55 protein-coding genes, 1 tRNA gene, 5 pseudogenes and 1 riboswitch are annotated in these 50,140 nt (G+C 39.8%); of the genes and pseudogenes, 48 read left to right on the top strand and 13 right to left on the bottom strand.

The window, feature by feature from the left end; all coding sequences use genetic code 11:
• Positions 1 to 801, top strand: a protein-coding gene (locus J671_RS25290) for an IS5-like element ISAba27 family transposase (RefSeq protein ID WP_152534347.1) whose coding sequence is annotated in 2 segments (ribosomal slippage) — positions 1 to 359 and positions 361 to 801 — 800 coding nt annotated over the 2 segments. Because the reading frame shifts where the segments join, the coding sequence is not laid out codon by codon here. This gene is flagged as partial in the annotation.
• Between the two features lie 44 nt (positions 802 to 845).
• Here J671_RS25290 and J671_RS25825 read toward each other — a convergent pair.
• A pseudogene (locus J671_RS25825) lies at positions 846 to 1,113 on the bottom strand (site-specific integrase); the annotation flags it as partial.
• Positions 1,114 to 1,426: 313 nt separating this feature from the next.
• On the opposite strand from J671_RS25825, the gene J671_RS18385 reads away from it, so the two are divergent.
• The gene (locus J671_RS18385; protein WP_031983037.1) at positions 1,427 to 2,062 is read left to right on the top strand and encodes a hypothetical protein; all 636 of its coding nucleotides are present in this window, start codon (positions 1,427 to 1,429) and stop codon (positions 2,060 to 2,062) included.
• Between the two features lie 25 nt (positions 2,063 to 2,087).
• Here the strand turns inward: J671_RS18385 and J671_RS25975 are convergent, their stop codons facing one another.
• The gene (locus J671_RS25975) at positions 2,088 to 2,249 is read right to left on the bottom strand and encodes a hypothetical protein (RefSeq protein ID WP_165757080.1); all 162 of its coding nucleotides are present in this window, start codon (positions 2,247 to 2,249) and stop codon (positions 2,088 to 2,090) included.
• Positions 2,250 to 2,787: 538 nt separating this feature from the next.
• Here J671_RS25975 and J671_RS18380 point away from each other — a divergent pair.
• The 25 genes and pseudogenes from J671_RS18380 to J671_RS18270 all read left to right on the top strand — a co-directional run bounded on the left by J671_RS18380 (position 2,788) and on the right by J671_RS18270 (position 19,234).
• A complete protein-coding gene (locus J671_RS18380; protein ID WP_000195754.1) occupies positions 2,788 to 3,243 on the top strand; it encodes a hypothetical protein in 456 nt (151 codons plus the stop codon).
• Positions 3,244 to 3,303: 60 nt separating this feature from the next.
• A complete protein-coding gene (locus J671_RS18375) occupies positions 3,304 to 3,747 on the top strand; it encodes a hypothetical protein (protein WP_031983036.1) in 444 nt (147 codons plus the stop codon).
• Positions 3,707 to 4,348 carry a putative metallopeptidase gene (locus tag J671_RS18370; protein ID WP_004841829.1) on the top strand — a complete coding sequence of 214 codons (642 nt, stop codon included), beginning with the start codon at positions 3,707 to 3,709 and terminating at the stop codon, positions 4,346 to 4,348. Before J671_RS18375 ends, J671_RS18370 begins: the two co-directional genes overlap by 41 nt.
• A gap of 58 nt (positions 4,349 to 4,406) precedes the next feature.
• Positions 4,407 to 4,883: a DUF2280 domain-containing protein gene (locus tag J671_RS18365; RefSeq protein WP_000729394.1), complete on the top strand. Its 477-nt coding sequence runs from the start codon at positions 4,407 to 4,409 to the stop codon at positions 4,881 to 4,883.
• Entirely contained in the window at positions 4,861 to 6,387 is a 1,527-nt protein-coding gene (gene terL / locus J671_RS18360) for a phage terminase large subunit (RefSeq protein ID WP_031983035.1), read from the top strand. Before J671_RS18365 ends, terL begins: the two co-directional genes overlap by 23 nt.
• Positions 6,388 to 6,395: 8 nt before the next feature.
• Entirely contained in the window at positions 6,396 to 7,730 is a 1,335-nt protein-coding gene (locus tag J671_RS18355; protein ID WP_031983034.1) for a DUF1073 domain-containing protein, read from the top strand.
• The gene (locus J671_RS18350) at positions 7,675 to 8,487 is read left to right on the top strand and encodes a phage minor head protein (protein WP_031983033.1); all 813 of its coding nucleotides are present in this window, start codon (positions 7,675 to 7,677) and stop codon (positions 8,485 to 8,487) included. The genes J671_RS18355 and J671_RS18350 overlap by 56 nt, the downstream gene beginning before the upstream one ends.
• 71 nt (positions 8,488 to 8,558) lie before the next feature.
• Positions 8,559 to 9,410: a hypothetical protein gene (locus J671_RS18345; RefSeq protein WP_004834300.1), complete on the top strand. Its 852-nt coding sequence runs from the start codon at positions 8,559 to 8,561 to the stop codon at positions 9,408 to 9,410.
• A gap of 77 nt (positions 9,411 to 9,487) precedes the next feature.
• Positions 9,488 to 10,687, top strand: a complete 1,200-nt coding sequence (locus J671_RS18340) for a DUF2213 domain-containing protein (protein ID WP_031983032.1) — start codon at positions 9,488 to 9,490, stop codon at positions 10,685 to 10,687.
• 13 nt (positions 10,688 to 10,700) lie between these two features.
• Positions 10,701 to 11,171: a hypothetical protein gene (locus tag J671_RS18335; protein ID WP_031983031.1), complete on the top strand. Its 471-nt coding sequence runs from the start codon at positions 10,701 to 10,703 to the stop codon at positions 11,169 to 11,171.
• Positions 11,172 to 11,176: 5 nt separating this feature from the next.
• Positions 11,177 to 12,151 (top strand): DUF2184 domain-containing protein, encoded by a 975-nt coding sequence (locus J671_RS18330; RefSeq protein ID WP_031983030.1) that lies wholly within the window; start codon positions 11,177 to 11,179, stop codon positions 12,149 to 12,151.
• A gap of 13 nt (positions 12,152 to 12,164) precedes the next feature.
• Complete coding sequence (locus J671_RS18325) at positions 12,165 to 12,548, top strand: hypothetical protein (protein WP_031983028.1); 384 nt, start codon at positions 12,165 to 12,167, stop codon at positions 12,546 to 12,548.
• 9 nt (positions 12,549 to 12,557) lie between these two features.
• Entirely contained in the window at positions 12,558 to 12,941 is a 384-nt protein-coding gene (locus tag J671_RS18320) for a DUF4054 domain-containing protein (RefSeq protein WP_031983026.1), read from the top strand.
• A 9-nt stretch (positions 12,942 to 12,950) separates the two neighbouring features.
• Positions 12,951 to 13,142, top strand: coding sequence for a hypothetical protein (locus J671_RS18315; protein ID WP_031983024.1), 192 nt, complete (start codon positions 12,951 to 12,953; stop codon positions 13,140 to 13,142).
• Between the two features lie 7 nt (positions 13,143 to 13,149).
• Positions 13,150 to 13,632 carry a hypothetical protein gene (locus J671_RS0104810; RefSeq protein ID WP_031983022.1) on the top strand — a complete coding sequence of 161 codons (483 nt, stop codon included), beginning with the start codon at positions 13,150 to 13,152 and terminating at the stop codon, positions 13,630 to 13,632.
• Positions 13,625 to 14,068, top strand: coding sequence for a hypothetical protein (locus J671_RS18310; protein WP_031983019.1), 444 nt, complete (start codon positions 13,625 to 13,627; stop codon positions 14,066 to 14,068). Before J671_RS0104810 ends, J671_RS18310 begins: the two co-directional genes overlap by 8 nt.
• 62 nt (positions 14,069 to 14,130) lie before the next feature.
• The gene (locus tag J671_RS18305; protein WP_031983017.1) at positions 14,131 to 14,898 is read left to right on the top strand and encodes a hypothetical protein; all 768 of its coding nucleotides are present in this window, start codon (positions 14,131 to 14,133) and stop codon (positions 14,896 to 14,898) included.
• Between the two features lie 6 nt (positions 14,899 to 14,904).
• Positions 14,905 to 15,219 carry a hypothetical protein gene (locus J671_RS18300; protein ID WP_031983014.1) on the top strand — a complete coding sequence of 105 codons (315 nt, stop codon included), beginning with the start codon at positions 14,905 to 14,907 and terminating at the stop codon, positions 15,217 to 15,219.
• 35 nt (positions 15,220 to 15,254) lie between these two features.
• Positions 15,255 to 15,482 (top strand): hypothetical protein, encoded by a 228-nt coding sequence (locus J671_RS18295; protein ID WP_081404927.1) that lies wholly within the window; start codon positions 15,255 to 15,257, stop codon positions 15,480 to 15,482.
• 71 nt (positions 15,483 to 15,553) lie between these two features.
• A complete protein-coding gene (locus J671_RS18290; RefSeq protein ID WP_031983012.1) occupies positions 15,554 to 16,045 on the top strand; it encodes a zinc ribbon domain-containing protein in 492 nt (163 codons plus the stop codon).
• Between the two features lie 88 nt (positions 16,046 to 16,133).
• A pseudogene (locus J671_RS18285) lies at positions 16,134 to 17,105 on the top strand (phage tail protein); the annotation flags it as partial.
• A pseudogene (locus tag J671_RS0104805) lies at positions 17,066 to 17,863 on the top strand (fibronectin type III domain-containing protein); the annotation flags it as partial. The pseudogenes J671_RS18285 and J671_RS0104805, both read left to right, overlap by 40 nt.
• A gap of 63 nt (positions 17,864 to 17,926) precedes the next feature.
• On the top strand, positions 17,927 to 18,316 hold the full coding sequence (locus J671_RS18280; protein ID WP_031983008.1) for a hypothetical protein: 390 nt from the start codon (positions 17,927 to 17,929) through the stop codon (positions 18,314 to 18,316).
• A 41-nt stretch (positions 18,317 to 18,357) separates the two neighbouring features.
• Positions 18,358 to 18,900 (top strand): glycoside hydrolase family 108 protein, encoded by a 543-nt coding sequence (locus tag J671_RS18275; RefSeq protein WP_031983007.1) that lies wholly within the window; start codon positions 18,358 to 18,360, stop codon positions 18,898 to 18,900.
• A gap of 136 nt (positions 18,901 to 19,036) precedes the next feature.
• Positions 19,037 to 19,234: a hypothetical protein gene (locus tag J671_RS18270; protein ID WP_031983006.1), complete on the top strand. Its 198-nt coding sequence runs from the start codon at positions 19,037 to 19,039 to the stop codon at positions 19,232 to 19,234.
• 28 nt (positions 19,235 to 19,262) lie between these two features.
• Here the strand turns inward: J671_RS18270 and J671_RS18265 are convergent, their stop codons facing one another.
• The 3 genes from J671_RS18265 to cysS all read right to left on the bottom strand — a co-directional run bounded on the left by J671_RS18265 (position 19,263) and on the right by cysS (position 22,051).
• Complete coding sequence (locus J671_RS18265) at positions 19,263 to 20,276, bottom strand: tyrosine-type recombinase/integrase (protein ID WP_031983004.1); 1,014 nt, start codon at positions 20,274 to 20,276, stop codon at positions 19,263 to 19,265.
• A gap of 214 nt (positions 20,277 to 20,490) precedes the next feature.
• A tRNA-Gly gene (locus tag J671_RS18260) sits at positions 20,491 to 20,566 on the bottom strand.
• Between the two features lie 63 nt (positions 20,567 to 20,629).
• Complete coding sequence (cysS, locus tag J671_RS18255; RefSeq protein ID WP_004887966.1) at positions 20,630 to 22,051, bottom strand: cysteine--tRNA ligase; 1,422 nt, start codon at positions 22,049 to 22,051, stop codon at positions 20,630 to 20,632.
• A 214-nt stretch (positions 22,052 to 22,265) separates the two neighbouring features.
• Between cysS and J671_RS18250 the strand changes: the two genes are divergently transcribed.
• From J671_RS18250 to J671_RS18205, 12 genes and pseudogenes are all read left to right on the top strand, one after another.
• Positions 22,266 to 23,243 carry a KpsF/GutQ family sugar-phosphate isomerase gene (locus J671_RS18250; RefSeq protein WP_002051059.1) on the top strand — a complete coding sequence of 326 codons (978 nt, stop codon included), beginning with the start codon at positions 22,266 to 22,268 and terminating at the stop codon, positions 23,241 to 23,243.
• A 3-nt stretch (positions 23,244 to 23,246) separates the two neighbouring features.
• Positions 23,247 to 23,786 (top strand): KdsC family phosphatase, encoded by a 540-nt coding sequence (locus J671_RS18245; RefSeq protein WP_004709751.1) that lies wholly within the window; start codon positions 23,247 to 23,249, stop codon positions 23,784 to 23,786.
• A 37-nt stretch (positions 23,787 to 23,823) separates the two neighbouring features.
• A complete protein-coding gene (gene lptC / locus J671_RS18240; protein WP_002051045.1) occupies positions 23,824 to 24,372 on the top strand; it encodes an LPS export ABC transporter periplasmic protein LptC in 549 nt (182 codons plus the stop codon).
• A complete protein-coding gene (gene lptA, locus J671_RS18235) occupies positions 24,356 to 24,904 on the top strand; it encodes a lipopolysaccharide transport periplasmic protein LptA (RefSeq protein ID WP_002051027.1) in 549 nt (182 codons plus the stop codon). Before lptC ends, lptA begins: the two co-directional genes overlap by 17 nt.
• Positions 24,904 to 25,650 carry an LPS export ABC transporter ATP-binding protein gene (gene lptB / locus J671_RS18230; protein ID WP_002051056.1) on the top strand — a complete coding sequence of 249 codons (747 nt, stop codon included), beginning with the start codon at positions 24,904 to 24,906 and terminating at the stop codon, positions 25,648 to 25,650. The genes lptA and lptB overlap by 1 nt, the downstream gene beginning before the upstream one ends.
• A 161-nt stretch (positions 25,651 to 25,811) precedes the next feature.
• Positions 25,812 to 25,934, top strand: a complete 123-nt coding sequence (locus tag J671_RS26285) for a hypothetical protein (protein WP_265597018.1) — start codon at positions 25,812 to 25,814, stop codon at positions 25,932 to 25,934.
• A gap of 52 nt (positions 25,935 to 25,986) precedes the next feature.
• Entirely contained in the window at positions 25,987 to 27,453 is a 1,467-nt protein-coding gene (locus tag J671_RS18225) for a TolC family protein (RefSeq protein ID WP_009498825.1), read from the top strand.
• Positions 27,450 to 29,585: pseudogene (locus J671_RS0104800) on the top strand (type I secretion system permease/ATPase). The gene J671_RS18225 and the pseudogene J671_RS0104800 overlap by 4 nt, the downstream one beginning before the upstream one ends.
• A gap of 3 nt (positions 29,586 to 29,588) precedes the next feature.
• Positions 29,589 to 30,779 (top strand): HlyD family type I secretion periplasmic adaptor subunit, encoded by a 1,191-nt coding sequence (locus J671_RS18220; protein WP_004887960.1) that lies wholly within the window; start codon positions 29,589 to 29,591, stop codon positions 30,777 to 30,779.
• Positions 30,780 to 30,872: 93 nt separating this feature from the next.
• Positions 30,873 to 31,472: an IMPACT family protein gene (locus J671_RS18215; RefSeq protein ID WP_004887958.1), complete on the top strand. Its 600-nt coding sequence runs from the start codon at positions 30,873 to 30,875 to the stop codon at positions 31,470 to 31,472.
• Complete coding sequence (locus J671_RS18210; RefSeq protein ID WP_004887956.1) at positions 31,465 to 32,076, top strand: chloramphenicol acetyltransferase CAT; 612 nt, start codon at positions 31,465 to 31,467, stop codon at positions 32,074 to 32,076. Before J671_RS18215 ends, J671_RS18210 begins: the two co-directional genes overlap by 8 nt.
• Before the next feature lie 155 nt (positions 32,077 to 32,231).
• A complete protein-coding gene (locus J671_RS18205) occupies positions 32,232 to 33,074 on the top strand; it encodes a universal stress protein (RefSeq protein ID WP_004887954.1) in 843 nt (280 codons plus the stop codon).
• Positions 33,075 to 33,190: 116 nt separating this feature from the next.
• Here J671_RS18205 and J671_RS18200 read toward each other — a convergent pair whose 3' ends face one another.
• The 5 genes from J671_RS18200 to mutS form a co-directional block, all read right to left on the bottom strand.
• The gene (locus J671_RS18200; RefSeq protein ID WP_004887952.1) at positions 33,191 to 33,859 is read right to left on the bottom strand and encodes an O-methyltransferase; all 669 of its coding nucleotides are present in this window, start codon (positions 33,857 to 33,859) and stop codon (positions 33,191 to 33,193) included.
• Between the two features lie 139 nt (positions 33,860 to 33,998).
• Positions 33,999 to 34,718 carry a D-Ala-D-Ala carboxypeptidase family metallohydrolase gene (locus J671_RS18195; protein ID WP_006580609.1) on the bottom strand — a complete coding sequence of 240 codons (720 nt, stop codon included), beginning with the start codon at positions 34,716 to 34,718 and terminating at the stop codon, positions 33,999 to 34,001.
• A gap of 132 nt (positions 34,719 to 34,850) precedes the next feature.
• The gene (fdxA, locus tag J671_RS0104795; protein ID WP_002051033.1) at positions 34,851 to 35,174 is read right to left on the bottom strand and encodes a ferredoxin FdxA; all 324 of its coding nucleotides are present in this window, start codon (positions 35,172 to 35,174) and stop codon (positions 34,851 to 34,853) included.
• A 356-nt stretch (positions 35,175 to 35,530) separates the two neighbouring features.
• Positions 35,531 to 36,061 carry a GNAT family N-acetyltransferase gene (locus J671_RS18190; RefSeq protein ID WP_079377141.1) on the bottom strand — a complete coding sequence of 177 codons (531 nt, stop codon included), beginning with the start codon at positions 36,059 to 36,061 and terminating at the stop codon, positions 35,531 to 35,533.
• Between the two features lie 64 nt (positions 36,062 to 36,125).
• Entirely contained in the window at positions 36,126 to 38,771 is a 2,646-nt protein-coding gene (gene mutS / locus J671_RS18185; protein ID WP_004887948.1) for a DNA mismatch repair protein MutS, read from the bottom strand.
• A 500-nt stretch (positions 38,772 to 39,271) separates the two neighbouring features.
• On the opposite strand from mutS, the gene J671_RS18180 reads away from it, so the two are divergent.
• Genes J671_RS18180 through J671_RS18160 form a run of 5 tightly spaced genes read left to right on the top strand, consistent with a single transcriptional unit; the run spans position 39,272 to position 44,054 of the window.
• Positions 39,272 to 40,036: an SDR family oxidoreductase gene (locus J671_RS18180; RefSeq protein ID WP_004887947.1), complete on the top strand. Its 765-nt coding sequence runs from the start codon at positions 39,272 to 39,274 to the stop codon at positions 40,034 to 40,036.
• Positions 40,037 to 40,048: 12 nt separating this feature from the next.
• Positions 40,049 to 40,804: an SDR family NAD(P)-dependent oxidoreductase gene (locus J671_RS18175; protein ID WP_004887945.1), complete on the top strand. Its 756-nt coding sequence runs from the start codon at positions 40,049 to 40,051 to the stop codon at positions 40,802 to 40,804.
• A 47-nt stretch (positions 40,805 to 40,851) separates the two neighbouring features.
• On the top strand, positions 40,852 to 41,760 hold the full coding sequence (locus J671_RS18170; RefSeq protein ID WP_004887943.1) for an SDR family NAD(P)-dependent oxidoreductase: 909 nt from the start codon (positions 40,852 to 40,854) through the stop codon (positions 41,758 to 41,760).
• Between the two features lies 1 nt (position 41,761).
• On the top strand, positions 41,762 to 42,217 hold the full coding sequence (locus J671_RS18165; RefSeq protein WP_004709686.1) for a MaoC family dehydratase: 456 nt from the start codon (positions 41,762 to 41,764) through the stop codon (positions 42,215 to 42,217).
• 13 nt (positions 42,218 to 42,230) lie between these two features.
• The gene (locus tag J671_RS18160; RefSeq protein WP_004887941.1) at positions 42,231 to 44,054 is read left to right on the top strand and encodes an acyl-CoA dehydrogenase; all 1,824 of its coding nucleotides are present in this window, start codon (positions 42,231 to 42,233) and stop codon (positions 44,052 to 44,054) included.
• Between the two features lie 156 nt (positions 44,055 to 44,210).
• Here the strand turns inward: J671_RS18160 and J671_RS18155 are convergent, their stop codons facing one another.
• Positions 44,211 to 45,122: a LysR family transcriptional regulator gene (locus J671_RS18155; RefSeq protein ID WP_004887938.1), complete on the bottom strand. Its 912-nt coding sequence runs from the start codon at positions 45,120 to 45,122 to the stop codon at positions 44,211 to 44,213.
• 102 nt (positions 45,123 to 45,224) lie between these two features.
• Between J671_RS18155 and J671_RS18150 the strand changes: the two genes are divergently transcribed.
• The 4 genes and pseudogenes from J671_RS18150 (at position 45,225) to J671_RS18135 (ending at position 48,388) form a co-directional block, all read left to right on the top strand.
• Positions 45,225 to 46,418 (top strand): MFS transporter, encoded by a 1,194-nt coding sequence (locus J671_RS18150; RefSeq protein ID WP_004887936.1) that lies wholly within the window; start codon positions 45,225 to 45,227, stop codon positions 46,416 to 46,418.
• Between the two features lie 61 nt (positions 46,419 to 46,479).
• Positions 46,480 to 46,675, top strand: a riboswitch (yybP-ykoY riboswitch).
• Positions 46,676 to 46,832: 157 nt separating this feature from the next.
• Positions 46,833 to 47,252: pseudogene (locus J671_RS18145) on the top strand (EAL domain-containing protein); the annotation flags it as partial.
• 277 nt (positions 47,253 to 47,529) lie between these two features.
• Complete coding sequence (locus J671_RS18140; protein WP_004887933.1) at positions 47,530 to 47,985, top strand: hypothetical protein; 456 nt, start codon at positions 47,530 to 47,532, stop codon at positions 47,983 to 47,985.
• Between the two features lie 178 nt (positions 47,986 to 48,163).
• Positions 48,164 to 48,388 carry a hypothetical protein gene (locus J671_RS18135; RefSeq protein ID WP_004887932.1) on the top strand — a complete coding sequence of 75 codons (225 nt, stop codon included), beginning with the start codon at positions 48,164 to 48,166 and terminating at the stop codon, positions 48,386 to 48,388.
• A gap of 317 nt (positions 48,389 to 48,705) precedes the next feature.
• Here the strand turns inward: J671_RS18135 and J671_RS0104775 are convergent, their stop codons facing one another.
• Complete coding sequence (locus tag J671_RS0104775) at positions 48,706 to 49,548, bottom strand: IS3 family transposase (RefSeq protein WP_125305425.1); 843 nt, start codon at positions 49,546 to 49,548, stop codon at positions 48,706 to 48,708.
• A 32-nt stretch (positions 49,549 to 49,580) separates the two neighbouring features.
• A complete protein-coding gene (locus tag J671_RS18130) occupies positions 49,581 to 50,090 on the bottom strand; it encodes a helix-turn-helix domain-containing protein (protein WP_004886316.1) in 510 nt (169 codons plus the stop codon).
• Positions 50,091 to 50,140 lie beyond the last annotated feature (50 nt).

Genomic DNA, 50,140 nt, shown 5'->3' with positions numbered 1-50,140 from the left:
GTTTTTCAGATTCTGAATTCCAGCGCTTGGTTGGTGTACCTCGACCAGTTTTTAGTGAAATGATCGAAGTTTTAAAAGAAGTAGAATCACTTAAAAAGAAATCTGGGCGTCCTCATACTTTAGCTATAGAGGATCAATTATTATTAACACTCAATTACTTACGGAATTACAGCACTCAATTGGAGTTGGCTGCAAATTACCATATCGCTGAAAGTAATGTGAATCGAACCATTAAAAAGGTTGAAGATGCATTGATGAAATCAAGACGGTTTACTCTGCCAAAACGAAGCATTACCACAGCAGACGAACAGTTTAACTGGGTCATTATTGATGCGACAGAATGTTCAATAGAACGTCCGAAAAAAAAATCAGAGTAAGTTCTACAGTGGTAAAAAGAAGAAACATACGCTAAAAGCACAAGTGATCTATCATCCGAACAGCAAACAAATCATAGGGCTAGATATATCGAATGGCAGTCAGCATGACATTAAATTGGCAAGAAGAACGGTTAAAAAATTCAAACATTGTAAATATGTTATGACCGATTTAGGGTACTACGGATTAGAGCAAGATGGCTTTAAATTATTGATGCCAATAAAGAAAAAGAAGAATTTACCCTTATTTGATGTTGAGAAAAAGTACAATAAAATGATTGGAAAAATACGAGTTGTGATCGAACATATTAATAGTCAATTGAAAACATTTAGAATATTAAGTGAACGCTATCGAAATAGACGGAAAAGATTCGGTTTACGCATTAACTTAATCGCTGCACTGGTAAATCGGATGAACTTGCAATAACGACTTTCGCAAGAGGTCTATTAATTATATTTTCATTATTCTTTTTTCTTTAGGCATTTAAGTATTTGAACAATTAAGCGGGCACTCTTCATTTTTCTGCCTTCTTCTTGATAGTACTGTTCAAAAAGGGCATAGAAGGAGATATGGATTTTTTCAGGCTCAGGATTAGCATATTCAGATTGTAATTCTAATAATTTTTTAGCGGCGCATTGTTCACACTCACTCGCTGTATCTCGAGTAGGCGTATAACGTTTGCCTAGATAACGAACAGTGATGCGCCACGCCGTCCCCGCGTTTAACTGGCTTTTGCATAATAACACTCCAAATTTCATGGTACTGCAATGGAAATATAAAGCGTTTTTTTAATGCGAATTTTGAATTGACCAATAGACAATAAAAAAACCACCTAATTCTTTCGAATTAAGTGGTTTTTAAATTTTGGAGCGGGAAACGAGACTCGAACTCGCGACCCCAACCTTGGCAAGGTTATTTTATTTTAAATAAATCAAATGCTTAAAAATGAGTGGAGGCGCAGTGGGGGCAGTGCGGTTTAATTGTAATAAAATATTTAAATTATCTGTTTTTTGTTTAAAATAATTCTTATTCATTCGTACCTAAATTTAACATGAAAAAATTTAAAATTATATGCACCCTAATTTTTAGCTTTCTATTTTTTTTAAGTTGCTCAATTTACTTCAAACATCAATTTAATATTGATGGAGATTATCTTTCAGCATTTTCAACTATTGTTGCTGCTACTGCTGCATTTTATTTTTATACTGATTGGAAGGATGAGCATAAGTTCAACCTATTGAAGATGCATCAGGATTATTTAAAGGACAAAGGAGCTAGATTGCTCGAGCATTTTAGAAAGGCGCATATGTCTTTTGGTACAATTGAGGGTTCATTTGAACAAGATGGTGAACAAAAATGGATTGAAGGATGTGTTGAGCTTAGATTGTTATCATCTGAATTGTTTCATATTCAAAAATCCCTTCTTGAGTATAAAAGTTGTCTTTCTTACTTTGAAACAAATGAAATTTTAGAAAAACACCAAGGTATGTTAGAAGAACACCGTACTAAAATTTCACAAATTAATGAAGAATTTATATCTACACTTCCATTTTATGCTTCTAAGATAAGTTCAAGTCCTCAATGTGCAACTGTATTGGAAAGTTGGAAAGATTCTATGATTGCTTTTGATGACTTCTGTTCCGTTGAATTGTCTGAATTCTATTTTAAATATTTAAAAACACAGTAATTAAAGGCGCATATAGCGCCTTTTTTTAGTTTTTACGTCTTGCTTGCCGTTGTGCTTTAGCCTTACTAAGATTATCCAAAATCGGCATGACAGTAGCAGGACTATAAAGGTGCTTACCGTCACCGCCAAGATTGAATGGTCTTAACTCATCAATAATGGTTTTTCTAGATAAATTATACCGTTCCATTAACCTTATGTAGGCTAAAAATAAAACTATTTAAAAATAAATCTTTATCTATTTAAATATGAATATTTGATATTTTTAATTCAATCCCTATTGCTAGTGCTTAAATATTATGCCAATATGAAGTTGGAGATATTTCCGAATAGATATTTTCTATTTCAGGTCTAAGCGTTTTTTTCGCTAAGCCCATTTCTGAATAAAAATAGGAAGTGGGCTTTTTTATTTTTAAATATTTCAGTATTATCAGTGTGTTGCTTTAAGTAACACTAAACCTTATTGATCAGCGCAAATATCAAAAAAAGGGGGAGCTTGCCTACTAGGCAAGCTTTTTAAATTGATGATTTAAACACAATAATCCATTTTAAAGCTCAATAGAAAGATCAAACTTCCATAGCTTTTATTTGTACTAATTTATTGAATATAATCGTTTTTATAATTTTTAAAATTTTCTTAAACTAAAAATGGAAAATTTCTTGTTGCAACATTGTTATAATAGGACTACCTTAAGAAAAATACTTTATAAAAATGAGGAGCTGCTGAAATGACACAGTATCTCATGTTTGCGGAAAATATTTATAACAAAATTAAAGATGAGGAATTGTTTTCACATGACTGTATTGAAAATATGAACTTACTTATGACATGTATACGCAGAGAAATTAAGGGAACAAAATTTAAATTAAAATATAATTTTATTGATTTTGTTGAATTGTTTAGTAAACAATTAGATGAATGTAAAGTAAAAATAGATGTGAGTTTGATTCCTCCTCATAATTCAGAAGGTGAGTATATTTTATGGTTAGCTGGATTTATCGAAAAAATTACAGAAGGTGGACCTAAACCACCTCCGCCTATAAAGAAATTTATTCCAGAGTATATGAGCTTCAAATCTGAATTAGATTTTTTACCCTTAAATGAGGAAAAAATTCAAAACGAAGGTAAAGAAATTACGGATTACTTTAATTCAAAGCTTTATAAGGCAACTTTTAAGAAGTAATACTATATTGCCTGTGAGTTTAGCCACCGCCTTAGGGCGGTTTTTTTATGGGTGAGAATAATGGATTCTACAGAATACTTTTGGCTTACTCGGAAAAAAGAACCTAAAACCAAGCCTAAATCCAGACCGCTACCTAAAGCGAAGCAAAAATATCTCGAGGCTGAGGCAACACTTAAGGAAGAGCTTGAGGATTTGGCGATTGGATTTGAAAGTAAGTTTCAGCCGATCCATACCAAACACTGGCGCTTTGATTTTCATATAGTGAAATTGCGTTTGCTCATTGAAATTGAGGGTGGGCCCTGGTCTGGTGGGCGTGGTGGAAAGCTGTCAAATAAAGCATGGAGTCTTGATCGATATGATCAAGCTGAAGAGATGGGTTATAAAATAGAGCGCTTTCATCCAGATTCTATTTTGTCGGGATATGTCATTAACTGGATTAAAGACGAATTAGCGAGAATTGAAGATGGAGCAGATCAGACCATTTCCACCACAGGAATTAATTGATAAAGCGGATGAAGAAGAAGCAATTCGATTAGCGCCAGCCCCTGATTTAATGAATTGGGTAATTGCAAATTTTTTAACTATTGGTGGTCCTTTGCATAATCCAGATCACGACCATATCGCTGAGATGCTTCATGACAATGAGGGTTTCTTGGCTTTCGCATGGGCTTCTTCTGCTTATACCAGAGCTAAGCGTATGGTGCTCGGCCAATGTGAAAAGGTTATGTTTCAACAAGGCGGCTGGAAGAAAGCCCGACAAGAGCAGCAAATGCGAGACTGGTTCGGATTCGTTCCAGTTTACTTAATCACCATCGATGCAAGCTTTTGTGAAAAGGCAAACGATAGCGAGTTCTGTGCTTTGCTTGAACATGAGCTTTATCACATTGGTGTAGAACGAGACTCGGACGGTGAGATTATTTACAGTGATCATACTGGCTTACCAAAGCATTATTTAGCTGGTCACGATGTGGAAGAGTTTATCGGTGTTGTTAAACGCTGGGGTGCAAATGAAAACGTTAAGCGGCTTATTGAAGTCGCTAAAAACCCGCCGTTTGTTTCTGATTTAGATATTTCGAAATGTTGTGGAAACTGCGTAATTACCTGAGCCTTGAGGCTCTTTTTTTTGGCTATTTAGGTTGACGTAGGTTGACAGGATTGAGGATATGGCGGCTCTAAAAAAAGAGGTAAAACTCTTTATAGTTCGCTCACTTGCCGTATTTAATACACCCACAGAAACTGCTGAGCTCGTCAACCAAGAATACGGGATAAAAGTTACTAAACAGCAGTGTGAGAAATACGACCCGACCAAACGGGCAGGCGAGAACCTGAGCGAAGAATTAAGAAAGGATTTTGAAAAGACTCGCGAAATGTTTTTGGGTAAGCCTGAGGCAATCCCTATTGCAAATTTAGCGGTGCGTTTACAGCGCTACGAAAGCCAATATCAAAAGCACAGTAGAAACCGTGTAGCAGCTTTAAGCATTCTTAAGCAAGCTGCTGAGGACATAGGCGGCAAGTACACGAATAAGACTGAAATTACAGGCGCTGGTGGTGGTCCATTACAAAGCGAAAATATTACCTATGTGACTGCTACCGATGAGCAGGTAAGGCAGGCGATAGATGAACTCGAGAACGAATATTGATCCTGTTAAAGCCAAAGCTAAACGGATTAAATGTGAGAAAGAACATTTATTTTTCACTCGTGCTTTCTTCTTGCCACGTATGGGTTTTAAGTTTTCGGTCAATTGGCATCATGAATATATTGCCGACAAGATTGACGAGGTAATCGCTGGAAAGGTTAAGAACCTAGTTATTAACGTTCCACCCGGAAGCGGTAAAACTGAATTACTCACAAACCTTATTGCCCGTGGTATAGCGCGTAATGCACGTTCGCGGTTTCTGTATTTGTCTTTCTCGCAGTCACTTGTAGAGGATGTATCAGCAACAGCAAGGAATATTGTTAAGTCGGATGACTTTCAGAATTTATGGCCTGTAAAGATCTCTACCAGTACGGACGCTAAGTCTAGTTGGAAAACCACAGTCGATGGATATGACGCAGGTCATGTTTATTCTGCTTCGATGGGTGGGCAGGTCACAGGTCGCCGTGCCGGTACATTAGCTAATGAGGGCTTTACCGGTGCCATTATTCTTGATGACCCATTAAAGCCTGAGGATGCATTTAGCCAAACAGCTAGACGTAAGGCTAACCGTAAGATCTTAAATACGGTCAACTCGCGTAAAGCTAAATCTGATACGCCAATTATTCTGATCATGCAGCGTTTGCACGTTGAAGATCCGACTAACTTTGTGATGACTGGTAATGTGCCTGGTGAATGGGAACAGATCAGTATTCCAGCGCTTATCGATGATGAGTACATCAGTAAGTTGCCTAAAAAAATACAAAGCAAAATTCCACGTGATGTTGAGAGAGATGCGAAAGGCCGTCAAAGCTATTGGCCGTTAAAAGAATCTTTACTTTCATTGCTGCAGCTGGAGAAAGGCGGGGAAGATAAAGACGGCGCCACAGTGTCACGCTACACATTTGCAAGCCAATACATGCAAAACCCTAAAAAGCTGGGTGGTGATCTGGTTAAGGCTGAATGGTTCCCACGTTATCTAGAGCTACCTGTTCTTAAGTGGCGGGCTGTATGGGCCGATACTGCTCAGAAGGTCAAAAAGCATAATGACTTCTCGGTGTTCTTATGTGCTGGTCTGGGCTATGACAATAACCTTTACATCATTGATGTGAAACGCGGGAAATGGGAAGCACCTGAGCTATTGAAGGAGGCTAAAACCTTTATCAATAAGCATAAGGATAGCAACACCAAAATCGGCAAACTTCGCTATATGGCCGTAGAAGATAAGGCGAGTGGTACCGGATTAATTCAATCTATTTCTAGGGAAACTACATTACCTATTAGGGCAATTCAGCGGGATGAGGACAAATTGTCACGGACAATGGACGTCATTCTTTATGTTGAAGATCAGCGCGTTTGGTTACCAGCTAATGCACCGTGGTTATTGAACTACATTGAAGAGATTGAAGGCCTTACTGCTGATTGGTCACATGACCATGACGACCAGTGGGACCCGACCATTGATGCAATTAATGATTCATTAGCCAAAAAGCCAACTGTATTTGATTAGAGGAAATTATGGCTGAAACTAAAAAGCCCGATGCAATTGGCGATGCAGGGGCGTATACAAACTTTGTCTCAAATATTGGTACCGAACGTGACAAAGCTTCACACGGTTCTTTCGTTAAGAAAGTAATTCCTGATGAGCAATTAGAAGCCGTGTATCAACACTGGTTAGCTAAGCGAATCGTCAACCGACCAGCAAGTGACATGCTTCGAGCTGGATGGTTTTTTGAAGGGATTCAAGATAACGATTTATTGAAGCTTAAAGAAGCGTGTAAGGCATTTAACTTAGATGGGGTGCTCTTATCTAGTTTGGTCCTTTCTCGCTTATATGGCGTTTGCTATGTGCTTCTAGGGACTGTAGACGGCGGCAACTTAGATCAACCGTTCGATTTAAACAAGTTAGGTATTGGTCGTTTAGAGTTTTTCACGGTGCTTAAGAAAAAGCACATTGAAGCTGATACCAGTAAATATTTATCGCCTAAGGAGGCAGGTGGCGTTTTAAAGCAGCCTGAATTTTACAAGCTAAAGCTTGATGGTAAATCTAACCAACGGATCCACCACACCCGCTTAATTAAATTTGGTCATGCAGATGTGGTCAATGAAGAGCCTGTAAGTGTCTTACAGGAAGTTTATGAGGATCTACTTGATCATGCTGCCGTAAAGAAAGCCACTGCTAGTCTGGTCCATGAATCAAAAATTGACGTGATTAGAACACCTAACTTGGTCGATAAGATCAAAGAGGATATGAAATCCGTAGCTGAACGTTTTCTTAGTGTCGGATTGCTTAAGGGCTTGAATGGCATGATCGTCTTGGATAAAGAGGAGGAGTATGACTCTAAATCTTATAGCTTTGGCGGTCTGCCTGACCTCATGCGTGAGTATTCGATTCAAACTGCTGGTGCAGCTGATATGCCATATACGATTTTATTCGGTCAATCACCTGCAGGGATGAATGCAACAGGCGAGCATGACACACGGAACTATTACGACAGTATTGCAACTAAGCAAATATGGTCCTTAAAGCCATTCATGATGAAGCTTTTAAGAGTAATTGTTCAAGCCACATTTGGTCGTCAGATTCCAAGCTTAGATGTTGTGTTCAATCCTCTATGGCAATTAGACGCTAAGGTCCGTTCTGAAGTTGAGAAAGCTAACGCTGAACGGGATGCTAAATATTTAGAGATGGGCATCATCACAGAGCCACAGATAGCACGGCAGCTACTTATTGACGGTGTTTATTCAGTGATTGATGAAGAACATATCAAAGAGCTCGAGACAATGGTGAAGCTTAATGACAACGATAATTCAGATCCTGAAACCCCCCCTCCAGCAGGCGAAGAAACGTAAAAAAGGTCGTAAAGCTTCCAAGCCGAGAGCCGTGCACGTAAATCGCCGTGTAGAGCTATATTACACACGACAACTACTGGCTATTTCAAAATACTGTCAGGAACAAACAAAAGAATTGGTTATTCCTACAGTCGGCCAGAATATCGGTGATGCTTGGTTCTCAGACATGATGACGGCGTTTAGGGAAAAGCTCACAAAATATGTTGTTGAGATTTCTAGGCCTCTAGCCACAAAGGTTGTGACTGACACGCAAAAGGAAGTGGACAAGCAAATTGCAGAGCACACCAAAACAATTATTGGTGTAGATCTAACGCCGTTCTATCGAGCTGCTGATATTCAGGATGTGGTAGATCTAAACATCACGGCAAATGTCAGTTTGATTAAGTCTATTCCGCAGCAATACGCCGATAAGCTTGAGGTATTAATTACCAACGCTTTGCAGACTGGACAAACCAATGAAGACTTGGCCAAAGCTATTAAGCAATTAGGATTATCTACTGATTATCGTGCACGTCTTATCGCTAGTGATCAGATGGGCAAGATTAACGGCCAAATTAACCAAGCTAGACAGCTTTCAATGGGTGTTGAGACATACACATGGCAAACGGCGAAAGATGAGCGTGTAAGGCCAGATCATCAACATAAGCAGGGCAAGACATTTAGATGGGATTCACCGCCAGATGGTGGGCATCCCGGTCAGCCTATTCGTTGTCGTTGCACAGCTTTGCCTAATTATGAGGATATTTTGATTGATTAATTTAATTACTTTATGAGATTTTAATAACTTGGTAATTAAATTTTATTTAATCATTTTATTAAGGTGGGGTAATGGAAATTAAAAATGAAATTTTAAAAGATTACGAAGATTACTGTCATAAAAAATTAGTTAGTGAGTTTGGTAATTATAAGGCTGGAACAAATGGACCAATTCATTTATATCAACGTTATAAGTACAGAATTATTAACGCTCAACCGAGAGAGGTGATTGAACCTCAAAATTTAGTCATACCTGCTGAACATTTAGGTGCTTATCAAAAAATTATTTTAGATATAGAAAAAGGAAACTCTTTAAATAAATATCAAAGCAGAAACCTTAAAAAGCTAGATTATAATGATGATATGTTATCTCATTGGAGAATCCAGCATTTTCATTTAGGTAATGTTGTGGAAAGTGATGGGTATATGGAAAGAACGTCGGATTTATTGTTTATCCACTTTTCTAACTCTCAAGCACACATTATTGGTATTTTCTCACATGGCGATTGGTGCGATTTAGATATCATCGAAACTATTCATGAAAATTGGCCTAATCTACTAATTAGTTTTAAGTCTGAATCGACTAGCGAACCATTGACAGAAGAGCAATATAAAATTTTAAGACGTAAAGGCTACAACACAACAGTTAGAGTAAAGGATGGTACAGAATATCACCCACCAGGTTTTGGTGTTGTTGCTAATGGATCGCCTGTAGAAGCCATAACGAATGTTCAGAGGATTTTAATTACATTTGAGAACTCATTTGATGCAATTTCTACGAATATTGATCAAATATTAGAGGCTGACCCTCAAAAAAGAACAACTGAAATAGCAACTATCGGTTTGGAGATGGATGAGGCTAATCAAAGATTTGTTTATATAATTAAGGAAACAGGCCATAGATTTACCTTAGATTACGAATAAAGAAATTTTTCATCACAGGAAATTAAATCTGATATTTCAAACCCACCATTTGGTGGGTTTTTTATTGAGCGCAATTTATGAAAACCATTTACCAACTCAAAATTGGTGACTTTGCGCCAAGCGAATCGACACGCTCATTTACCAAAGAGGGGTATCTGAAATGCGTCAATGTTCGCTTAGCTAAAGCACCTCAAGTACGTCAGTACTATGCGTATGAGTTTCCATCTCTGGAAGGTTATACCGCTGATCAAGTCATTAATGTTTACACACCGCCAGAGGAGCTTTTTAAGCCTGAGGCTATTCAAAGCTTCAATGGTGTAGACGCTACAGACTATCACCCGCCTAAAAATGAAATTAACGCATCTAACTGGAAGGATTATCACATTGGCTATTGTGAGAACGTTCGACAGGAAGGCGATTATCTGGTGGGTGATTTGCTCATTAAAGACAAGATCAGCATTGATTTGATCCAAAGCAACGAACGGCTAGAAATGTCGCTTGGCTATGGAGCTTTATTAATCGTTGAGCAGGGTACGGCGCCAGATGGTACGCCGTATCAAGCGAAATTTATCAATTTTATAGGCAATCACGTAGCACTCGTTAAATATGGCCGTTGTGGTGGTGATTGCCGCATCGGTGACAAACAGCAAACTCCACCAAAGGGGAATAAATCAATGGAAGTAATTGTAAACGGTATCCGTTTTAACATCGGCGATAACACGCCTCTGGCCGATGCATTAAAGCAGCAACAAGAGCAGCTGGAAAACATGAAGGCTGCAAAACTTAAAGTTGGTGATAAGCAATTTTCTATCGGTGATGAGCTTGGAGCAATTCAAGCAGTCGTAGATCAGTTGCATGCCGAAAAAACTGCTCTTGAGCAAAAAGTTGGCGATCTGGAAAAGAACCAAATGACACCTGAAAAGCTTGAGCAAGCTGCTGCAGAGCGTGCTGCTGTGATTGCTGATGCTAAAGCATTGGTGCCGTCAGTTAAAACGGAAGGTTGTTCATGTGAGCAAATCAAGCGTGATGTGATTGCCGCAAAAGCGGGTGATGCTTTAGTAACTGCTTTGATGGGTAGCGTATCAGTAGGTGATGCAAAACCTGAGCAGATCGACACAACTTTCCGTGCACTCTGTGCTGTGAAAGTTACTCATCCTTCTAATCCTGTAGGTGATGCGCTTCACCAGCAGCAAAGTGTTAAAGCTGGTGATGGCAACCCAGCAGGCGGCGGGGAAGAAAAGACCTACAGCAAAGAAAACGCATACAAAACAATTTAAGGGGATGTAAATCATGGTTAAGCAATACGATGCCGCACCAGGTATGAAGTTTCACCTCATTGGGCCAGAGGATATTTTATCCCTGCCTGTAGCTGGTGCCAGCTTGGTGAACGATGGTGACGTGGTTGTTCGTAGTACTGACGGAAAAACAGTTTCGGCGGTAACAGGTGCAACTAACACCAAGTTTGGAATTATCGTACGTCACGGCGTTGGTAAGTCAGGCAAAACGGCTGATGGTAAAGAGGCATACAAAGCTACAGATGTAGCACCAGTTATGACCATTGGTTCGATTTACGTGAAGGTCACAGCACCAGTCACAGACATCAACGCAAAGGTTTATGTCAAAACAGCTAACGGTACCACAGCAGCGCCGTTAGGTTCTTTATCCCCAACAGCAACAGACGGTACAGAGTTGCCAAACGCATCTTGGGAAACAATTTCAAATGAACAGGGTTTAGCAGCTGTTCGATTACGTGGGGCATAATAATTATGAGTAAATTGGCAGCAATGAAGCTACGTTTAACACCAGTAGCTCAAATGGTTCAAGCAAATATTGGTGATGCATTTAACCTTGATGCTTTAGCCCAATTATTCGTCAAATTGGAAGAATTTAACGAAATGGATCCTCAGCTTCAGCAAGTGATGGATTACGCTAAATACATTCCTGTTAAACCTGTCAATGCCGTATATGGCGGAGGAGAAATCCTAAGCCGTAAGAAGGGTGTGGGTTTGGGTAAAGATCATTCAGGAACTGGTAATGATATTCCTTTGGCCGAAGTTGAATATGACACTGTTCAATTGCCAGTGAAGGTCGGTACTATTGGTTATATGTATTCAGTGCTGGAGTTAGAAGCAGCTCAAAAATTAAATTTAGCACTTGAAGCAGATAAAGTAGAGGCCGCTCGTCTAGCTGCAGAAAAACACTTAAGTAACATTGCTTGGTATGGCAATGCTCTTACCGGAGTTAAGGGCTTCTTAAATCAGACGGGTGTAACCATAGTTACAGCTCAACATAACTGGGCCACCGCAACCATTGAAGAAGTACTAAGTGACTTCAATGCAAGCTTGGCAGATGCTGAAGATCTTGTTGATGGGGATGTATCAGTACAGCCAGATACTTATTTGATGGCATCAAATCAGTATTTACACCTTTCTACCCGTGTAGTTCCTGATTCTGGCGGAAAGACTTTCTTAAAATTTATTGAAGAAAATAACATCTTCGCATCACAAGGTAAGCCGTTAACCATTCGTGGTTTAGGTCGTTCAAACGGCAAAGGTACAGCAGGTGCTGACCGTTCTATTATTTACCGCCGTGATCCGTCATGCATCCAAATGAAATGTGATGACGTCACTTTCTTGGCAGCTCAACCAGTTGGTGTAGATATTAAAGTGCCTGGTCACTACAAATATCAAGGCGTATGGTTGAAGCGTGTTGATTCTCTCCGTTATTTGGATCACGTGTAAGGATTAAAACAGTATGAAATATTCTTATATCTATAGCGGCTTACAGGCCGCTTTTGTTTTTTCTGGTATTGCTGTTTTGCCTACAGGCACACCAACTCTTGTGGATGAAGAAGCGCACAAGAAGCTCACTAAAAATAAGTTTGCTAAACATCTTATTGATATCGGTGAACTTGAAGTTCAGGAAATTGCGGAAGATGAGCCAAAAACAGCGGGTAAAACTGGTGGTCGTGGTGGTAAAGGCGGCAAATCAATCGATGCAGCAGGCGACCAGCAAAAGGCAGCTGATGAAGCTGCTTTGGCCGCCGTGAAAGCTGAATTAACAAATCTTGAAGTAACGTTCAGTGATGATGAAACACTTGAGCAACTACAGGCAAAGTTAGAACAAGCTAAGGAATAAGGTAGACATATGGACGTACAAACGTTTCGTAAAAAGTTCTCGACTGATTCGAGTTTAATGTCTTTGCCAGATGAGAGAATTCAGGATGCATTAGAAGAAGCAGATCTGGTCGTATCTCAAATTGAGTTTGGCGCATTAAAGGAACGTGCTGTAGGTCTGTATGCAGCACATATTCTTAAAGTTGGTACTGCAAGTGGCAATGGTGCTGCTTTTGGTACCGCCTCAAGCATGACAATTGCGGGCCAAAGTGTGAGTTATTCCCGATCATCGAAAGAAGCTTTCTATGATTTAAGCAGCTATGGCCAGCGTTACCTTGCGTTAAAAAATTCCATTCCAATCGATGACGAAGGCACAAACCCTAACCGTTTGGGTGTGGGTGCCTTTGTTGTATAGGAGAATCCCATGCCTTTTAAATATCAGGCACCAGAAGGTTATAAGCCAACCAAACTCGTTATTGCCGGGCAAAACCTAGATATCAAAAACGGCGTTTTAGAATCTGATAATGACTTTATCCATATTTTAAAGCCCTTAGGTTTTGAGCGTTATGTTGAAGTGGTTGAGCCAAAGAAATCGGCGGCATCTGCTAAAGAGTAATTAAGCTATGAGCGATTATCGTGTTGATAGCCAAGTCAACTTTGATGAGATGAATAATCGCGTTAGGTTTGAAATAAGACGCACGATTAACGCTCTTACTTTGCGCTTACAGCGGATTGTTCAGGAAGACATGTTAAGTGGCCAACGACTTAAAGTTCAGTCAGGCCGCTTGCGTGGATCCGTTTCATCAAAGGTGGAAGAGGATAGGGATACCATTGAAGGCACTGTGGGAGCTGGTGGTGCTTTGGTACCTTATGCACCTGCACATGAGTTTGGCTTAAATGGCTCGATGGGTGTGAAAGCCCATCTGAGAACAATTAAGCAGGCTTTTGGACGACCTATATCACCGGTTCAAGTCAATATTAAAGCTCATTCAAGGAATGTACGTTTTAGAGAATTGCGCTTTATGCGTGATTCACTGGATATCGTGGCCAAGATTGTGCCGAAAAATATTGATGCAGCAATTGAGCGGGGTTTAGCAAGTGGATAGCGAAGCAATCTATCAAGCGTTGTTTGAGCGGTTAAGTACGAAGGTGGAAGGGCTGATTACGGTAAGTCGCCGTTTACGTCACTTTAGTAATGTATTGCCCCATGAACGCCCTGCCATGTTTATTACTCAAGGCAATCAGCAGGAAGTACCTGTACATGGTATGGATTCAAAAGTTGAACTTGCTGCTGAGGTGTATCTCTATATCCATGAGGCTGATAGAGCTAAACCTCCATCATCACAGATGAATATATTTATCGATCGTATACGTGAAGCTATTCAGCCAGATCATCCAGATTTTAATGAGTGTCAGACCTTAGGAGGTCTGGTTGAGCATTGCTGGATTGAAGGCACAATAGAAGTGTATGAAGCAGTAGAAAACATGCTGGATGATCAGGCGATTGCAATTATCCCTATCCGGATCCTCACAACCAATTAACAAAACATTCATTTTATGACCGCCTCTATGGCGGTTTTGTCATTTTAGAGAGGTCAAAATAAATGGCTCAATATTTATTTGGTGCCGGCAAGATCTTTGCTACACCGATTCAAGATGTATACGGGCAACCGATTAGCAATCCCACACCAGTTGAAGTGGGGGTTATGCAATCCGTTGGTGTAGATATTAGCTATGACTTAAAAGAGCTTTTTGGTCGTGGACAGTTCGCCGTAGATGCCGCGCGTGGTAAAGGTACCATTAAATGTAAAGCTTCTTTCGGGCGTATTAATGGCACATTGTTAAATTCTATTTTCTTCGGTGGTGTTGTTGCTGAGGGTGGAATCGAAACAGTTTCCCAAACCATTAATGGTGAAGTGATTCCGGCTGGTGGCACTGTTACACCGGTTGTTCCTAACAGCGGTACATATGTAAAGGATCTAGGCGTAACAGATGCTAAAGCAATCCCACTTAAACGTGTAGCTTCGGCACCAACAACCGGACAATACAGTGTAGATGCAGCAACCGGTGCTTATACATTTGCTGCTGCAGATGCAGGTAAAACGGTATTTATTAACTTCCGTTATTCAGCAATGGTGGCGGGCGCTAAATCAATCACTGTCTCAAACCTAGATATGGGTTATACGCCAGAGTTTGCCGTTGACCTTCAACGTGACTACAAAGGTAAATTCATGCACATGAATTTCTTCCGTTGTACCAGTAACAAACTTGGATTCAGTTCAAAACAGGACGATTACGATATTCCTGAGTTTGAATTCCAGCCTATGGCTGACGATCTTAACCGTGTTTTCAAAATTGATTTATCGGAGTAATGCCAAATGCATTTTAAGCAAGTTGAAAACCCTCGTGGCTCTACAGTTATTGTTGATGGTCAGCCATTTGTTTTTGCTCCATTGTCTCTTGGTGCAGTTGAAAAACTATTGCCGGCACTTCAATCATTTAAGCCAGATGATGTCGGCACAGTAATTGATGTGGCACACAAATCTTTGAAGCGAAATTACCCCGACATTACTCGTAATGATGTTGCAGAGATGCTATTTATGGATCAGCTCACAGAAGTGATGGAAGCTGTAATGTCTGTGTCTGGTCTTAAAGGAAATGATGACAACTCTGCAGGTGGTTCGGGGGAATAGATTGGGAGGAGCTGTACACGCATTTAGTGCTGACAATGGGTAAAGATTACGACTATGTGCGTAATGAAATGGATTTGCCTAGATTAAGAGCGTTAAGTGCGTATCAGCGAAGTAACCCTCCCGCACATATTGGGATACAACGGCTTTGCCGGATTTTAGAAGCGTTCATGGGAATCGAAGAAACCCCACAAGCTATTACCGTTTCAGATGATGATGAAGACGATATGCTAGAAGTTTTAGAAAGTTTCCCGCAGGGTGGTTAAGGCTGCCCTATTTGCAATATGAGTAAGCGTTAGTTAAAGTTTATTAATTAAAACTTTATAAGGATAAATCGGTGGCTTTAACTAATTGTAAAGAGTGTGGGGCTCAAGTTAGTACTCAGGCAAAAAACTGCCCAAGTTGTGGAGCAAAAGTAAAAAAACGTTCAATCTTGAAGTGGATTTTTTTAGGTTTTGTCGTTCTTTTTATAATTGGAATTATTGCTGGTGAAGGTTCGAATTCAAATGGATCAAAAGAATTATCACCAAAAGAGGAAGCATTAAAAAACACAGCCTTAGATTATAACTGGGCTAAAGGTGGTTTTGATAACGTAATGCTAGTAGATTTTAAAATTACAAATAACAGTAAATACGACATAAAAGACATAACCGTAGAGTGTGAACACTATTCAAACAGCAAGACAAAGATTGATAGTAATACGCGAGTAATTTATGAAATTGTAAAAGCTGGACAAACTAAAACACTTAAAGAATTTAATATGGGCTTCATTCATTCGCAAGCTGCTTCATCTAGTTGTGGAATAACAGATCTAGTTATTAATCAGTAAATTTTTTCAAATATAAAGCCCCTTTGAAGGGGCTTTTTTATTAATACACCTTGCATCAGCAAGGTTTTTTTATGCCTATGAGGTGCGTATGGCAAATAATAACCGTGTTGAGGTACATGTTGGTGCAAAGACATCAGAACTTAAACAAGGCATGCAAGATGCAGAAAAGATCGTTACTGATTCAACCAAAAAAATTGCTAATACAGGTGAGATTGAATTAAAAGTTGATTTATCGAATGTTAAATCTGAGTTAAACGGTTTTGCAAATGGCCTTTCAGATAAATTTAAAAACGTCGGTAATGATATTAAAAGCTCACTTACAAATGGATTTTCACTTGTAAAGAGCGGTTTTTTTCTTGGTGTAGGACAAGAAATTGCCAGAGGCGTAGCTGAAGCTGTCGCTGCAATTCCTGAATTGGTTTCTTCGGTTGGAAAGGCATCAAAAGAGCTAGAAATTCAGGCTCGCTTAGCCAATTCAAATACAACTCAGTTTCAAGAGTGGGCATTTGCAGCTAAAAAGGTAAATGTTGAACAAGATAAGCTTTCCGACATTATGAAGGACGTCAATGACAAATTTGGTGACTTCATGCAGACGGGCGGCGGCGAAATGGCCGATTTCTTTGAAAAGATCGCTCCTAAAGTTGGAGTTACAGCTAAAGAATTTAAAGGTTTATCAGGTCCTCAGATTCTTGAGAAGTATTACCAGACTTTGCAAAAGGCTAATGTATCCCAAGCTGAAATGACGTTCTACATGGAAGCTATTGCGAATGATGCGACCTTGTTAGCCCCATTATTGGACAACAATGGGCAGAAATTAAAGGAATATGCCCGTCAAGCCCATGATTTAGGCGTAATCATGAGTGAAGATGCAATTGCTGCAACTAAAGAATTCAACAATGCACTTGAAACTGTGCAGGCTACCTTGCAAGGAGTTTTGACCCGATTTGCAGCTCAAGCGGCTCCAGCTTTAACTGACTTAGCAAATCAGTTTCTAAAATTTGCAGTGGATTCTAAAGGTGGGGATTGTATACACTCAGTGGAGTCTTACGTGGACGCTTTGATGATATTCAACACCATAATGGTGGTGAGTCATTTGTACGAATAGACAAAGCTATTTTTCAACATGAGTTCAATTCAAATCTTATTGATAAAACCATTTATTTTAAGTTCACTAGTTTCAATGGACTGCAACAAAAAGAGCAGACTCTTGATGAAGTGACCGCCTATAGCCACACTATAAACGGAGGACGCGCCCCAAGTGTAAAGGGATTATCACTTCAGTCACCATTTGTTGGTACGTCATTTAAAGTGCAATGGCAGGTCGCCGTTGGGGCTCAAGGTTACATCGTACAAATACTTTCAGGCGGTGCATTAATCAGAACTGTCGAAACGACTGGTACAGATTACACTTACTCATTGAGTGAAGCTAAAGTGGATGGAGTTCAACGCGCTTATACTGTCCGTGTTGCTAGTAAAACAGAAAAGGGGATTAGTACATTTACTGATTTGAATATCAGCAATCCAGTACCGCCAACTCTATCGGATGTTTACACTTCAGCAACATCAACATCAATTACAGTGACTTGGATACCAAGTGAAGTTCCAGACTTAAAAGATTATCAAGTATGGATAAGTAAGAATGCTAACTTTGATCCCGAAACTCTAGCAGCTAGTTGGACTGGTATCGAAAATGCATGCACTATCCAAAACTTGGAATCAACCACAACATACTATATTCGTGTTGCAGCAAGAGATGTCTGGAAGCCGACATCGTGGAACTATACGGAGAAAATCTCCCAATCAACACTTGAAGCCTAAAACTAACAATACCAGCACCCAACCGGGTGCTTTTTTATTGTCTAAAAATATCTGGAGAGATTTATGGAACCAGTTTCCACTAGCGGTTTTACAGCACTTTTAAAATTATATGGGGTTGCAATCATGGTGACTTTAGCAGTCGGTTTGGTTGCAGCAGTTGTATTGATGACACGAATGCCACGCTCACCACAAGAGTGGGCCGTAGGCTTGATCTGCACAGTTGTATCAAGTTTGGCTGGTGGCTCATTCATTATTGTGAAGTGGGGGCTTCATGAATGGGTTACTGATGTATGGGGGATGATTGCACTTGGTGGTTTCTTCTTTGTATGTGGATTACCCGGTTGGGCTTTAGTCCGGTGGATCTTCAATTTCATAGATAAACAAGAAGGTAAGACGATTATTGAAGTAATCAAAGAAGTAAAGAAAGCCAGAAATGATATCGAAAACAGTTAATGCCGCCTTCGGGCGGTTTTTTTACATCTAAGGAAACTGAAATGAATATTGAACAATATCTTGAAGAACTCGTTAAACGCGAAGGCGGTTATGTAAATAATCCTGCGGATCGAGGAGGCGCAACAAAGTACGGTATCACTGAAGTGGTAGCTCGTACTAATGGCTTTAAGGGCAGCATGAAAGATTTACCGCTTGATGTGGCCAAAGCAATTTATAAAAAGCAGTACTGGACGGCTCCGCGATTTGACCAAGTAAATACAATCAGCTCAGCAGTGGCCGAAGAGCTTTTGGATACTGGTGTTAATTGCGGTACCGGATTTGCTAAACCACTTTTACAACGCGCTTTGAATCTCCTAAATAACAATGGTAAAGCTGGTTGGCCAGATTTATCAGTAGATGGAGTTTATGGCCCAGCTACCCTAAATGCTCTAAAAACCTATCTGGCAAAACGCGGGAAAGAAGGCGAGAAGGTTCTGGTGCGTGTGCTCAATATTATGCAAGGGCAGCGCTATATCGAGATTTGTGAGCGGAATAAAAGCCAAGAGCAATTCTTTTATGGATGGATTAGTAACCGGATCGCATAAAGTGGTTTTGTGCAAGAGAACTAAACTAGCAACTTTTATTGCCCTACTGTGCATTCTGTTTTCAGGGTGCACAGCGCATTCAATCAATAACAATATTCAAGTATCATTATGCGTAAAGGCAATTTGAGTTTTTAAAATGGCGCAAATAATGATTATGGTTATGGAGGCGGGCAAGGCGGAGCACACATGCAACTTGCTTGCTGACATAAATAAAAACGGTGAAGTAACCAAGCTTTATGATTATAACGGCAATGAATTAAAAATTAACTTTTTGCAAAACCAAGTCTATTACAACAAAACTTGGTGGCAGTTTACTAAGAAACAAAACTTTTAAAATAAAGCCCCTAAATAGGAGCTTCTTTTTATGCGGCGTTTAGCATTTTAGCTATTTCGGATGCGGTCGGATTGTAATAGGTATTAACCAGTACACTAATAGTTTTGTGACCTGTAATTTTGGCAAGGATTTCAACAGGCAAACGATAGTCATGAACAAAGCGTGTGATTGCTTCATGCCTTGAATCGTGGAAAGTAATAACACCATCTAAACCAACACGGCGTAAATTACGTTGCCAAATTAAGCGGAAAGCATTCGATGTAAGCGGTACCATGCGATTATCGTTTGGATCATCTGGCAACCAAGAAAGCATTTCTTTTGCCTTGGCAGTTAAAGGCACGTCACGAGATGAGCCGTTTTTGGTATCTAATAGCCGGATAAAGTCAGTAAATATTAAAGACTTTTGCACGCTAAGGATTTCACCTTTACGCATTGCAGTCTCAAGGGCAAAGAGAAATGACCACGCAACACGGTGTCTAGGCTGTGTGGGTGTTTTGCCCCATTCATAATCCAAGCCTTTAATTACTTTATTAATATGATCATCACTAATACGTTGGTGCCTTGGCGGTGGTGCGGAAGGCTTAGTAATTTCTTTAAATGGGTTCTCTTTAGTTAAGAATAATTCTTTTCGTGCAAAGTCAAAAACTGAACTATACATTGCCATTTCTCGAATAACAGTTGCCCCTTTAACTTGCTTCAATCTTTTATCACGCCACTGTTTAACAAGGGCAGGGGTTAAGTTGTGTATAGATTCATCTGCTAGTTGGCCCCAATTTTTCTTTAGGCATTTAAGCATTTGAACAATTAGGCGGGCACTTTTCATTTTGCGGCCTTCATCCTGATAGTACATATCAAAAAGGGCTTGAAAAGAGATATGGATTTTTTCAGGTTCTGAGGTTGGTTGTTCAGATTGTAATTCTAATAGTTTGGTGGCTGCCCACTGTTCGCATTCACTAGCTGTATCACGAGTGGCTGCGTAGCGCTTGCCTTTATAACGAACTTCAATACGCCAAGCGTTGCCGCGACGGGTCGGTTTCTGCATTTTTAACACTCCAAATTTCATGGTGGCGCACTGCCGACAAAAATTGAAGATGTACAAATGACACCCACTTTTCTGGCGGCGGCACGGAAATATAAAGCGTTTTTTAATGTGAAATATGACTATTTTGAATAGCCATAGCTGACCTATCGACAATAAAAAACAAGCCGAAAGATTACTGGAATCTTTCAGCTTATTGATTTTTAACAACAAATTTTGGAGCGGGAAACGAGACTCGAACTCGCGACCCCAACCTTGGCAAGGTTATGCTCTACCAACTGAGCTATTCCCGCAATGTGAGCACATTATAGAGTGTTTCATTAAACTGTCAACACTCTTGTGATCTAATTGAACGTTTAATCAGCACGACGCCAAACTGTACCTTGACGGGTGTCTTCGAGAACTACACCTTGCTCAAGTAAAGACTGACGAATAGCATCTGCCTTCGCAAAGTCTTTAGCTTTTTTAGCATCAACACGTTGTTGAATAAAATCTTCAATTTCAGCATCAGACAATGCAAGCGCTTCTTGTCCAATATCTGATTTTAAGAAATCATCTACATTGTGTTGTACCAAACCTAAAATGTTGGTGAGGTAACGTAATGTCGAATAAAGCACAGTCGCTTGGTCAGCTTGCTCTTCTTTTACAGCACGGTTTAACTCTTTGTTGAGTTCAAACAATACAGCCATTGCTTCGGCAGTGTTGAAATCGTCACACATGGCGTTGTTAAAACGTTCAATAAAGCCTTGATCAAGCGTTTCAGTTGTCGTTTGACCATATACTTGTTGATAAGCTTTAAATGAATGGTAGAAACGAGTTAAAGAAGTTTTTGCTTCTTTAAGCGCTACATCAGAGAAGTTCACTGGGCTACGGTAGTGTGAAGACACAATAAAATAGCGGATCACTTCAGGGTGGAACTTCTCCATCACGTCACGAATCGTAAAGAAGTTGCCTAAAGACTTAGACATCTTTTCGCCATCAACGTTAATAAAGCCAACATGCATCCAGTAATTCACATACTGCTCACCAGTTGAGGCTTCACTTTGTGCAATTTCATTTTCATGGTGTGGGAACATTAAATCTGAACCACCACCATGAATGTCAAAGTGGTTACCTAGGCAGCAAGTTGACATTGCAGAACATTCGATGTGCCAACCCGGACGGCCATTACCCCAAGGGGATGCCCAAGACGGTTCATTTTCTTTGGCACGTTTCCAAAGCACAAAGTCAAAAGGATGTTTCTTTTCAACTTCTACATCGACACGCTCACTCGCGCCAGCTTGCATGTCATCAAGCTTACGACCAGAGAGGCGACCATACTTTTCAAATTTGGTGACTTCAAAATAAACATCGCCGTTTGAAGCAGGGTAAGCAGCGCCTTTATTGACCAGATTGCCAATCATGTTTTGCATCTGGTCGATATATTCAGTCGCTTTCGGTGCTTCATCTGGCGCTAAACAGCCTAAGTTCGCTGCATCTTCATTCATAGCGTCGATGAAACGAGTGGTGAGCTGTTGAATCGTTTCACCATTTTCATTCGCACGTTTGATGATTTTGTCGTCAATGTCGGTAATGTTGCGAATGTAGCGAACTTTCCAGCCTTGACTACGCAAGAAACGGATAATGTAGTCAAATGCAACCATAACTCGAGCATGCCCGATATGACAGTAGTCGTAAACGGTCATACCGCAGACGTACATATCGATGTGACCTTCTTTGCGAGGTACAAATTCAACTTTTTTTCGTTGCTCAGAGTTATATAAAACAAACGGTTGCATAAGGGTTTTCAAACACTCAACAAAAATAGTGTTACATCATAACTGATGCATCATTTTTAACAAAGTTTTATGCATGAATTTTATAAGCTTGTGAAATCTTATACATTTAAAAACGTGTAACTGATTGAGTTATGCTAGAATGCCCCCAAATCTTTTGATTAAAATCACCGATCTCAATTAAGAGATCAGATCAATTATTTTGAGTCAAACTCGTATGCCTAATCCTACAGATTTCCAAAGCAGTGCATTAGCTACATTGCGTATTGAGCAACAAGCCATAGATGTATTAGCAACACAAATTGATGACCGTTTTAACCGTGCTTGCGAAGTACTGTTGCAGTGTAAAGGTCGTGTTGTGATTACAGGTATGGGTAAATCTGGGCATATTGGTCGAAAAATGGCGGCAACATTTGCCTCTACAGGTACGCCGTCTTTCTTTATGCATCCTGGTGAAGCGGGCCATGGCGATTTAGGTATGCTGGTTCGCGGTGATGTACTTATTGCAATTTCCAACTCAGGAAAAAGCGATGAAATCATGATGCTTATGCCGCTTATTAAACATCTCGGCGTACCGATGATTACGATTAGTCGTGATGATAAAGGTCCAATGCCGCAAAATGCTGATATCGCTTTAACTCTAGGTGAGTCGGATGAAGCTTGCCCTTTAGGCTTGGCTCCTACTTCAAGTACGACAGCGACTTTGGTTTTAGGCGATGCTTTAGCGGTTGCTTTGCTTGAAGCACGCGGTTTTACTGCTGATGATTTTGCACGTTCGCATCCAGCAGGGGCATTAGGTAAGCGTTTACTTTTACATGTAAAACATTTAATGCATACAGGTGACGAGTTACCAAAAGTTTCACCTGAGACTCCAATGAATCAAGTGCTTTACGAGATTTCAAATAAGCGTTTAGGTTTAACGACAATTGTTGATGAACAAGACCACTTGCTTGGTATTTTTACAGATGGAGACTTACGTCGTCTTATTGATAAACAGCAAGGGTTTGATGTGAATTTACCTGTGTCTGAGGTCATGACCAAAAAACCGTCAACTATTTCTCAAGAAGCACGTGCTGTAGAAGCGTTACAACAACTTAACCAGAAAAAAATCAGTCAGTTTGTGGTGGTCGACGACCAAAATAAAGTGATTGGGGTAATTAGTATGCATGATCTTATTCAGGCAGGGGTGAATTAATCCATGGCATCGTATGCATTGTTAGAACAAGCACGTCATTTGCAGGCATTGGTTCTGGATGTTGATGGTATTTTAAGTGATGGCTTTGTGACGTTAACTAACACGGGCGATGAAATTAAATCATTCGATATCCGTGATGGTTTGGGTATGAAACTTGCGCAACAAGCGGGCATGAAAGTCATCATTATTACTGGTCGAAAAAGTAATATTGTTGATAAACGTATGTCTGATTTGGGTGTAGACCTCGTTTTTCAGGGTCGTGAAGACAAAGGCTCGGCACTTCGCGAAGCTTGTGCACAGTTTAATATTTTGCCTTCAGATTGTTTATATATGGGCGATGATTGGCCAGATCTTTCAGCATTTGCGATTGCAGGAATGAGTGTTACCGTTCCAAACGGACATGAAGAAGTGCGCCGCCGTGCGCACTTAGTGACCCAAGCAATGGGTGGTCGTGGAGCTGTTCGTGAAGTCTGTGATATGTTGCTGATCGCAAAAGGCATTTACCAGGAACTTCTTGAAAAATATCTTGCAGTACCGCATTAATAACAAGATTACTTAAAAAGGTAGGCTATTCCTGCTCATGGATACCAGAGTTTTATATATTGTTGCTGTAGTAGTTGCTGCTGTGAGTGGTGGTTATTACTACTATAGTGGCAAGGCAAAAAAACTGGACATTGGTTCGGCGAAGAATATGACGTATTCGGCGCAGGGCGTCCATTTGACTCAAACTGATGACAAAGGCAATTTGTATATTCGTGCTGAAGTTCGTCAGCTTGAGCAGGATATGCAACAAAAAACGTCAAAGTTGGATCAACTTAACGCCTCTATGTATAAATTAGGTAAAGTTGATGCAACATTCTTTGCTAAACAAGCTTATGGATATGATGATAATCAAAAGGTTGTGTTATCGGGCGATGTGGTCGCAACCAAGATTGCACCTCAAGGAACCATTGAGTTCCAAACCGATGAACTAACAGGTTATCCAAAAACCAGAGACATTGAAACAAACCATCAAGTGGTTGTTCAGTCTCCACAAGGCGAGTTTGTGAGTAAAGGATTAAAAGGCAATTTGAATAACGGTCAGTACGAATTTTTTAATATTCGAGGAAAGTATGCACCAAAGTCTTAATTTAAAACGTTCTTCAGCTTTCCTAAAACAAGCTGCGGTAATTACATTCGTTGCTTTATCATCTGCTTCGACTTTTGCTTTGCCGTCTGACCGTAATCAACAAATTTCATTGGTCGCAGACCGTGCAACTTATAATGACAAAACTGGTTTGACCACTTACACGGGTAATGTTGTGATTGAGCAAGGTACGATGAAGCTTCAAGCTGACTCAATTGTTGCCAATCTAAACTCGAAACGTGAAATTCAAGTGATTACTGCCAAAGGCCGACCAGCTAAGTTCCAACAGCAAATCAATGCCAATAAAGGTGTTGCACGTGGTGAAGGGCAAACGATTGTCTATAATGCAGATACAGGCATTATTACTCTGTCTGGCGGCGCATACTTATACCAAGATGGTTCAAGTATTCGTGGTAATTCTCTGAAATATAGTATGAACAAAGGTGATGTTGAAGCTCAAGGTTCTTCTTCAAACCGTGTACAAATTATTATTCCACCTTCAAGTTCTAAAAGTTTCCCAGGAGCGCGTGACTAATGCAGCAAGCTCTTCAACAACCGCAAACTTTGTGTATTAAGCACTTAGCCAAAAACTATAGTAAGCGTTGGGTTGTCAAAGACGTCTCTTTTAGTATGCAAAGTGGACAGATTGTTGGTTTGCTTGGTCCTAACGGTGCCGGAAAAACGACCAGTTTCTATATGGTCGTTGGGCTTGTGCGTATGGATAAGGGCGAGATTCATCTTGATGACCTCGATATGTCAGATCTAGCGATGCATGAGCGTGCGCGTAAAGGTATTGGTTATTTGCCTCAAGAAGCTTCTATCTTTAGAAAGTTGACGATTGCTGAAAATATTATGTCGATCTTAGAGACGCGTAAAGATTTGAATAAGCAACAACGCCAACAACGTCTTCATGAGTTGTTAAACGACTTTAAAATTAGTCATATCAAAGATTCATTAGGAATGAGTGTATCGGGTGGTGAACGCCGCCGTGCGGAAATTGCGCGTGCTTTGGCAGCAGACCCTAAGTTTATGCTATTGGATGAGCCATTTGCGGGTGTCGATCCAATTTCAGTGGGCGATATTAAAGATATTATCCAAACATTAAAAGATCGTGGTATTGGTGTACTCATTACCGATCACAACGTTCGTGAAACTTTGGCAATCTGTGAACGTGCTTATATTGTAAGTGAAGGCTCGGTAATTGCTGAAGGCACACCACAAGAAATTTTAGACAATGAACAGGTACGTAAAGTCTATTTGGGTGATGATTTTACAGTTTAATTAAAGTCATTAATCTAATTGGTTAAAAAGAGGTCAAGGCCTCTTTTTTGTTTTTTGATGTTTTATAAATAAAAACAATTACATATACCACTCATTTAATAAAAAAATAATGTGTGATTTATTCGACCAATTATGCTGTTTTCATTGAAAAACTATGTAGAATGGAGATGCTTTTAAACGATAACAAACAAGATCAACAAGATCAACAAGATCAACAAGATCAACAAGATCAACAAGATCAACAAGATCAACAAGATCAACAAGATAAGCATGATTGGATATAACCAGAAAAGAGTGAAAGGGAAATGTAGAAAGCAGGCTTTCCTGAAAGGGCTGATGCTTTTAAGTACACTACATGTTCCTGTTGTGATATACGCTGCTAAACCAAGTGAGCAATACCACACCCTGAAAGAAAACTTGTCACAACTTTTTGTCCCTAAAAGTAGTGATGATTTTAAAGTTGCCAAGATGCACGAGCTTAGTAATTTCAAGCTAGATCGTTCTATTGTGCAGGAATTTCCAACTGTTCAACTTAATGATAAGTCGGCTTCATCTTTTTCCAACTTGCCATCTCGAACGATGACATTGCAAGATGCGGTAAAAATTGCCATTCAGCGTAGTCCAGATATTTCACAATCTATTGCAACTTTAGCAGGTCAAAATTCAGGAGTTGACGTTGCTAAAGCCGGTTACTATCCCCAGCTGGCTGGAGGAATTTCAACTGGTGATTTAAGCACTGGCGAGCGTGGTAGGCAGCTACTCACTTTAAGTGCTACTCAAATGCTCTATGACTTTGGTAAGGTCAAATCAGGTGTGAATGTTGAACAGGCTAAAGTTCAGGTTGAACAAGCGAATGTTTTAGTCAGTGTTGATACTCTAGCTTTGGATGTTGCACAAACTATTGTGAATATTCAGCGTTATCTTCAACTTAATAAAATTGCTGAGCAGCAAATTGCCGGTATTCAACGCATTCAAGACATTGCTAATCTACGAGCAAACGCCGGTGTCGCGAGTCAGGCAGATCCAATTCAGGCGCAGTCATACTTACAAGCAGCGCAGTCGACCTTAATTGCGCAGCAATCATTGTTACGTCAATATCAACAGCATTTAAGAACGTTACTCGGCGCAGATGTTACTCGTACTGGATGGATTATTTCCGAAGACCTCGTAAAGCAATCTGACCTTTATGGTGAACCTGAGTTTAATACTATTCCTAAAATGATTGCCGCACAGGCAAGTGTAGAGGTTGCTAAAGCACAAAAAGAACAAACCCGTTTAACACGTTATCCGACCTTAGCTGTTAAAGGCTCGGTCAGTCAGGCGATTAACGGTAAAAATCCAAATAATGATAAGGATGATGGCTTATATAGTTCAGTCATGTTGGAAGCAACAAGTCAGTTTTATCAAGGTGGTGCAACCGCTTCACAAGTAAAAATGGCAAGTTATGCTGAAGAAGCGGCTAAATCTAAAGTCAATTCCGTTTATCTGGATGTGCTGGATCAAATTAGAACAAGTCGTGAACAAATTGAAAATAAACAACGTCAAATGCAGGTTTTGGCAAGTCGCCAAGCAACGACGGTTCGTACACGTGAACTCTACCAAGAGCAATATAAGCTCGGTACCCGTTCACTGGTCGATTTATTAAATGCTGAACAAGCCATTCATAGTGCCAACTCAGAACTCGAATCAGCACGTTATGACATTTATAACAGCATTGTTCAATACATTGCAGCAACAGGACGTTCCCGCCAAGCCTATGGCTTAAATAATATTTCAATTCAGGGGTTCGAAGTACAACCATGATGACAAAAATAAATTACCAGCCTTGGTTACAGGCGGTCTTAACTATTGCCAAACACTACCGAATCGAACCGTCAGAAGAAAGAATTCGTTTACAACTCGACTGGAACCAAAACCAGAATCTAGATGATGTCTTGCAATTAATGACGCGTCAGGTCGGTCTTAATCTTCGTAAGGCGCCATTTTCTTTAGACTTATTAAACCCATGGCGTTTACCGGTTATGGTGGAGTTTAATGATGGACAAGTCGGTGTAATCGATAAAGCAGATACGCAAGGTAATGTGAGTATTCAGTTCAGTGGAGATCAAGGTCTTTCACAAAACTTATCTTTAGACGTTCTAAAAACGACACTCAAAAATGTCTATATTTTACGCCCTGAAACGTCTATTCCAGACGCCCGTATTGATGAATATATCAAGCCATACGAAGCTAACTGGTTCTGGTCGATTGTTTTAAGAGACTGGAAACGTTATATCGATATTATGTTTGCCTCTTTAATTGCCAATATTTTGGCATTGGCAACCATTATTTTCTCGATGCAAGTCTATGACCGTGTTGTGCCATCTCAGTCAATCCCGACCTTATGGGTGCTGGCAGGTGGTGTACTCATTGCGGCTCTTTTCGAGTTTACCTTACGCGTTTCGAGAGTGTATTTATCCGATATTATTGGTAAGCGTGCCGACTTACGTGTCTCAGACCGTGTATTTGGCCATGCTTTACGTATCAAAAATAAAGATCGCTCTAAATCTACCGGTAGTTTTATTTCCCAGATTCGTGAACTCGAAGGTGTTCGTGAGTTAGTAACCTCAACTACTATTAGTGCAATTGCCGATTTCCCATTCTTTTTCTTGTTCCTGATTATCTTTGCGATTATTGGAGGAAAATTATTCTGGGTTATGTTGCTTGTTGTGCCGCTTATGATTTTGCCAGGTGTTCTAGTACAGAAGAAATTGGCTCAACTTGCACAAGAAGGTATGAGAGAGTCTTCAATTCGTAACGCAATACTTGTAGAAGCAGTACAGGGTATTGAAGACATCAAGCTATTACGTGCTGAATCACGTTTCCAAAACCAATGGAACCACATGAATGAAGTTTCAGCCGACATTGGTATGAGACAGCGTAAAATTGTTGGTACTTTAATGGCTTGGACCCAAATGGTTCAGGGCTTAACTTACGCTATTGTGGTGTTAGTGGGCTGTTTTGCGGTAATGGATGGGGAAATGACCACGGGTGCGCTCGTTGCGTGTTCAATTCTTTCTTCACGTATGTTGGCACCGATTGCCCAAATTACAGGGGTATTAGGTCGTTTACAGCAAGCAAAAGTTGCTAAACAAAGTCTTGATGAACTCATGCAGCGCCCAATTGATCAGGCTGATCGTGCACATTTGGTTCATAAAGCTGTTTTAAACGGTAATTACGAATTAAAAAATGTCATGTTCCAATACGGGGATGATGACCCAAAACCAAGTCTGGCAATTCGCCATTTGCAAATTCGTGCGGGTGAAAAGATTGCAATTTTAGGTCGTAATGGAGCAGGTAAATCGACATTACTTCAACTCTTATCTGGCATGCAATCTCCGACTCAAGGTGCTGTGCATCTGGACGGTTTAGATCTGTCTTTAATTGACCCATCCGATGTACGTCGTGATATGGGATTACTCAACCAGAATGCTCATTTATTTTACGGAACAATCCGTGAAAACCTGACCTAAGGTGCACCACTTGCGACCGATGAAGATATTCTTCGTGCTTTGGTCGTGACAGGCGCATTACCTTTCATTCAAGAGAAAAAAGAAGGGCTGGATCACCTCATTTTAGAAGGTGGTGTCGGTTTCTCTGGTGGTCAAAAACAAGCTTTATTACTTGCACGTTTATTAATACGTCAACCGAATATTCTATTACTCGATGAACCAACAGCAGCCATTGATGATGTTGCCGAGAAGCAACTCATTGATCATCTTAAAGGATGGTTGGCGCATCGCACATTGATTGTGGCAACACACCGCCGCGCTGTTTTAGAACTGGTCGATCGTATTATTGTCGTGAATGAGGGCAAGATCGTGATGGATGGACCAAGAGATCAAGTACTTAATCAATCAACAGCCCAACAAAAACAAGTAAGCCAAGGGGGATAATTCATGAGCGAACAACAACAAGAACTCACCCGTTCAATGAATGTATCTTATAGTGAACCACCATTACCACGTGCCAGTTTGGTCATTTGGATTGTGGGAATTGGACTCGTTATTTTCTTTATTTGGGCATGGTTTTTCCAATTAGAAGAAGTGTCTACAGGTACAGGTAAAGTCATTCCATCATCTAAAGAACAGGTTATTCAGTCTTTAGAAGGCGGTATTTTAACTAAATTAAATGTACAAGAAGGTGACATTGTTCAAAAAGGTCAAATCCTTGCTCAGTTGGATCCGACTCGTTTTGCTTCGAATGTAGGTGAATCAAGATCTTTATTAATTGCCGCTCAGGCAACAGCGGCACTTTTGCGTGCAGAAGTGAATGGTACACCGTTGGTTTTTCCTGAAATTGTAGCGAAAGATCCGAAGCTTGTACGCGAAGAGACTGCTTTATATGAGTCTCGCAAAGCTGATTTACAGCAAACGCTTTCTGGCTTGAAGCAAGCATTACAGTTGGTTCAACAAGAATTAGCGATGACTGAACCCTTAGTTGCCAAAGGCGCTGCCAGTGAGGTTGAGGTTTTACGTTTACGCCGTGAAGCAAATGATTTGCAAAATAAAATGAACGATGCACGTAACCAATATTACGTTAAAGCACGTGAAGAGTTATCTAAAGCAAATACTGACACTCAAACTCAACAACAGGTCGTGATGGGCCGTAATGACAGTTTAGAGCGTGCCGTATTTAGAGCACCTGTACGCGGTGTTGTAAAAGAAATTACAGTAACAACTCATGGTGGTGTCGTTCCGCAAAATGGTAAGTTAATGACGATTGTTCCAATTGATGAACAGTTACTGATTGAAGCTCGCATTTTGCCACGTGACATTGCATTCATTCGCCCTGGTCAGGAAGCTTTAGTAAAAATTACAGCTTATGATTATTCAATTTATGGTGGTTTAAAAGGTAAAGTTACCGTTATTTCTCCAGACACGATTCGTGATGAAGTTAAACAGGATCAATTCTATTATCGCGTTTATATCCGAACTGATACAGACAAGCTCTACAATAAACAAGGTAAGGCTTTTGGTATTACACCGGGTATGGTGGCAACGGTAGATATTCGTACTGGTGAGAAAACTGTACTCGATTACTTGCTTAAACCATTTAATAAAGCGAAAGAAGCATTACGAGAAAGATAACAGAAGAAGCCCCGAAATTCGGGGCTTTTTTTATAGGTTCGCTTCTATTAAATTCACGTTATAATTTGATTTTTATTATGCTTTATTTAATTTATGGCTTTTACGATTGCAGCACCGGTTACATTTGAAGAAGAAATTAAAAAAAGTAGATTTCAGGCTATTGCTGCGCCAGTAGAAAATGAACAGCAAGTGAAAGAATTTTTAGAATTAAATAAAGATATATCGACTACCCATCAATGTTGGGCGTGGAAAATTGGGCATAACGTTCGCTTTAATGATGATGGTGAGCCATCTGGTACAGCAGGGCGTCCAATTCTGGCAACTATTGAAGGCAACGACTTAACTAATATTATCGTCATGGTGAACCGCTGGTATGGGGGTATAAAACTGGGAACTGGTGGTTTAGTACGGGCCTATGGCGGTTGTGCTGGGCAATCCTTATTGTTAGCTGAGCGAATTGAACTTATTGAAAAGAAGACCATTCACTTTTCTTGTCATTTTAATGAATGGGCTATTTTTCAATATGAGCTTACGCAGCAGCAAATTGATTTTCAGGAAACCTATACTGCAATAGGGGTAGATATTGAAGCTAGATTACAAATCCACCAGATTGAGCCACTTGCTTTAAAGCTCCGTGATGTCACTCGTGGCCGAGAAGAATTAAAAGTTGAGGAGGAGTTAGCAGATGACTGATTCCTTACTCAAATACCGTGATCAACATAAGCACCGTTTAAATTATATGCCATGGCTATATTGGACTTTAAAGCCCAAACACCGTGCCTGGGCAGAAGAATGGCAAAAAGAATATCAGGCTTATTTAATGGATATGGAAACAGTCGAGATCGGGGAGAACTGTTTTATTTCACCGTTAGCCCATATTTTTGCCGAGCCGGGTAGGAAAATTAAGATTGGTGACAATTGTTTTATTGCGGCAGATTGTAGTTTACATGGACCGCTTGAGATTGGTAACGAAGTCGCTATTAACCACCACTGTATTTTAGATGGTGGTCGAGCTGCTATAAAACTACACGATCAAGTTCGTATTGCTGCTTATTGTCATCTATATGCCTTTGATCATGGTATGCAACTAGACCGTCCGCTTTATCAACAGCCTGTTCGTTCGCAGGGAATCGAAATTGAAAAAGATGTTTGGTTAGGCGCGCATGTTGGAGTTAAAGACGGAATTAAAATTGGTAAACACGCTGTAGTTGGTATGAATAGTATGGTGACAAAAGATGTGGAGCCGTACCATATAGTGGGTGGAAACCCAGCAAAATTTATCCGTTTAAGAGAATAATACAGTCTTAAGAATGTAATAAAATGTTTGATCTTTAAACAAAAAAGTGGATTTTAATACATAAACCTTAACATACGGATTTTTATCTATGTTAAGTTAAAGCTAAGTTATAGAAAAATCTCCAAGGCAAATAGACCTGAAGAAGAGAGGCAAAAATGAACCGTGTTATTGCGTGTATTGATTCATCACCTTGTATTAATGCTATTGCAGATGCAGCGGCTTGGGTTGCGAAAGCAACTGGACGAGAGCTTGTGTTATTACAAATTTTAGATTACTACCCAGCAAGTTATCACTTAGGTGAAATAAGTGGTGTAATCGGCTTTGAAAGCAATGCAATGTTGCTTAAAGAGTTGGCTGAATTAGAGCAAAAACAAAGTGAACTCGCTTTAGATTACAGCAATAACTTACTCAAACATATCTCTGATCTAATTAAAGAAAAACACGGAATTACATGCTCCAAAATTCAGGAAAAAGGGGATTTTCTAGAGCAAAGTTTCAATCTCTTGCATGAAAATGATATTGTTATTTTAGGGCGAGTGGGCGAAAGGGCTGCCGAAAAGCATAAACCAATTGGTAGCAATGTCGAAAACTTCATTCGAGGCGCAAATTGCACGGTTCTGACTATTGGTGAAAACTTCAAAGTACCGACACGTTTTATATTTGCTTATGAATACTCTCCTACGTGTCAAAAAATGATGCGCCGTATTGCACAAAGTGATTTATTACGGACTTTACAGTGCCATTTAGTGTATGTGGGCGATCATCCTGAAATATTGAATGAACCAGAACATTTCCTTAAAGAAGCCGGCCTAGATGTCGTCACTGTTTACCGATATGGTGATGTTGCCCAGAATATTCTTGAGTACCAACAAGAACACGGTATTCAGATTATTGTGCTCGGTGCTTTTAGCCATAGCAAAATTCATCAGTTCTTCTTGGGAAGTATTGCAACGACCATATTCCGAAACGCGACTGTGCCATTACTTGTGGCTAAATGATGAGATCAGCATATAGTTATCCGCAAATCTTGTGGATAACTATATGGAAAAGCAAGGGTAATAAAAGTAATTATTTGATTATAAATAATAAAATAGAAAAGATGATTTTTTGATCACTATTTAACAATTGCAATCGCGAAGCCGTCATGACCTTTTGAGCCAACCGTTTGTAAAGCTGTACAAGACAGAATTTGCGGATGGTTTTCTAAAGCTTTAAAGGTTTCACGAATACCTTCAATACTCGGTTTTTTGTTTTCAGGATTCAAAATATCGCCCGCACGGATGACGTTGTCTAGCACGATAATCGTACCTGATTTTGAGAACTTAAGGCTGAGTTCTAAATATTCCGGATAACCCTGTTTATCTGCATCAATGAAAATAAAATCGAAAGGCTCAATCGACTGTGGATCTATCGCTGAAAGTATATCGGCAGCACGGCCAGCTTTTAGTTCAACTTTTACAGGAAGATTCGCATGGTCGATATTTTTTTTGGCCATTTCTGCATGTGTATCGCGACCTTCAATGGTAAGCAAATAGCCATCTTCAGGCAGGGCACGTCCTAGCCAAATTGTACTGTAGGCAGCAAAAGTTCCAATTTCTAAAACTCGCTTACACTTATTCATCTGAATAAGCATTTGTAAAAACATGCCTTGGTTTGGAGCAACTGCAAGATGATTTGAAAAGCCGTGTTCGTCGGTATTTTTTAATGCAAAGTCGAGTCGGGGATCTTCGGGAATTAAATGTGAGTCGATATATTCGTCAATGTCTGTCCACAACTGCTGCATAGTCAAATTTACCTGTATATTGATAGGCGTATTTTAAACGTTTATGACTAGAGTGCAAAAATCTTCGGATTAAGAAATTTTGGTTGATTATAGAATGAGCAAATCCCCTTAAACTGAAGCGCACAAGGGGATTTATATTTTAGAAATTACACATGGAAGTATTACGGGTTAGGTCAGGTCCCCAAGTACGATAGCCTTGAGTATCAATATGGATTTGTCCTGAACTATATAAACCAATACCTAAGTTTAAACTTTGACCATGTTGGGCCCAGAACTGACACAATTTAAACTTGGTATTTTCAATAAACGCATAGTCTTGCGGTTGTGGAACTTCTGGTCCAATACGGAAATCGATGGCAGAGTTAAACAAATGTTTAGAAGAACTTGCACCACCAGCACATTGGTTTAAAGGTAAGTCACGATAAACCGAAGTCACTTCAAAGTCGGTTAAAACTTTTGCAGCAATTAAATATTTAAAGACGCGTAAGGTCGATAAAGAGTTATTCCAAAGTTCACGGTTTGGAACAGCATATTCTGAACTGCCACATTTTTGCCAATCGCGAGCTGATCTTAATAATTCAAAACTTGGTACGATGCCAGCAACATCATGACGCGCTAGAAATTTTTCGTATTCGCGTACACGTTCATAATGATCGCCAGTATTTAACCAAGCACGATAAGAAGCAGGCTCAACTTTAGGTGGAATTGGACGTTCGATAATAACGCGTTCTTGAGGAATAAAGATGCGTTTACTTGGAGAGGTTTTGCCTGTTGTTGTGTGTTGGGGAGAGCTGGCGCAACCTACCATAACCGCAGGGATTATGCATAGGGGCAGCAGACTCTGCAAAAACTTCCGCATAAGAAAAATCAAAAGCTTAATAAATATTGCGCCTATTTTAATGCAAAACAGTGCACAAATTACGAGGAATTTGCAATGAAATGTTTGAATAGGGTATAAAAAAGATCAGCGGTTGCTGATCTTTTTTTGAAATTATTTTTCTAGATACTGTAACTTATCTGGTTTGCCGTTCCATTCTTCACGGTCAGCAGGTTGATCGCCAATTTGAGTAATGTTAGGCCATTTTTGAGAAAGTTCAGCATTTAACTCAATAAATACTTCCTGACCTTCTGGTAACTCATCTTCAGAGAAAATTGCATTTGCAGGGCATTCTGGTTCACATAATGCGCAGTCAATACATTCATCCGGATTAATCACTAGGAAATTCGGACCTTCGTAAAAACAGTCTACAGGACAAACTTCTACGCAATCTTGGTATTTACATTTAATACAATTTTCAGTGACAACAAAGGTCATGGCGACAGCTACCTAAAAAATATGGTTTCATTTCGAATAGCTTATTTTAGGCAAAAAAGGGGTAAACAAACAATTGCTTTTATTGATATTGTTTATTTATACATATGAAGATAAGTTAAAACTTTGATATTCAAAGGAATGTTCTGGCCTTAAGATTGGTCAGATTGTAAAATTGAGATAAAAATATATTTTTAAAAACAAAAGGTTAAATAAATTTTTTCTGATGGGTTTAAATGTCATTTGGGTCAAGGTATCTATTTGATTAGATACCTTAAATCCGACTCTTGCGCTTAAATGCTGCTTTTATGCTGCTTTTATGCTGCATTTATAGCTAAAAAATCCTTAAATTATGGGTCTTAAAGCATACAGAGCAAATGAATGTCTTCTGGTTCTAACTCCCATAATTCCCGATCTGGATGTTTCAATACTGCCGCACCATACTTCATATAAAAGTCGACTGTACGTTTACTTGGCGTAGCTGAAATATAAAGTTGATGAACGCCCAATTGCTTGGTCGACTCTTTGGCTGCTTGCATCAGCTTTGCGCCAATACCTTGGCCTTGTTGATTGGCATCGACATAAAAATATTGCAGTAATTTAGCAGCAGGATAATCACCAATGTGTTGGTTAGATACGACACTAATGCCCACTAGCTGTTCAGCCGTATTAAAAGCACCTACAAATGAAGCACCTTGTTGATAGAGTTCTTTTAATTTTGGTGGGTCATTTTCTAAATGATAGGCATCCCAATTTTTAACATCATAAAAACAATCTATTAATTCGAGTTGATCTTGTTTTTGTATGTAGAGTTGGGTAATCAGTTCACGTCGACTAATGTGTTGCCAAATTAAATCGATCTCTTTGTATTGTAGTGGCCTTAAGAAAATAGAAATTTTATTCTCCTTAAAGTAAGAGCAAACATGCCTATACACATGTTTGCTCAATGAGTGATTATGAATTAAGCGCTGCTTTTAGCTCATAAAGCTGTTCAAGTGCCTGACGAGGGGTCAGGTTGTCTACTTCGATTTGCTTAAGTAAATCGAGGGCAGGTGAAGAGACTTCAACTTCAATCACTTTCTCTATGACTTGAGTACTTGGTGTAACTTCTGAATCTAAAGTTGCAAACAAATCACTTTGAACACTAGTTTGTAAGTGCTGCTGTTGTTGCTTCTCTAAAATACGTAAACGCTTCTGAGCTTCTTTAATCACGTTAGCTGGAATACCAGCTAATTTTGCAACCTGTAAACCATGGCTTTGGCTTGCTGGCCCTTGTTGGACTTTATGCAATAAGATCAGATTACCGTTTAACTCTTGAGCAGTGACATGATAGTTATCAATACCAGGTTCGCTGCCCAACTCTGTTAATTCAAAATAGTGAGTCGCAAACAAGCAAAGACATTTAATGCGTTTGGTTAAATCAACCACACAAGCCCACGCTAAAGAAAGTCCATCATAGGTACTGGTTCCGCGACCAACTTCGTCCATTAACACAAGCGATTGATTCGTCGCATGGTGCAAGATTTGTGAAGTTTCAGTCATCTCAACCATAAAGGTCGATTTGCCTGTCGATAAGTCATCGGCTGAGCCAATACGGGTAAAAATACGGTCGATTGGGCCAAGTTTGGCAGCTCGTGCCGGAACGTAACTACCGCAGTAAGCAAGCAAACTAATTAATGCTGTTTGGCGCATAAAAGTAGACTTACCGCCCATGTTTGGACCGGTAATAATTGCCATACGGTGCTGGGCATCAAGGAAAGTATCATTTGGTGTAAATGGCGCTTTACTTAACGCTTCAACTACAGGATGACGGCCACCTTGAATCTTAATACCTGTTTCTGGTGTAAATTCAGGGCGTGCCCAGTTGTTTAAACGCGCTTGATGAGCAAAGTTTGCAATTACATCAATTTGTGCGATTGCTGAACTCATCATTTGTAGATGAGCAATATTTTCACGAAGGTTTTCAAGTAAAGCTTCAAATAACGCTTTTTCACGTGCTAATGCACGAGACTCACTTGATAAAACTTTATCCTCAAAACTTTTTAGCTCAGGCGTAATGTAGCGCTCGGCATTTTTTAAGGTCTGACGACGAATATAGTCGGCAGGGGCTTGTTCGGCTTGAGAGCGAGTCAGTTCAATATAGTAACCACTTACACGGTTATAACCGATTTTTAAGGTGCTAATGCCAGTACGTTCACGCTCTTTTATTTCTAAATCAATGAGGAATTGGCCTGCATGATCACGAATTTGGCGTAATTCGTCGAGTTCAGCATCATAGCCTTCTGCAATTACATTGCCATCACGAAGTAATACCGGTGGGTTTTCAACAATCGCAGCCATTAAATGTTGATGAAGCGATTTAAAGTCACCCAATTCTTGATCGAGCTGTCCTAATAACTTGGATTTCTTTGCTTGTACAACAGGTGCTAATGCATTTCGTAAAAATGGAATTTGCGCGCAAGCATGACGAAGCTGAACTAAATCGCGTGGTCGCGCACTACCCAGCGCCACACGACTAAGTACACGTTCAATATCCCCAATTTCTTTAAGCACTAAACGAACCGGACTTTCATGGTAGCCCTGAATTAACTGTTCAATTGCATCTAAACGTGCATCAAGTAATGCGGTATCACGGACAGGTTGCATGAGTGTTCGGCTAAGTAAACGTCCACCCATTGCAGTTTGGCAGTCGTTCACCAGTTGGAATAATGATGTGCCGTGTTCAAACAAAGGTTCAATAATTTCTAAGTTACGGCGCGTGATTGGGTCGAGCGCAATAAAGTCAGTGCTTTGTTCTAAAAGAATTGAACGAATATGTGGTAACGCCGTTTTCTGGGTTTCTTTGGCATAGTGAATTAGAGCAGCAGCAGCAGCTTTAGCCAAAGGTAGCGGATCTAAACCAAAACCAGAAAGCGTTGATACAGAGAACTGGTCACATAAGGTTTTTTGTGCATTGTTTAAATTGAAGTCTACATTTGGGCGCTTGGTTACAGGGCAATCTAAATGCTTTTTGATTTGTTCGATAATATTTTGATCGACAAGATCTTCATCAATTAAAATTTCACTTGGCATGAGGCGTGCCAGTTCAATTGGAAGTTGTTCCGGTTTGTAGTCTTGTTGTTGAACTTTAAAAATACCTGCACTTAAGTCGAGTAAAGCAAAACCGATCTGGTTTTGATGGATACATAACGCAACAAGATTAGAGGACTGATAACTTGTGAGTAATGCATCGTCGGTTAATGTACCAGGGGTAAGAATACGAACAACTTTACGCTCAACAGGACCTTTGCCGGTGACTTCACCCACTTGTTCACAAATGGCTACAGTGCGGCCTGCTTTTACTAAACGCGCCAAATAACCTTCGGCTGAATGGTAGGGAACGCCTGCCATTGGAATCGGGTTGCCATTTGCTTTACCACGATGGGTTAAAGTAATGCCTAAAAGTTTGGCTGCTAAATGCGCGTCTTCAAAGAACAGTTCGTAAAAGTCGCCCATACGATAAAACAGCAACGCATGTTGATAGTCTTTTTTGACTTTGAGATATTGCTGCATCATTGGAGTGTGGTTGGAGAGATCAGCCATGATTTCAGCGCTATTCATGCGTAAAAAACCCTTAAAAAAACGAAAAATTTACTTTTGGTTAATGAACCAATTTCAAATTTTTAAAAAATGAATGTAATTCAAGAAAAGTACAATAACTGGATGAACCTTAGAACCAGCATCCCTAGTATAAAGTGTTTTCAGACCATTCCAGCGGTGCAATGGTAACAAATTTGAGTTATTGAAAAAAAGAGTAGTGAATTATTGAAGTACTTGAACAGTGTAAAGATGTATTGAAAAAGAACTTAAGCTTAAAAACGATTTTCTTGAGTAGAAGCTTAACTGTATAAGAGAAAAGAAACATACATATTAATTTTATGCATAGTTGAATATTCAAATAATTCATTTTATTCATTGTTATAGGTTGGGTATGTTTATAAGCATCGTACCAGCGATGTTATATGTTCGATAGCAAATAAAAACTCGTTTCCAAAACTGATAGGCAAACACAAGAATTTAAAAGCCCAACAGTAAAATAGACCAAGCTCAGGAGTAAAAATATGCCAACCAATTTGTTTGATTTAACAGGGAAAGTCGCATTAATAACTGGTGCAAGTCGTGGGATTGGTGAAGAAATTGCAAAACTTTTAGCTGAGTATGGCGCACATGTCATTGTTTCGAGTAGAAAAATTGATGATTGCCAAGCGGTTGCCGATCAAATTATTCAGGCAGGTGGCAAGGCAGAAGCGTTTGCATGTCATGTGGGTTCAATGGAGGATATTACGGCTATTTTTGATCATATCCGTTCTAAGCATGGGCGTTTGGATATTCTAGTCAATAATGCTGCAGCAAACCCTTATTATGGCCATATTCTCGATACAGACCTTGCGGCATATAACAAAACGGTTGAGGTCAATATTCGTGGTTATTTCTTTATGTCGATTGAAGCTGGAAAACTGATGCGAGCTCAAGGCAGCGGTGCGATTGTCAACACCGCTTCTGTGAATGCATTACAACCAGGCGACCGCCAAGCTATTTATTCAATTACCAAAGCAGCCGTGGTGAATATGACGAAAGCGTTTGCCAAAGAATGCGGCCCTTTAGGGATTCGTGTTAATGCCATACTCCCAGGTCTAACAAAAACCAAATTTGCTGGCGCCCTATTTAGCAATGAAGAGGTATATAACCGTTGGTTGCAAGAAATCCCATTACGCCGTCATGCGGAGCCACGTGAAATGGCTGGAACGGTTTTATATCTTGTCTCTGATGCAGCAAGTTATACCAATGGTGAATGTATTGTGGTTGATGGTGGTTTAACCATTTAAGGACGGGTAGCAATGTACGATCAGTATTCAGATCAAGTGGTCTCAATCACAGGTGCGGCGAGTGGATTTGGTGCACTGCTGGCCCAGCAATTGGCAGAACATGGAGCAAAATTAGTCTTGGGAGACCGCAATATCGCAGGGCTGAATGCAGTGGTTGAACCATTACAACAAGCGGGTATACAAGTAGTTGCGCAGGCTTGTGATGTTAGTCTTGAAGCAGAAGTACAGGCATTGGTACAAAGTGCGGTGGATCATTTCGGTAGAATTGATGTCAGTATAAATAATGCGGGTATGAGTCCGCCAATGAAAAGCTTTATTGATACCAATGAGGCAGATCTGGACTTGAGTTTTGCTGTAAATGCCAAAGGCGTATTTTTTGGAATGAAGCATCAAATTCGACAAATGCTACAACAAGGTGGTGGCGTTATTCTAAATGTTGCTTCTATTGCAGGTTTAGGAGCAGCTCCAAAACTGGCAGCTTATTCGGCAGCAAAACATGCAGTGGTGGGTTTAACCAAAACAGCAGCAGTGGAATATGCAAATAAAGGGATTCGGGTTAATGCAATTTGTCCATTTTATACCACTACACCGATGGTGCTCGACAGTGAACTGAACGCGAAACAAGACTTTCTGGCACAGGCTTCTCCGATGAAGCGTCTTGCCCATCCGAGTGAAGTTGTTGCAATGATGCTGATGATGTGTGCTAGAGAAAATTCATATCTCACAGGTCAGGCCATTGCAATTGATGGTGGTGTTACGGCTTATTAAATACTTATTAAGAACAAAATATTAATAAATCTATTTAGGAAAAAACTATGACAATCAATTTAACCAACCGTGTTGCAATTGTTACAGGTGCCGGTGCAGGCTTAGGACGTGAGCATGCGCTATTACTGGCTCGTTTAGGCGCAAAAGTTGTAGTCAATGATTTAGGCAGTGATGTACATGGCAATGGCGGATCAACTTCAGCTGCACAGAAAGTGGTTGATGAAATCATTGCAGCCGGTGGTGAGGCGATCGCCAATGGTGCTTCCGTCACCGATGCGGAGCAAGTCCAGCGTATGGTCGATGACACTATGGCTCGTTGGGGACGCATTGATATTTTAGTCAATAATGCGGGCATTTTGCGTGATAAAACCTTTAGCAAAATGACATTAGAAGATTTTCGGCTAGTGATCGATGTGCATTTGATGGGTGCCGTGAACTGCACTAAAGCAGTTTGGGAAATCATGCGCGAGCAGAAATATGGTCGTATTGTCATGACCACGTCATCCTCGGGTTTATACGGAAACTTTGGTCAGTCTAACTATAGTGCTGCAAAAATGGCTTTAGTAGGTTTAATGCAAACATTAGGCTTAGAAGGCGAAAAATATAACATTCGAGTCAATTGTATTGCCCCAACAGCAGCAACCCGAATGTTGGAAGGCTTGTTACCAGAAACCTCACTCAAAGCACTTGCACCAAGTGCAGTTAGTCCAGCGATTGCTGTATTAGTCAGCGAAGAAGCCCCTAATAAAATGATTATTTGTGCAGGGGCCGGAAGTTTTGAAGCTGCACATATTACCTTGACCCAAGGCATTCATTTAGGAACTGGCGATGAGGTAGTGCATAACTTGGTACAGCATTTAAGTGAGCTTACTGATCGTACCAATGAAATCGTTCCTACGATGGGCGCAGCGCAAGGCAATTTAGAGTTGCAAAAAGCGGGTTTAAGCGGGGACTAACATGAGTATAGTGACGATTGAGCAACTGTTTGACTTGCAAGATAAAGAACTAGGTGTCTCTGATTGGTTGACCATTGACCAAGCCATGATTAATGCTTTTGCGGATGTTACGCGAGATTGGCAATTCATCCATATTGATACCGAAAAAGCTAAACAAACTCCATTTGGTGGCACGATTGCTCATGGTTTTTTGACTTTATCTTTACTATCGGCTATGGCGGCCGAAGTATTGCCCTCTGTAGAGGGACAAACCTCATCGGTAAACTATGGCATGAATAATTTACGCTTTCTAAGTCCTGTGCCGAGCGGACATCGTGTACGGGGAAGATTTACCTTAAAACAAATCATAGAAAAAAGAGCGGGAAGCTATCAGCTGACCTTAGGTGTGACAGTTGAAATTGAAAACCACCCCAAACCAGCGCTCGTTGCCGAATGGTTAACGCTGATGAATTTTTAATTGGGAGAACCGTGTGAATAATGAAATGATTCTTTCTCGACAGGATGTCGATTTCTTACTGTTTGATTGGCTTAACATTGAAGTACTCAATCAGCGTCCTCGTTTTGCAGGGCAAGAGCGTAGTGATTATGCGGCAGTATTGAATGTATATGAAGACTTGGCAACTGATCTTTTTGCGCCCCACAATAAAAAAAATGATAGCCATGAACCTAGCTTTGATGGTGAGCGTGTAACTGTTAATCCAGAGGTAAGTGTCGCCTTAAAAGCCTTTGCAGATGCAGGTTTGATGAGCACAGCTTTTTCTACTGAATGGAACGGAATGAGTTTACCCAATACCATTGAACGAGCAGGTATGGCTTACCTGATGGGTGCAAATCCGGGTACGACAGGCTACGCTTTTTTAACGATTGGTAATGCAAATTTATTGATGGCCCATGGAGACCCTAAAAAAGTAAAGCCATATATTGATGCCATGATTGCAGGTGACTGCTTTGGTACGATGTGCTTATCTGAACCACAGGCCGGATCTAGTTTGGGAGATATTCGGACACGTGCAGTGCCAACAGCCGACGGACGTTATCGTTTATTTGGCAATAAAATGTGGATTTCAGGTGGTGAGCACGATATTTCAGGCAATATTGTGCATTTGGTTCTAGCCAAAATTCCAGATGAACAAGGGAAGTTACCTGCTGGCGTTCAAGGCATTTCGCTATTTACCGTACCTCGAAAATTAGTTGATGAGCAGGGAAATATAGGTGAGCGCAATGATGTCGCTTTGGCCGGAATCAACCATAAAATGGGCTACCGTGGCACCGTCAACTGTGTATTAAATTTTGGTGAAGGTCGTTATACACCAGAAGGAGAACCAGGCGCTATTGGTGAGCTGGTGGGCGAAGCTGGCAAAGGGCTTTCTTATATGTTCCATATGATGAATGAGGCCCGAATTTCAGTTGGTCTGGGCGCAGCCGCCTTGGGATATACAGGTTATTTGCATGCACTGGACTATGCAAAAAACCGTTTACAAGGCCGCTCTCGTAGTGAACGTGATCCGAGTTCTCCACAAATTCCAATTATCCAACATGCAGATGTGCGCCGTATGCTTTTGGCACAAAAATCATATGCCTCTGGAGCACTTGCACTTTGTTTGTATGCTGCAAAATTAACAGATGATATTCACTCTCTTGAAGATAGCGAGCAACAGAAAAAGGCACAACTACTCCTCGATTTACTTACCCCTGTGGTAAAAAGCTGGTCATCAGAATGGGGACTCGTGGCCAATGATTTAGCCATTCAAGTACATGGGGGATATGGCTATACCCGTGAATACAATGTAGAGCAGTTCTATCGGGACAACCGACTCAATCCAATTCATGAAGGTACATTTGGCATTCAGGCGATGGATTTACTCGGACGCAAAACACGGATCAATGATGGTCTGGCGATGCACGTTTTGAATGAAAAAATCACAGGAACAATTGCTCAAGCTCAGTCAATAGCAGCATTACAGCGCCATGCCAATACTCTTGCTCAGACATGGCAACGGGTTCAGGAGGTAACGGCAGCATTACATGCTATTAAGGATATGGATATGCAATTGGCAAACGCTGCCAATTATTTAGAAGCATTTGGACATTTAGTGGTTGGTTGGTTATGGCTAGATCAGGCAATAACCCTTCATGAAAATCTAGCCACTTCATCAGCAACAGATTTTTTAAATGGCAAGTTAGCTGCCTGTGATTATTTTTTTGGTTGGGAAATGCCTAAAATTTACAGTTGGCTCGCTGTTCTTGATCCAATTGAAACTACGCCATTAAATATGCAGGAAGCTTGGTTTTAATCACCAAAATTAATCTCATTTATACTTCATTACGCTGACCATAAGCGTAATGAAGTTATGATTTTTAATAACTTTGGTATAACAGTATTAGATAAACAAACTCAAAGCCATATAGTGAAATATATTGGTTTGGACTTGTTTGTGGAAAGCCCAATTTTATAAAGAAATATGACTCAATTTTTGATGTATGAAGTCAATGAGCGCTCTTGTTTTAGCGGGTAAGTAACGACGATTTGAATACAGTGCGAATAACTGCAAAGGGGCTGCCTTTTGTTCAAATTCAATCTCGACTAGCCGTCCGTCGCTAATGTAGGGTTGGCAAGTTTGTTTTGATAGAATTGCAAAACCGATACCTGCTACAGCAGCTTGTCCTGCCATCTCTCCGCTGTTTACTCGATAATGTCCTTTAACCTTAATGGCCTCGAATTCCCCCTTTTTATTGACAAATTGCCAAGGAGCACCTTTGAGTGCACTGACTGTTGTAATACAGGGTAACTCTTCAAATTGCTCGATACGAGTAGGGGTGCCATAACGCTGAATGAGAGAAGGGGCTGCAACAATCGTGCATGGGATAGTCACCAGATGACGAGCGATGTAGTCACTGTTATCCATCTGACCGCGGCTAATGATAATCGCTAAATCCAGATCATCTCGTAGAGATTCAAAACCCGACAAATTTGTGACACAGCTGATTTCTAAGTCTGGATACTGACAGGCGAATTCTGCAATCACAGAACCTAGCAGTGCAGGGCCTATTTCATTTGGAATACAAATTCGTAATGGACCTTTAAGCTGCATTTGACGCAACGTTAATTCTGTCTCCGTTTGCTCAAGCGCTTCGAGTAATGGCTTTGCTCTGGTATAGAGTAGTTGCCCTGCCTGAGTGAGTTTCATATGTCGAGTACTACGCTCAATGAGCTGAAGATCGAGTTTTTCTTCTAACTGAGAAATGCAGCGACTCACGTTTGATGTTGGCATTTCAAGCAGTTTCGATGCACCCACAAAACTTTCTTTTTCAACCACAGCAATGAATACTTTCAGGGTATTAAAATCCAGAGCCGGACGCATCAATTGTCCCATATTTGATAATAATAAAAGCCATTTCTACCATATAATCAATACTATTGATAGCAGTTAAACTCGGACATCTTTTATCTATAGGTTACTGCGATGTCCCTAGCCACACAGACGTTTAATTATAAAGTCCTCATGCGGATAGCCACTGTAATTGCTTTCGTTCAGTTCACGAATGCACTGAAATATATGGTGTTCAATCCTATTTTTGTTTTTATGGCGACAGATTTCGCAGTGCCAGTATCATTCTCAGGTTATGTTTCAGGGATGTATACGCTTGGCGCCGTTCTTTCGGGAATTATTGCTTTTTACTGGATTGATCATTTCAATAAAAAGCGGTTTTTAACTATCAATATGGCGCTACTAGGTCTACTCACACTTTGGACTACCTGCACATCCAGTTTTAGTCTGCTACTTGCACTTCGATTTTGTGCAGGGTTGGTCGGCGGCACTACAATGGGTGTGGGTATAAGTATATTAATAAACAACGCTCCGCCTAATTTACGAGGAAAAATGTTAGCGACGGTGATTGCATCATTTTCAATAGTAAATATTGTCGGAATGCCTACCATATTATTTCTATGCACTCACTATGGTTGGCATGTGGCTTTGTGGCTCATAAGTGCATTGTGTGTGTTGGCATTGCCATTAATTGTATCCATTATACCCAAAGACCAAGTCTATTTAGATATGCTTCGTGCGCTGCCTCTGGATATGAACACATTATTGTTCGCCTCTGCTAATGCACTCGTACAGTTTAGTCCTATGCTCGTCATTCCTATTTTGGCACCCTTAATGATTCAGCAGTTGGGTGCTTCACAAAATCTATTGCCTTGGCTCTTCTTCAGTGGAGGTGTTATAGGTTACCTATCTACAAAAATTACAGGGGCGTTAACCTCTCGTTTTTCTGTTTTAGTGCTGGGTACAGGTTCAACCATTGTTTTTATACTGAGTTTGCTAATACCAATACTAGGCTATCAGCATGCAGCGTTATTTATTGGTTTATTTCTCGGTGCATCTTACAGCCGTTTGGTGTCATGTTCAGTGCTTACGATTCAGTTTCCTAACAACCAACAACGAGCTGGATTTTCTTCATTACAGACATCCATCATGTATTTAATGACAACCGTTGCATTTTTCTTATCTGCTTTTTTATTGCCTGATCAGGGTATGACGCCACAAAGTGTAAATACGTTACTAGCGATATGTGCAATTTCAGCAGCAGGGTTCCCAGTTCTTGTGATTGTTCTGCAAAAGAAACTGGCTAAACGTTTTCATGTCTTTTTATAAGCTCTTCTGGTTTTGTCTGACTATCTCTGTAGAGTTACGTTTAAATCACTGGTAAACTTCACCCATTGTCATTGGGGAGTAGCCATTCCTAGTACCCAGCTAGGAAGACCACGTCAACAAACTTGAGATGAGTATCTCATGGCGTGTTCAGCCACTGTATATACAGTATGAGCTAGGCGAGACCTTTGGCCGCAACGTGCTTTGCTAGTCGGGCGAGGCGTGTTGACGCGCCAATGGTTTCTTATTCGCCCGGCTGGAACTATTCCTATGCTCCTCACTTTTATCTTATTCTTTGTGTCCGCCGCAGCGATTTATCTCGCCTGTGAATATTTCGTCAATGGTATCGAATGGTTCGGTAAGCACCTTAATCTAGGTGCAACTGCAGTAGGTTCCGTACTCGCAGCTTTCGGTACAGACATAAATCCATCTCGGCTCATTTTAGAAATTACTGAAAATATTGCCTTAAATAATTGTGCAAGCATGATCGAAAAAATGAATTTCTTGTCTAGACATGGCATTCAGCTTTCACTTGATGATTTTGGTACAGGGTACTCATCTTTAAGCTATTTACAAAAAATGCCTATGAGTCAAATCAAGATTGATCGAAGTTTTGTACAAGCTGCTTTGGATGATAAGCGTAGCAATAAACTGGTCACAGGTATTATTAAAATCGGTTTAGACTTAAACCTTCGTGTGCTTGTAGAAGGAATAGAAACGATTGAACAATTTAACGCTTTTAAAAGTAATGGCTGTACTGAATTTCAAGGCTATTTATGGGGTTGTCCGATGCCTTTAAATGACTTTATTAAACAGTTGCCATATTTTCATAAGTAGTTGAAAAATTAATTAATAGAAAGTATAGAAGATAAAGGTATATTATTTTATTAATGATAAAAATCACGCAATCCAATGTTATATGAGCTTTTTTTATATTACAAAATTAAAAAAAGCTTAAAGCAAAACAAAAAATGGTTATTTATTGGCTTAATTTTAACAAATAATTAACAATAGTTACTTATTGTTACATAAGATTACAAGTTGAAATATAACTTGAAGCATACTTACTTTGAAAGACACCTAATACCGCTTCAAAGATAAGGAAAAAACCTTAATGCCACAATACTTAGCTATTGCAGAAAGTGTGTATAGGAAAGTTAAAGAAGTTGAGCTTTTTTCAGATGACACTATTGAAAATCTTAATAATTTAATGATTTTTATACGTAAAGAGATCACGGGGAGTGTATTCAAATTAAAGTATAACTACATTGATTTCGAAGAAGCTTTAACAAAACCCTTAAGTGAATGTAAAGTAAAAATAGATGTTAGTCTTATTCCACACCATAGTATGGAAGACGAATATATTTTATGGCTAGCTGGAATTGTTGAAAAAATTACGGAGGGTGGGCCCAAACCGCCACCACCAATTAAGAAATATATTCCTGAATTTATTAGCCTCGAATCAGAACTAGATTTTTTAACTGTTCCAAAGGAAAAGGTTTTAAATAAAGGTGAAGAAATTACCGACTATTTTAATTCAGAAGCATTTACCAAAACTGTGAAAAAGTAATGGTTGAGTGTATTTATAAAAACCGTTTAATCGCGGTTTTTTTATTGAGTTAAAAACGAGTAAGTAAGCCTATTTTTGCTTAGTAAACTTTACACTCCAGTACAGATCATCTATTGATACGAGTTATACATTTATGTATTACTTTAAATTCCAGTACTACAATAAAAAGGAATTTATTATGAAGTACATTAAGTATATTTTCGCCGCATTAGTTATCGCGCTTTCTGCTCCAACCTTTGCAAAAGGTCACGCTTACCACGGCTCACATCATGGTTATCACGGCAGTCATTATGGTAAAGCTTATGCTTATCGTGGTAATCATCATGGTAAGGGCTACTATCATAATAAAGCCCATGGCGATCATGGGTCTGATATGCATAGCCACGGACGTGGTCATATGTAATTCAACTCACTACAAAAAATCCCGCAATAGGCTGCGGGATTTTTTATGGCTTGATCTCACCACTTTATAAACTCCAATTTAACAATATCTTATTCATTATTTATCCTTACTTTTTAATGCGTTATTTAAAAGCAAATGTCATTTTGTGTGCTTGACTGTAAGAAGCTAGGACACTATCCTTTGCCTGCTGGCCACATTGCCAGTCGGTCGTCGCGGACCGCCCCTTAAGAGCATTAAAGGTTTTATACTTTTAGTGTGTACACCCTCGTGCCCCCTCTGCGGCGGAATGATCTGACCCCATAAAGTTGGACAGTTAGTTAAGCAGTTTTTATAAACTGGTTTCTATATTGTACCGGGGATAAACCTTGTAGCTTCACCTTGATTCTCTCATGATTATAATAATGAATGTATTCTCGTATCGTTTTCTCTAATTCATCAATTGATTGAAATTTTTCTCCATGAAAGCATTCCGATTTTAATATTCCAAAGAAGCTTTCTATTACAGCATTATCTAAGCAATTTCCTTTACGAGACATACTTTGAATTAAACCATGTTGCTTTAATTGCTGTTGGTAATGAGCCATTTGATATTGCCATCCTTGATCTGAATGGAGAATTGGTTTCTCATGTCGCTTAAGTTTAGCTAAGGCATGAATGAGCATATCTTTCACTAACTCATAATTGAGTTTACGTTGGATCCGGAAAGTAATAATTTCCCCATTAAACAAATCTATAATTGGTGATAGATAAAGTTTTTCACCGTTAACATTAAATTCCGTCACATCAGTTGCCCATTTCTGGTTGGGATGGTTCGCTTTAAATTGCCGTTGCATAATGTTATCAGCCACCGTCCCGACACAACCACTTTTATATGAGCGATATTTCAATGCTCTGATACGTGATTTAAGTCCCATGGTTTTCATAAGGCGATATACACATTTATGGTTGATTATTATTCCTGTACTTTTCAGGGCAAGAGTAATTCTACGATAGCCATAGCATCCCTTATGCTTGTGATATATGGACTTAATCTGCTGTTTTAACTCAGTATATTTGTCATTAGAGCGTACAGCTTTCATGTGATAGAAATAAGTACTACGAGCAATCTTTGCAATACTGAGTAAGAGTTTTAATGGATAAATTTGCCTTAATTCTGAAATAACCTGAACAGTGTCTGCAGTACAAAGTGTATTTAAGTACGTTGCTTCAGTTTTAAGGCTTTTAGCTTTTTTAAAAAGGCAACCTCTGCTCGTAAAGCAGTCACTTCATCAATGAGCTCCTGTTGAGATTTATCTTTGTCTTCTTTTATAGGTTTAGTTATTTTGGTTTTATGTTGTTTAACCATATTGGTATAAATCCTCGTAGTATTAAACCCGGCAATCCCTTCTTTATGATACTGAGCGAGCCACCTTCTTAAAATTGACGTCCCGCTCAGATTTAACCGTCTTCTAACTTCTCTTACCGGTATCTTATCAAGAAGCATTTGTACAGCCTTGATTTTAAATTCGGAAGAGTAGTAGGTTTTTTTAGTTTTAACATTCAGGCCATCTTCACCTTGTGCCTTATAGTTTTCAATCCATAAGCGGATGGTTTGGAGATCAACATTAAATTCTTGTGAAAGGATTTTATATCCTTTACTTCCATCTAAATAAGCTTGAATGACTTTTAATTTTAACTCTTTTGAATGCTTCGGAATTGGCATAGGGCACACCTCATAAGTTTAAAAAGTCTAACTTATGGGGTGCAGTTCAG

The organism is Acinetobacter sp. 1130196, from assembly GCF_000588095.1.
In the GTDB taxonomy this organism is placed as follows: Bacteria; Pseudomonadota; Gammaproteobacteria; order Pseudomonadales; family Moraxellaceae; genus Acinetobacter; species Acinetobacter nosocomialis.
The sequence above is the reverse complement of the archived record's forward strand: the minus strand, read 5'-3'. Positions and strand labels throughout refer to the sequence as shown.

Excerpts from the sequence above, each read along its gene's own strand:
- J671_RS18265 (WP_031983004.1), bottom strand. The coding sequence starts at position 20,276 with ATGCAGAAACCGACCCGTCGCGGCAACGCTTGGCGTATTGAAGTTCGT.
- J671_RS18220 (WP_004887960.1), top strand. The coding sequence starts at position 29,589 with ATGAGCGAACAACAACAAGAACTCACCCGTTCAATGAATGTATCTTAT.
- J671_RS18155 (WP_004887938.1), bottom strand. The coding sequence starts at position 45,122 with ATGCGTCCGGCTCTGGATTTTAATACCCTGAAAGTATTCATTGCTGTG.
- J671_RS18305 (WP_031983017.1), top strand. The coding sequence starts at position 14,131 with ATGGCTCAATATTTATTTGGTGCCGGCAAGATCTTTGCTACACCGATT.
- J671_RS18335 (WP_031983031.1), top strand. The coding sequence starts at position 10,701 with ATGGTTAAGCAATACGATGCCGCACCAGGTATGAAGTTTCACCTCATT.
- J671_RS18385 (WP_031983037.1), top strand. The coding sequence starts at position 1,427 with ATGAAAAAATTTAAAATTATATGCACCCTAATTTTTAGCTTTCTATTT.
- J671_RS18150 (WP_004887936.1), top strand. The coding sequence starts at position 45,225 with ATGTCCCTAGCCACACAGACGTTTAATTATAAAGTCCTCATGCGGATA.
- J671_RS18320 (WP_031983026.1), top strand. The coding sequence starts at position 12,558 with ATGGACGTACAAACGTTTCGTAAAAAGTTCTCGACTGATTCGAGTTTA.
- J671_RS18300 (WP_031983014.1), top strand. The coding sequence starts at position 14,905 with ATGCATTTTAAGCAAGTTGAAAACCCTCGTGGCTCTACAGTTATTGTT.
- J671_RS18250 (WP_002051059.1), top strand. The coding sequence starts at position 22,266 with ATGCCTAATCCTACAGATTTCCAAAGCAGTGCATTAGCTACATTGCGT.
- J671_RS18140 (WP_004887933.1), top strand. The coding sequence starts at position 47,530 with ATGCCACAATACTTAGCTATTGCAGAAAGTGTGTATAGGAAAGTTAAA.
- lptB (WP_002051056.1), top strand. The coding sequence starts at position 24,904 with ATGCAGCAAGCTCTTCAACAACCGCAAACTTTGTGTATTAAGCACTTA.
- J671_RS18345 (WP_004834300.1), top strand. The coding sequence starts at position 8,559 with ATGGAAATTAAAAATGAAATTTTAAAAGATTACGAAGATTACTGTCAT.
- J671_RS18180 (WP_004887947.1), top strand. The coding sequence starts at position 39,272 with ATGCCAACCAATTTGTTTGATTTAACAGGGAAAGTCGCATTAATAACT.
- J671_RS18365 (WP_000729394.1), top strand. The coding sequence starts at position 4,407 with ATGGCGGCTCTAAAAAAAGAGGTAAAACTCTTTATAGTTCGCTCACTT.
- terL (WP_031983035.1), top strand. The coding sequence starts at position 4,861 with ATGAACTCGAGAACGAATATTGATCCTGTTAAAGCCAAAGCTAAACGG.
- J671_RS18350 (WP_031983033.1), top strand. The coding sequence starts at position 7,675 with ATGACAACGATAATTCAGATCCTGAAACCCCCCCTCCAGCAGGCGAAG.
- J671_RS18175 (WP_004887945.1), top strand. The coding sequence starts at position 40,049 with ATGTACGATCAGTATTCAGATCAAGTGGTCTCAATCACAGGTGCGGCG.
- J671_RS18215 (WP_004887958.1), top strand. The coding sequence starts at position 30,873 with ATGGCTTTTACGATTGCAGCACCGGTTACATTTGAAGAAGAAATTAAA.
- mutS (WP_004887948.1), bottom strand. The coding sequence starts at position 38,771 with ATGAATAGCGCTGAAATCATGGCTGATCTCTCCAACCACACTCCAATG.
- J671_RS18375 (WP_031983036.1), top strand. The coding sequence starts at position 3,304 with ATGGATTCTACAGAATACTTTTGGCTTACTCGGAAAAAAGAACCTAAA.
- J671_RS26285 (WP_265597018.1), top strand. The coding sequence starts at position 25,812 with ATGGAGATGCTTTTAAACGATAACAAACAAGATCAACAAGATCAACAA.
- J671_RS18275 (WP_031983007.1), top strand. The coding sequence starts at position 18,358 with ATGAATATTGAACAATATCTTGAAGAACTCGTTAAACGCGAAGGCGGT.
- J671_RS18200 (WP_004887952.1), bottom strand. The coding sequence starts at position 33,859 with ATGCAGCAGTTGTGGACAGACATTGACGAATATATCGACTCACATTTA.
- J671_RS18165 (WP_004709686.1), top strand. The coding sequence starts at position 41,762 with ATGAGTATAGTGACGATTGAGCAACTGTTTGACTTGCAAGATAAAGAA.
- J671_RS18210 (WP_004887956.1), top strand. The coding sequence starts at position 31,465 with ATGACTGATTCCTTACTCAAATACCGTGATCAACATAAGCACCGTTTA.
- lptC (WP_002051045.1), top strand. The coding sequence starts at position 23,824 with ATGGATACCAGAGTTTTATATATTGTTGCTGTAGTAGTTGCTGCTGTG.
- J671_RS18330 (WP_031983030.1), top strand. The coding sequence starts at position 11,177 with ATGAGTAAATTGGCAGCAATGAAGCTACGTTTAACACCAGTAGCTCAA.
- lptA (WP_002051027.1), top strand. The coding sequence starts at position 24,356 with ATGCACCAAAGTCTTAATTTAAAACGTTCTTCAGCTTTCCTAAAACAA.
- J671_RS18130 (WP_004886316.1), bottom strand. The coding sequence starts at position 50,090 with ATGCCAATTCCGAAGCATTCAAAAGAGTTAAAATTAAAAGTCATTCAA.
- J671_RS18135 (WP_004887932.1), top strand. The coding sequence starts at position 48,164 with ATGAAGTACATTAAGTATATTTTCGCCGCATTAGTTATCGCGCTTTCT.
- J671_RS18380 (WP_000195754.1), top strand. The coding sequence starts at position 2,788 with ATGACACAGTATCTCATGTTTGCGGAAAATATTTATAACAAAATTAAA.
- cysS (WP_004887966.1), bottom strand. The coding sequence starts at position 22,051 with ATGCAACCGTTTGTTTTATATAACTCTGAGCAACGAAAAAAAGTTGAA.
- J671_RS18295 (WP_081404927.1), top strand. The coding sequence starts at position 15,255 with ATGGGTAAAGATTACGACTATGTGCGTAATGAAATGGATTTGCCTAGA.
- J671_RS18270 (WP_031983006.1), top strand. The coding sequence starts at position 19,037 with ATGGCGCAAATAATGATTATGGTTATGGAGGCGGGCAAGGCGGAGCAC.
- J671_RS18355 (WP_031983034.1), top strand. The coding sequence starts at position 6,396 with ATGGCTGAAACTAAAAAGCCCGATGCAATTGGCGATGCAGGGGCGTAT.
- J671_RS18315 (WP_031983024.1), top strand. The coding sequence starts at position 12,951 with ATGCCTTTTAAATATCAGGCACCAGAAGGTTATAAGCCAACCAAACTC.
- J671_RS18205 (WP_004887954.1), top strand. The coding sequence starts at position 32,232 with ATGAACCGTGTTATTGCGTGTATTGATTCATCACCTTGTATTAATGCT.
- J671_RS18340 (WP_031983032.1), top strand. The coding sequence starts at position 9,488 with ATGAAAACCATTTACCAACTCAAAATTGGTGACTTTGCGCCAAGCGAA.
- J671_RS25975 (WP_165757080.1), bottom strand. The coding sequence starts at position 2,249 with ATGGAACGGTATAATTTATCTAGAAAAACCATTATTGATGAGTTAAGA.
- fdxA (WP_002051033.1), bottom strand. The coding sequence starts at position 35,174 with ATGACCTTTGTTGTCACTGAAAATTGTATTAAATGTAAATACCAAGAT.
- J671_RS18170 (WP_004887943.1), top strand. The coding sequence starts at position 40,852 with ATGACAATCAATTTAACCAACCGTGTTGCAATTGTTACAGGTGCCGGT.
- J671_RS18325 (WP_031983028.1), top strand. The coding sequence starts at position 12,165 with ATGAAATATTCTTATATCTATAGCGGCTTACAGGCCGCTTTTGTTTTT.
- J671_RS18370 (WP_004841829.1), top strand. The coding sequence starts at position 3,707 with ATGGAGCAGATCAGACCATTTCCACCACAGGAATTAATTGATAAAGCG.
- J671_RS0104810 (WP_031983022.1), top strand. The coding sequence starts at position 13,150 with ATGAGCGATTATCGTGTTGATAGCCAAGTCAACTTTGATGAGATGAAT.
- J671_RS18280 (WP_031983008.1), top strand. The coding sequence starts at position 17,927 with ATGGAACCAGTTTCCACTAGCGGTTTTACAGCACTTTTAAAATTATAT.
- J671_RS18195 (WP_006580609.1), bottom strand. The coding sequence starts at position 34,718 with ATGCGGAAGTTTTTGCAGAGTCTGCTGCCCCTATGCATAATCCCTGCG.
- J671_RS18225 (WP_009498825.1), top strand. The coding sequence starts at position 25,987 with ATGCTTTTAAGTACACTACATGTTCCTGTTGTGATATACGCTGCTAAA.
- J671_RS18245 (WP_004709751.1), top strand. The coding sequence starts at position 23,247 with ATGGCATCGTATGCATTGTTAGAACAAGCACGTCATTTGCAGGCATTG.